This window comes from Sphingomonas sp. Leaf67 (genome assembly GCF_001421965.1).
Lineage (GTDB): Bacteria > Pseudomonadota > Alphaproteobacteria > Sphingomonadales > Sphingomonadaceae > Sphingomonas.
Genome location: NZ_LMLP01000005.1, coordinates 1 through 44,015, shown reverse-complemented (window position 1 = coordinate 44,015; position 44,015 = coordinate 1). Strand labels below are relative to the sequence as shown.

34 protein-coding genes and 1 pseudogene are annotated in these 44,015 nt (G+C 66.6%); 9 read left to right on the top strand and 26 right to left on the bottom strand.

The annotated features are described in order from the left end of the window. Positions 1 to 371 precede the first annotated feature (371 nt). Entirely contained in the window at positions 372 to 1,748 is a 1,377-nt protein-coding gene (locus tag ASE90_RS07150; protein ID WP_162233648.1) for a glycoside hydrolase family 28 protein, read from the bottom strand. 32 nt (positions 1,749 to 1,780) lie between these two features. Beyond that, the gene (locus ASE90_RS07145) at positions 1,781 to 2,650 is read right to left on the bottom strand and encodes a fumarylacetoacetate hydrolase family protein (protein WP_055998334.1); all 870 of its coding nucleotides are present in this window, start codon (positions 2,648 to 2,650) and stop codon (positions 1,781 to 1,783) included. A 122-nt stretch (positions 2,651 to 2,772) separates the two neighbouring features. On the opposite strand from ASE90_RS07145, the gene ASE90_RS07140 reads away from it, so the two are divergent. After that, the gene (locus ASE90_RS07140) at positions 2,773 to 5,403 is read left to right on the top strand and encodes a glycoside hydrolase family 2 TIM barrel-domain containing protein (protein ID WP_162235064.1); all 2,631 of its coding nucleotides are present in this window, start codon (positions 2,773 to 2,775) and stop codon (positions 5,401 to 5,403) included. 30 nt (positions 5,404 to 5,433) lie between these two features. Here ASE90_RS07140 and ASE90_RS07135 read toward each other — a convergent pair whose 3' ends face one another. From ASE90_RS07135 to ASE90_RS07115, 5 genes are read right to left on the bottom strand one after another with little or no spacing between them, the layout of a single operon-like run. Further along, a complete protein-coding gene (locus tag ASE90_RS07135) occupies positions 5,434 to 5,790 on the bottom strand; it encodes an L-rhamnose mutarotase (RefSeq protein ID WP_055998328.1) in 357 nt (118 codons plus the stop codon). Then, positions 5,787 to 6,515, bottom strand: a complete 729-nt coding sequence (locus tag ASE90_RS07130) for an SDR family oxidoreductase (protein WP_055998325.1) — start codon at positions 6,513 to 6,515, stop codon at positions 5,787 to 5,789. The genes ASE90_RS07135 and ASE90_RS07130 overlap by 4 nt, the downstream gene beginning before the upstream one ends. 16 nt (positions 6,516 to 6,531) lie before the next feature. Next, complete coding sequence (locus ASE90_RS07125) at positions 6,532 to 7,551, bottom strand: aldo/keto reductase (RefSeq protein ID WP_235531703.1); 1,020 nt, start codon at positions 7,549 to 7,551, stop codon at positions 6,532 to 6,534. 32 nt (positions 7,552 to 7,583) lie between these two features. Continuing rightward, entirely contained in the window at positions 7,584 to 8,459 is an 876-nt protein-coding gene (locus ASE90_RS07120; protein WP_235519729.1) for an amidohydrolase family protein, read from the bottom strand. Continuing rightward, a complete protein-coding gene (locus tag ASE90_RS07115; protein ID WP_055998318.1) occupies positions 8,420 to 9,160 on the bottom strand; it encodes a FadR/GntR family transcriptional regulator in 741 nt (246 codons plus the stop codon). Before ASE90_RS07115 ends, ASE90_RS07120 begins: the two co-directional genes overlap by 40 nt. A gap of 150 nt (positions 9,161 to 9,310) precedes the next feature. Between ASE90_RS07115 and ASE90_RS07110 the strand changes: the two genes are divergently transcribed. The 3 genes from ASE90_RS07110 to ASE90_RS07100 all read left to right on the top strand — a co-directional run bounded on the left by ASE90_RS07110 (position 9,311) and on the right by ASE90_RS07100 (position 14,559). Further along, complete coding sequence (locus ASE90_RS07110) at positions 9,311 to 10,465, top strand: mandelate racemase/muconate lactonizing enzyme family protein (RefSeq protein WP_055998315.1); 1,155 nt, start codon at positions 9,311 to 9,313, stop codon at positions 10,463 to 10,465. Next, complete coding sequence (locus ASE90_RS07105) at positions 10,462 to 11,727, top strand: MFS transporter (RefSeq protein WP_235519727.1); 1,266 nt, start codon at positions 10,462 to 10,464, stop codon at positions 11,725 to 11,727. The genes ASE90_RS07110 and ASE90_RS07105 overlap by 4 nt, the downstream gene beginning before the upstream one ends. 81 nt (positions 11,728 to 11,808) lie before the next feature. Beyond that, entirely contained in the window at positions 11,809 to 14,559 is a 2,751-nt protein-coding gene (locus ASE90_RS07100; RefSeq protein ID WP_055998312.1) for a TonB-dependent receptor, read from the top strand. Positions 14,560 to 14,605: 46 nt separating this feature from the next. Here the strand turns inward: ASE90_RS07100 and ASE90_RS07095 are convergent, their stop codons facing one another. After that, a complete protein-coding gene (locus tag ASE90_RS07095; RefSeq protein ID WP_055998309.1) occupies positions 14,606 to 16,237 on the bottom strand; it encodes a glycoside hydrolase family 28 protein in 1,632 nt (543 codons plus the stop codon). Positions 16,238 to 16,335: 98 nt separating this feature from the next. Between ASE90_RS07095 and ASE90_RS07090 the strand changes: the two genes are divergently transcribed. Beyond that, entirely contained in the window at positions 16,336 to 18,354 is a 2,019-nt protein-coding gene (locus ASE90_RS07090) for a right-handed parallel beta-helix repeat-containing protein (RefSeq protein ID WP_055998306.1), read from the top strand. Positions 18,355 to 18,427: 73 nt separating this feature from the next. Here the strand turns inward: ASE90_RS07090 and ASE90_RS07085 are convergent, their stop codons facing one another. From ASE90_RS07085 to ASE90_RS07040, 10 genes are read right to left on the bottom strand one after another with little or no spacing between them, the layout of a single operon-like run. Beyond that, positions 18,428 to 19,228, bottom strand: coding sequence for a kinase (locus ASE90_RS07085; RefSeq protein ID WP_055998303.1), 801 nt, complete (start codon positions 19,226 to 19,228; stop codon positions 18,428 to 18,430). Then, complete coding sequence (locus ASE90_RS07080; protein WP_055998301.1) at positions 19,212 to 20,174, bottom strand: 2-hydroxyacid dehydrogenase; 963 nt, start codon at positions 20,172 to 20,174, stop codon at positions 19,212 to 19,214. The genes ASE90_RS07085 and ASE90_RS07080 overlap by 17 nt, the downstream gene beginning before the upstream one ends. A 3-nt stretch (positions 20,175 to 20,177) precedes the next feature. Continuing rightward, a complete protein-coding gene (locus ASE90_RS07075; protein WP_055998298.1) occupies positions 20,178 to 20,948 on the bottom strand; it encodes an enoyl-CoA hydratase/isomerase family protein in 771 nt (256 codons plus the stop codon). After that, positions 20,945 to 22,039: an extracellular solute-binding protein gene (locus ASE90_RS07070; RefSeq protein ID WP_055998295.1), complete on the bottom strand. Its 1,095-nt coding sequence runs from the start codon at positions 22,037 to 22,039 to the stop codon at positions 20,945 to 20,947. Before ASE90_RS07070 ends, ASE90_RS07075 begins: the two co-directional genes overlap by 4 nt. Continuing rightward, positions 22,036 to 23,226, bottom strand: a complete 1,191-nt coding sequence (locus ASE90_RS07065) for a CaiB/BaiF CoA transferase family protein (protein WP_055998292.1) — start codon at positions 23,224 to 23,226, stop codon at positions 22,036 to 22,038. The genes ASE90_RS07070 and ASE90_RS07065 overlap by 4 nt, the downstream gene beginning before the upstream one ends. A gap of 12 nt (positions 23,227 to 23,238) precedes the next feature. After that, positions 23,239 to 23,985, bottom strand: coding sequence for an SDR family NAD(P)-dependent oxidoreductase (locus ASE90_RS07060; protein ID WP_055998290.1), 747 nt, complete (start codon positions 23,983 to 23,985; stop codon positions 23,239 to 23,241). Next, entirely contained in the window at positions 23,982 to 25,160 is a 1,179-nt protein-coding gene (locus tag ASE90_RS07055; protein WP_055998288.1) for an aldose 1-epimerase family protein, read from the bottom strand. The genes ASE90_RS07060 and ASE90_RS07055 overlap by 4 nt, the downstream gene beginning before the upstream one ends. 57 nt (positions 25,161 to 25,217) lie before the next feature. Next, complete coding sequence (locus tag ASE90_RS07050) at positions 25,218 to 28,331, bottom strand: alpha-L-rhamnosidase (RefSeq protein ID WP_055998285.1); 3,114 nt, start codon at positions 28,329 to 28,331, stop codon at positions 25,218 to 25,220. Continuing rightward, positions 28,328 to 29,491 (bottom strand): FMN-dependent L-lactate dehydrogenase LldD, encoded by a 1,164-nt coding sequence (gene lldD / locus ASE90_RS07045; RefSeq protein WP_055998282.1) that lies wholly within the window; start codon positions 29,489 to 29,491, stop codon positions 28,328 to 28,330. Before lldD ends, ASE90_RS07050 begins: the two co-directional genes overlap by 4 nt. After that, positions 29,491 to 30,471: a sugar phosphate isomerase/epimerase family protein gene (locus ASE90_RS07040; protein ID WP_055998279.1), complete on the bottom strand. Its 981-nt coding sequence runs from the start codon at positions 30,469 to 30,471 to the stop codon at positions 29,491 to 29,493. Before ASE90_RS07040 ends, lldD begins: the two co-directional genes overlap by 1 nt. Before the next feature lie 74 nt (positions 30,472 to 30,545). Between ASE90_RS07040 and ASE90_RS07035 the strand changes: the two genes are divergently transcribed. Genes ASE90_RS07035 through ASE90_RS07025 form a run of 3 tightly spaced genes read left to right on the top strand, consistent with a single transcriptional unit; the run spans position 30,546 to position 33,831 of the window. Next, a complete protein-coding gene (locus ASE90_RS07035) occupies positions 30,546 to 31,409 on the top strand; it encodes a transketolase (protein WP_235519726.1) in 864 nt (287 codons plus the stop codon). Next, the gene (locus tag ASE90_RS07030) at positions 31,406 to 32,365 is read left to right on the top strand and encodes a transketolase family protein (RefSeq protein ID WP_082449640.1); all 960 of its coding nucleotides are present in this window, start codon (positions 31,406 to 31,408) and stop codon (positions 32,363 to 32,365) included. The genes ASE90_RS07035 and ASE90_RS07030 overlap by 4 nt, the downstream gene beginning before the upstream one ends. Continuing rightward, positions 32,365 to 33,831 (top strand): FGGY family carbohydrate kinase, encoded by a 1,467-nt coding sequence (locus ASE90_RS07025; protein ID WP_055998276.1) that lies wholly within the window; start codon positions 32,365 to 32,367, stop codon positions 33,829 to 33,831. The genes ASE90_RS07030 and ASE90_RS07025 overlap by 1 nt, the downstream gene beginning before the upstream one ends. Positions 33,832 to 33,873: 42 nt before the next feature. Here ASE90_RS07025 and ASE90_RS07020 read toward each other — a convergent pair whose 3' ends face one another. After that, positions 33,874 to 35,163 (bottom strand): MFS transporter, encoded by a 1,290-nt coding sequence (locus ASE90_RS07020; protein ID WP_055998273.1) that lies wholly within the window; start codon positions 35,161 to 35,163, stop codon positions 33,874 to 33,876. 70 nt (positions 35,164 to 35,233) lie between these two features. On the opposite strand from ASE90_RS07020, the gene ASE90_RS07015 reads away from it, so the two are divergent. Continuing rightward, the gene (locus ASE90_RS07015; RefSeq protein WP_056625802.1) at positions 35,234 to 36,814 is read left to right on the top strand and encodes a DUF5060 domain-containing protein; all 1,581 of its coding nucleotides are present in this window, start codon (positions 35,234 to 35,236) and stop codon (positions 36,812 to 36,814) included. A 549-nt stretch (positions 36,815 to 37,363) separates the two neighbouring features. Here ASE90_RS07015 and ASE90_RS07010 read toward each other — a convergent pair. From ASE90_RS07010 to ASE90_RS06980, 7 genes and pseudogenes are all read right to left on the bottom strand, one after another. After that, positions 37,364 to 37,780 (bottom strand): ester cyclase, encoded by a 417-nt coding sequence (locus tag ASE90_RS07010; protein WP_055998344.1) that lies wholly within the window; start codon positions 37,778 to 37,780, stop codon positions 37,364 to 37,366. A 47-nt stretch (positions 37,781 to 37,827) separates the two neighbouring features. After that, the gene (locus ASE90_RS07005; protein WP_055998270.1) at positions 37,828 to 38,589 is read right to left on the bottom strand and encodes an SDR family NAD(P)-dependent oxidoreductase; all 762 of its coding nucleotides are present in this window, start codon (positions 38,587 to 38,589) and stop codon (positions 37,828 to 37,830) included. Next, entirely contained in the window at positions 38,589 to 39,158 is a 570-nt protein-coding gene (locus ASE90_RS07000) for a type 1 glutamine amidotransferase domain-containing protein (RefSeq protein WP_055998266.1), read from the bottom strand. The genes ASE90_RS07005 and ASE90_RS07000 overlap by 1 nt, the downstream gene beginning before the upstream one ends. Positions 39,159 to 39,196: 38 nt before the next feature. Further along, positions 39,197 to 40,282, bottom strand: coding sequence for a catalase family protein (locus ASE90_RS06995; protein ID WP_055998341.1), 1,086 nt, complete (start codon positions 40,280 to 40,282; stop codon positions 39,197 to 39,199). Positions 40,283 to 40,293: 11 nt separating this feature from the next. After that, positions 40,294 to 42,324 (bottom strand): L-dopachrome tautomerase-related protein, encoded by a 2,031-nt coding sequence (locus tag ASE90_RS06990; protein WP_055998263.1) that lies wholly within the window; start codon positions 42,322 to 42,324, stop codon positions 40,294 to 40,296. Positions 42,325 to 42,494: 170 nt separating this feature from the next. Next, positions 42,495 to 43,577: a catalase family protein gene (locus tag ASE90_RS06985; protein ID WP_055998260.1), complete on the bottom strand. Its 1,083-nt coding sequence runs from the start codon at positions 43,575 to 43,577 to the stop codon at positions 42,495 to 42,497. 55 nt (positions 43,578 to 43,632) lie between these two features. Further along, positions 43,633 to 43,905, bottom strand: a pseudogene (locus tag ASE90_RS06980) (alpha/beta hydrolase); the annotation flags it as partial. Positions 43,906 to 44,015: the final 110 nt, after the last annotated feature.

Sequence of the window (44,015 nt, the reverse complement as noted above, 5' to 3'; positions counted from 1 at the left end):
GCTACATGTCGCACCAACAGGTCGGACACATGGCCGCACCAACCAGCAATGCTAGGCGAATGTCGTACTTGCCAACGGAGGGCCGTCCACACATGGGTCGTTCAACCCGGCATGAACTTTGTATGGTTAGAAACCCTGGCCCAACGAACGTCCGGGGGGCAAAACGAACGATCCATCTCTCTCTACTGCAAATGTTCTAAGATTTACTTTGAATAAAAATGTGGAGTGATCGGCTGTGTTCCTGTAAATTCAGAGTAGTTTTACTTGTGACTTACGAAGTAGAGATTGCGAATTATCCGCCAGAATGTGTCGCGATCGTCATGTTTTTGTAATTCTAATGGCGGCGTCGCGTGTCCGGAACGCGATCGCCGTTAACCGTCGTCATCCCGCACGATCCTACCCGGTTCGTCGTTCACCCGCACGTTTTCCATGCGGACGTTCCGGGTATCGCGCGCGATCAGCTTCATTCGAACAGGATCGGTCAGCCGGACGTCGATGTCTCGCAACAGGACGTCGCTGATCGCAGTCGTCGGGTTGCCCGAGATCGTGCCGAAACCGCGCGTGGTCCCGCGAACATCCTCGATCATGATGTCGCGGATGATCGCACCCGGCTGCCGGGGTGCGACCTTCGATCCATGGGTAAGGCGGGCGTTGACGATCAGGCCGATCGCGGGATCATTGACGCTGAAATTGGGAATGTCGGTGCCGTAGAAGACCTCGCCGTTGTGCCAGCGGTTGACCGGAGTCGGTGCCTCGGCCAGCCGCACGCCCTTGACGCGCAGCTTCTCATATACCTGTCCCGGCGTGTCGGGACGGACCTTGAACCGGATCGTCGGAATGTCGCCGACATTGGTGATCCGTTCGACGCGAACGTCGCGCACCACCGTCGCGTTGCTGCCATAGGTGATGCAGCCCAGACCATGTTCGAAGACGCAGTCGTGGATATGGATGCGTTCGACCGGCGGCGCTTCGAGGTAGGCGGCGGCCCCGGCGCCCTGGGTTCCTTTGAGCGCGATGCAATCGTCGTCGACCGAGAAGCGGCAACGGCGAACGATCACGTCCTGGCAGCTATCGATGTCGACGCCGTCGCTACTCGGCGCCCGGATGACATGGGGCACCTCGAATCCGCAATCCTCGACCACCGCCCGGCGGCAGCGATAGAGATGGAGGTTCCAGAAGGCCGGGTCCCGGAATGTCACGCCGCTGACCAGAACGTCGTTACAATCCTCGATCGAGCAGAGCTGCGGGAGATGATATTGCACCTTGGCCTTGCCGACATATTCATCGGGCAGGGTGAAGAACCTCCGCCAGAAGGGGTCGCCTTGTCCGTCGAGCGTGCCGGGGCCGACGATGCGCAGGCCGTGGTTGCCCGTGGCATTGACGAGCGCCATGCGCAACGGTTCGGGCCAGACTTCGACGAAGCGGCGCATTACCAGCGGATAATCGGCGAGCGACGCCGACCCCTTCAGCACCGCGCCGCGCCGCAATTCCATGCCGACGCCAGGGCGGAGAACGATCGATCCGCTGACGAAGACCCCTTGGGGTATCGCGATCATGCCGCCGCCGGCGCGGGCGCAGGCATCGATCGCACGCTGGATCGCGGCGGTGTTGAGCGTCCTGCCGTCGCCGACCGCCCCGTGATCGCGGATGTCGATCGTCCGCCGCCGCTGCCCCAGCGCCGTGCCGGGCAAGGCGACCAGCGGCATGGCACCCGCCATCGTTCGCAACAAGTGGCGGCGTGGGAGCATGGCAGCGTCTCCGATCGGGATCGACGGGAGCGTCAGGCAAGCCGGGGGGCGGGGGCCTGCCATGCGACGAAATCCTGTCGCTGCTCACCCAGCCGTTCGATGCCGAGCGTCACGACGTCGCCCGGCTTCAGATACCAGGGCTCGGGCTTCTGGCCCAAGCCAACGCCGGGCGGCGTGCCGGTGGTAATGATGTCGCCGGGTTCCAGCGTCATGAACTGCGACAGATAGGCGATGATCTGCGCCACGGTGAAGATCATCGTCGCGCTCGACCCGTCCTGCATCGACCGGCCATTGACCGACAGCCACATCGACAGGCTCTGCGGATCGCCCGCTTCGTCCGGCGTCACCAGCCACGGGCCGACCGGGCCGAACGTTGGGAAGCCCTTGCCCTTGTCCCACGTCGGCCCGCGTTCGGCCTGCCAGTGCCGTTCGGACACGTCGTTGACGACGCAATATCCCGCGACATGGGCCAGCGCGTCGGCCTCGGACACATGGCTGGCGTGGCTGCCGATCACGACGCCCAGTTCGACTTCCCAGTCGGTCTTGCGCGAATCCTTGGGGATGATGACCGGGTCGTTCGGCCCCTGGATGCAATTCACCCACTTGCTGAACACGACGGGTTCGTCGGGAATGGGAAGGTTCGATTCGGCAGCATGATCGGCATAGTTCAGCCCGATCGCCACGAACTTGCGGGTGCCCGCGACCGGAGGGCCATAGCGCAGATCGCCGGTCGCCAGCGGCAGCGTGGCCGGATCGATCGCGGCAAGCCGCGCCAGCGAGGCGGGGGACAGCACGTCGCCGGCAAGGTCGGCGACGACGCCCGACAGGTCGCGGATCTGGCCGTCGGCATCGACGACACCGGGCTTTTCGGCATTCGGGCTGCCGTAGCGACACAGCTTCATGTGGACGTTCCCCTTTTTTGCGATGTGGCGGCCATGCGCCGTTTACTTGCCATCCCGGTAGCTTTAGACGATTAAGTCATAATACGTCATACGTCAAATGGCGGTGAAGGCTGGAGATGAGGATGCCGGGGCGGTGGTTGGTAGTCGCGATGCTGGTGCTGCTGATGGCGGGGCTGCCCACCGCAGCGTCCGCCCGGACCGAAACGGTGCTGAGTGAGGGGTGGCGGTTCCACCTGGGCGACGTGCCGGGCGATGCGACCGCGCGCGATCATGACGATGCGGGTTGGGAGCGGGTGGCGGTGCCGCATACGTGGAACCGCGTCGGCAACTATGCCGTCACCCGCCGCGCCGATGCGAACACCACGCGCGGAATCGGCTGGTATCGCCTGCGCTTCACGCCCCCGGCCGCAGCGGCGGGCAATCGCGTCTATCTCCAGTTCGATGCCGCCAGCATCATCGCCGACGTCTGGCTGAACGGCCGCAAGCTGGGGCGGCACGAGGGCGCGTTCAGCCGCTTCCGCCTCGATGCCACCGACGCGCTGCTGCCGGGCGAGAACGTCCTGGCGGTGAAGGTCGACAATGCGAAGCCGGAGCGGGGCAGCACGACCGAGTTCGTCGTCCCTATTTCAGGCGACTTCTTCATGTACGGCGGGCTGTATCGCCCGGTATCGATGATCGTGACCGATCGGGCGCATGTCGACCTGCTCGATCACGGTGGGCCGGGCGTCTATGGCAGCGTCGTGGCGCTGGACGATGGCGTGGCGCGGGTGGCGGTGCGGACCCGGTTGCGCAACGATGGCGCGTCGGGCGCGATGACGCTGCGGACCCGTATCGTCGATGCCGCCGGGCGGACGGTGGCGCGCGACGAACGCAGGGTAGGGCTGGCGCGCGGCGCGGACAGCGAGGAGCGCGCGACACTGACCATCGCACGGCCACGCCGCTGGAACGGCATGGCCGACCCCTATCTCTATCGCATGATCGTCGAACTCGTCGGGCGCGGCGTGCTCGACCGGGTGGAACAGCCGCTCGGGCTGCGCACCGTCGCGGTCGATCCGAACCGGGGGTTCCTCCTGAACGGTACGCCGCTGCGGATGCGCGGCGTCAATCGGCATCAGGACCGGCAGGAGAAGGGCTGGGCATTGAGCGCCGCCGACCATGCGCAGGACATGGCGCTGATCGAGGAGCTGGGGGCCAATTCGGTGCGGCTGGCGCATTACAACCATGCCGCGCCGTTCTACGAACTGGCGGATCGCAACGGCATGGTGCTGTGGGCCGAACTGGGGCTGGTGAACCTCGCCTCGATCCCCGGCATGGCCGATACGCCCCCCGCGATGAAGGCCAATGCCGAGGCGCAGATGGTCGAGCTGATCCGCCAGAACTACAACCACCCCTCGGTCGGGGTCTGGTCGATCGGCAACGAGATTACGAACTGGGCGTCGAAGGGCCTGACCCCGTCGAATGCGCGACCGTTGATGCGCGCGCTGGACGCGGTGGCCAAGCGCGAGGACCCGTCGCGGCCGACCACCCTCGCCGCCTGTTGCGAGGTGCTGCCGGGCGAGACGGACGACGGGCGCGATCGCACCGCCGGCACCGCCGATACGGTGGCCTACAACCTCTATTACGGCTGGTACGTATCGGGCCGGGTGGCAGATGCGACGCGGCTGGGCGCGGTGATGCGCGGTTATCACCGCGAAAATCCGGCGCTGCCGGTCGGTGTCGGTGAATATGGCGCGGGCGGCGCGATCACACAGCACACCGACAATGTCGATGGCGGCAAGATCGAGAGCATCTACCGCCCGCAGGCCGAGGAAGTGCAGGCGGCCGTCCACGAACTGTCGTGGAAGGAGCTGAAACCGCTCGATTTCCTGTGGGGCACCTGGGTCTGGCAGATGTTCGACGCCACCAGCGACCTGCGCGAGGAAGGCGACAGCACCGACATCAATACCAAGGGGCTGGTGACGTTCGACCGGGCGGTGAAGAAGGACGCCTTTTGGTTCTACAAGGCGGCATGGAGCAAGACGCCGGTGCTGTATCTGGCGGGGCGGCGCTATGTCGACCGCGCCTATCCGGTGGTCGATATCCGCGCCTATTCCAACGCCGCGCGCGCCGACCTGACCGTCAACGGCCGGTCGATCGGCAGCGCGACGTGCAGCGACGGCGTGTGCGGGTGGCCCGACGTGCGGCTGTCGTCGGGCGAGAACATGGTGGTCGTGACCGCAGGCGGACAGCGCGACGCCATGACCCTGCGCTACGGCGGGCCGGAGCGCGCGATCCACGTCCGAACCGGCACGCTGGAGGGCGTGACGCTGGCCGATGGCACCCGCTACGGATCGGACGATTTCTTCGATGGCGGGCTGGGCCATACGCTCAACCCCTATCAGCGCGAACTCTATGCCGCCGACCAGACTCGCAAAGCACCGAAGGTCGTCGCCGGCGCGGCCGACCCCCGGTTGTACGCCAGTTGGCGCGCGGGCAAGGCGTTTCGCTACGCGCTGCCGCTGCCCGATGGGCGCTACCGCGTGACGTTGCACCTGTTCGACCCGACCGAGACGGCACCGGGCAAGCGGGTGTTCACGGTCCGGGCCGGGAATGGCGCGGCGCAACGGATCGACGTGGTGGCCCGCGCCCGCGGCGGGCTGCGCGCGACGACGGTGACGCTGCCCGCCACGTCAATCGACGGGCGATTGTCGCTGTCGTTCGACGGTGTGGTGGGTGAGGCGATTGTCTCGGCGATCGACGTCGTTGCGCAGTAAGGACCGGGGGAGGGGGCGGGCCCCTCCCCATCAAGCCGCCGGGTGGTCACCGAGCGTGAAGATGCGGTCCATCGGATACCAGGAGCCATCGGGGCCGGCGGCCGGGATCGGTTGCTGGAAGCGCAGCATCTTGGCGACCCAGGCGACGACCGCCGGATTGGCGGCATCTGCGGCGGCCTTTGCCGCCGGGTCGTAGTGTTCTTCCGCCTCGATCACCATGAACAACCGGTTGCCCGCGCGCCAGATCTGCATGTCGGCGATTCCGGCATCGCGGATCGACCGGGTCACTGCCGGGTCGGTGTTGCCGACCCGGTGCCAGTGTTCATATTCGGCGATCAGCGCGGCATCGTCGACAAGGTCGAGCGCGAGGCAGATGCGCGTCGTCATGCGTTGGTCCAGCCGCCGTCGATCACCTGCGCGGTGCCGGTGGTGTAGGACGATGCGTCGCTGGCGAGATACAGCGCCAGCTCAGCGATCTCGCGCGCGGCGCCGATGCGGCCCATTGGTTGCCGCGCGACGAATTCGTCGCGGGCCTTGTCGGCGTCGCCGGTGGCGGCCAGCCGCTCGTCGAGCGAGGGCGACTGCACCGTGCCGGGGCAGATCGCGTTGCAGCGGATGCCCTGTCCGACGAAATCCTGCGCGACCGATTTGGTGAGGCCGATGACCGCCGCCTTCGACGCGCCATAGGCGAAGCGGTTGGGCACGGCGATGATCGATCCCGCCACTGACGCCATGTTGACGATCGACCCGTGCCCCTGCGCGATCATCGCCGGCAGGAAGGCCCGAATCATGCGATAGGCTGAGCGGATGTTCAGATCGAACGAGAAGTCGAAATCCGCCTCGTCGGTCGTGAGGATCGTGCCGGCATGGACGAACCCGGCGCAGTTGAACAGGATGTCGATTGCGCCCACCCGCCCGCCGAAAGCGGCGATCGCCGCCGCGTCGCGCAGGTCGAGCGCCACCGTCTCGCATCCCGTCAGCGTGGCGAGCGCTTCGGCGTTGATGTCGGCGGCGATCACCCGCGCGCCTTCGGCGACGAACAATTCGGCGGCGGCGCGGCCGATGCCTTGGGCGGCGGCGGTGATGACGGCGGTCTTGCCTGCAAGGCGCATTGGAGGTGGTCTTTCGTTATAGAGGAACGGGGGTGTCGGCCCGGATCAGGCCATGGTCCTTTAGGTCGCGCCACAGCGCCTGGGGGATCGCGGTGTCGATCAGCGCGGTCGCTTGTGTCACCTGGTGCGGGCTGGCCATGCCGGGGATGACCGACACGACCTTGCGGTGCGCCAGCGGCAGTTGCAGCGCGGCGGCGGCCAGCGGCACGCCATGCGCCACGCACAGATCCTCGATCGCGCCGACCCGCGCGACGATCGCGGGCGGGGCCGGCTGGTAGTCATACTGCACCTCGCCGCCATGGCGCACGCCCTTGGCGAGAATGCCGGAATTATACGGACCACCCAGCACGATCCTGACGTCGCGCGCCTCGCACAGCGGCAGGAAGGTTTCGAGCGCATCCTGTTCGAGCAGCGTGTAGCGCCCGGCGAGCAGTACGACGTCAATCTCGCCGACCGCCAGCACCTCCTCGCACACCCGTGTCTCGTTGACGCCCAGACCGATCGCGTCCACTGCGCCGCCGTCGCGCAGTTCGCGCAGCGCGCGATATCCGCCTTCCATGAATTCTGCGAAGCGGCGGGGATGATCACTGCCATGCGCCATCGCGCCCAGATCATGGACATAGAGGATATCGATCCGGTCGCGCCGCAGCCGTATCCGACTGGCGTCATAGGATCGCATCACCGCGTCATAGCTGTAATCGAACACGCTCTCGAACGGTTCGGGCGTCACGAACGCCTGCCGCACTACCGACAAATCGGTCCCCGGCGCGACGCGATCTAGCCGTCGCCCGACCTTGGTCGAAACGATCGCCTCCCCACCCGGATCGAGTTCGGCCAGCGCGTGGCCGACGCGCTTCTCGCTCAGGCCGAAGCCGTAATGCGGCGCCGTGTCGATGTAGCACAGCCCGGCATCCCATGCGGTGCGCAGCGTCGCGGCGGCGTCGCGATCGGGGACCGAACGATACAGGTTGCCGATCGATGCCGCGCCGAACCCCAAAGGCCCCATCGTACCGAAATCGACCATGACGCGCTCCAACAGACGTTCCGTCCGCTAAATAACATCATACGTCATACGTCAATGGCGTAAAACTCGCGGGCGGCACCTTCGAACAGCCGCGCGACCCCATCGGACGTGGTTGCGCCGATCAGATCGATCGTCGCCGCGATCCAGTCGGCATAGCTGTCGCCAGCATGGCGCAGTACCGGCCAGTCGCTGCCCCACATCAACCGGTCGCCGAAACACGCCACGAGATGCGCGACATAGGGGCGTAGCGAGGCAGAGGTCTGCCCTACCGCCTGTTCGGTGCGCAGCCCCGACAGCTTGCACCACAGGTTTGGCAGCAGCGCCAGCGCGGCGATGTCGGCGCGCCACGGATCGAGTTCGCCCCGCGCCGCGTGCGGTTTCGCGCCATGGTCGATGACAATCGACAGCGCAGGCCAGCGCGTCGCGAAGCGGTGGAGGAGGGGCAGGTGCCTTGGTTCGACCAGCGCGTCGAAGCGCAGGTCGTGGGCGATCATCGCCTCGATCGCCGGGGAAAGGTCCGCGCGCAGCATCCATTCGGAATCGGCGATCCCCTGTAACATCGGGCGCAATCCGCGCAGCCGGGGGTCGCGGGCGAGGGTGGCGATACGCTCCGGCGCATCCGCCGCCGACAGCTCGACCCAACCCACGATGCCCCGGATCGATGGGTCGTCGAGGGTCAGCATCCAGTCGGTATCGCGGTCGTCGGGCTGCGACTGGACCAGCACGCAACCGGTCAGGTTCAGCCCGCTTGTTTCTGCTTGCAGGTCGGGGGGCAGGAAATCGCGGTACAGCGCAGGCCATTCGGCATCGGGCCAGGACTGTCCCGGACCACCAATTTGCCAGAAATGGACATGCGAATCGAAGATGCGCATCGTGACGGTCAGCGGCGCGGCTTGCGGGCAGCGCGGCGGCGTGCCCACGACGTTTCGATATGGTCGCGCATCGCCCGCGAGGCCCCCTCGGGATCGCCGCGCACGATCGCTTCGTAGATCGCTTCGTGCGCGGCATGGGTTTCGCGGACATGCTCGACGTTCAGCTTGCCGCTATAGCCATGATTGCGCAGCGCCTCGGCCTGCACGCCGTCGATCACCGCCTTGCTCAGCTTGTCGCCCGAAATCCGCATCACGATGTCATGGAACGCCACATCCTCATGCACATAGGCGGCCGGGTGCGGGATCAGCCGTTCCAGCTTCGCCATCTGTCCGGTCAGTTCCTCGACCGCCTCGGGCGTGCGGCGTTCGGCGGCCTTCGCGGCCATCGCCCCTTCGAGCAGCGAGCGTATCTCCGACAGGTTGTCGAGATAGGCCAGCCCGTCCTCCCGCTGGAACAGCGCGCCGAGGATCATCGGGTCGAGCATGCCCCATGCGCCGGAATCGCGCACGATCGTGCCACGGCCCTGCTGCGATACCACCAGCCCCTTTTCGGTCAGCGCCATCGTCGCCTCGCGGATCACCGTGCGGCTGACCCCGTACATCTCGCCCAGCATCCCCTCGGGCGGCAGCGCGGTGCCAGCCGGATAGGTTTCGGTCACGATCGCCTTCACCAGATCCTCGACCACCGCTTCGGCAAGGCGGGGGCGACGGCGGATACGAAGCGATTCCGCAGGCAGGATATCGGTCATGGGTGTCGCGTCTCGTTGCACAATGGGATGGACATGGTCGCACAGGTGGCCCGGTCGGCACGGCTTCGTCAACGCCTTGCCAAGCTGAAAGATAATACGTAATATGTTTGTCTGCCACAGGTCGGTCTGTCGGCTTGGGGGAGGGCTTGGATGAAAGTAACCGGCTATCGCAGCCTTGTCACTTCGCATGATTGGGGACGCCCGGTCGGCGACGTGAACGGCGTGATCGCATCCGGCGTCACTGACGTGCCGATCCTGATTCTCGAAACCGATGCCGGGCTGGAGGGCGTGGGGCTGGGCCAGCATGCCGATATCGCCCGCGTGTTCGGCGCGGTGGAGGGGCAGGACCCGCGCGCCGCGCCCGCACTGTACGACAGCATGCTCTCGCACGTGTTCAAGAGCGGCCATGCCGGGCTGACCTATGGCGCGGTCGCCGCGATCGACATGGCGTTGTGGGACCTGAAGGCGAAGATGGCGGACGAACCGCTGTGGCGCACGCTGGGTGCCGCCGACCGGTTCGTGCGCGGCTATGCCTCGGGACTGTGCTACGGGCTGGACGACGACGGCTTCGCCGCGCTGTACGCGCGCTTCGCCGAGCGCGGGTTCAGCGCCGCCAAAATCAAGGGCGGTCGCGACCTCGCGCGCGATATCCGCCGGCTGAAGCAGGTCCGCACGATCATGGCCGGCAACAGCGTCGCGCCCGCGCTGATGCTCGACGTCAACGAGAGCTGGAACTGCAAGCAGGCGGTCCGCCATCTGGCCGAGATCGAGGCGGCCGGCATCGACCTGACGTGGATAGAGGAACCGGTCCGCCGCTGGGACACGCACGGGCTGGCGGCGGTGTCGCGCGCTGCGCGCTGCGCGGTGGCGACCGGCGAGAATCTGACTGGGCTGGAACAGTTCGCGCCGCTGCTCGATGCCCGCGCGGTCGATGTGGTGCAGGCGGGCAGCGTGTGGGGCATCACCCATTTCCAGCGCGTCGCCATCGCCGCGCATGTCCGCGACCTGCCGGTGTCGCCGGTCGGCTATGACGGCAATCCCATCGCGCATGCGGCGGCGGCGGTGCCGAACATGATCGGGATCGAGGTTCAGGACCTGCAATGGCCCGCCGGCCTCGATATCGATCAGGACATTGCCGACGGCGGCATCGTGTTGGGCGACCGGCCGGGGCTGGGCATCGTCGTGGACGAGGCGCGGATCGCGCGCGACCGGGCCGACGGGAGCTGGAACACCAACGGCGGCCCGCACCGCCGCCCGCGCGAGGCCGGGTTGCGGCTGGTTCCCGATACGGAGGTGGTCCGTTGACCCTGCCGAATCCTACATCGGCCCCGTCGCCCTATGTCGCCGGCAGCGCGCGGCGGCGGTTGCAGCTTTCACTGATGGTCAATTTCTTCCTGTTGATGGCGTTGTACAGTGGCGTCCTCGGCGTCCTGCTGCCCAACCAGATCGCGGAACTGGACGTGGGGAACAAGGCGAACAACCTCGCGCTGCTATTCGCCATCACCTCGATCTTCTCGACACTGGCGACGCCGATCGCGGGCGCGCTGTCCGACCGGACGCGCAGTCGCTGGGGGCGGCGCGCGCCATGGATCGCGATCGGATCGCTGTTCGGATCGCTCGCGCTGTTCGGCGTGTCGCTGATGACCAGCTTCTGGTCGCTGATCGTGCTGTGGGTGATGGCCGCCGTCGCCTATAATTCGATGCAGCCGGCGATGACGACGCTGATCGCCGACCGCTTCGCCTCCGAAGTGCGCGGCAACGTGTCGGGCATCGTCGGCGCGGGCATGACCGCAGGACTGACCGCCGGCACCGTCGTCGCGGGCTATCTCGCAGGGCAGGCGGTGCTGGCGTACGGCCTGTTCGCCGCCGCCGTCGCGGTATCCGGGCTAGCGTTCGTTCTGCTCAACCGCGAACCGTCGAGCGCGCGCGCGCCGCATCGTCCGATCCGGTGGGGCGAATTCGTGCGCGGCTTCTGGATCAGCCCCGTCAAACACCCCGACTTCGCGTGGGCGTTCCTTAGCCGCTTCACGATCTACATGGGGTATCAGGCGGTCGCGGCCTATCTGCTGTATATCCTGCGCGACTATATCCGGCTGGGCGACGGCGAATCGAACGTCGCGATCGCCAACATGGCGATCGTCACCCTGGTCTGTCTGGTCGCGTCGTCGCTGCTGTCGGGATGGCTGTCGGACCGGATGCAGCGGCGCAAGCCGTTCGTGATCCTCGGCAGCCTCATCATGGGATGCGCGATGGTCGCCCCGCTGGCGCTGCCGTCGATGACGGGTATGTGGATCTACGCCGCCGTCATCGGGGTCGGCTACGGCATGTTCATGTCGATCGACATCGCGCTGATGACGCAGGTGCTGCCGCAAAGCGCGCTGGGCGACGAGGGGCGCGATCTCGGCGTGCTGACCACCGCCGTCAACATTCCGCAGATCATCAGCCCGGTGATGGCCGCGACACTGCTCGGGCTGACCGGCGGCGACTATCGCACCATCTTCGTCGCCGCGATCTTGTTCGTGTTCGGATCGGCGTTGTGCATCCTTCCCATCAGGTCGGTTCGCTAAAGGTAATACGTATTATCATCATTTGACACTGATGATATTTCGTGGTCAAAGCGGGAAAAGATAAAAAGGGAGAGGGTTATCATGGCGTTATCGGCCCGTCGTTTGCGTACCTGCCTGTTGGCGGCTCCAGCGCTCAGCGCGCTCGTTCTGGGCAGCGCCGCTGCCGCGCAGACCGTCGATCCGGTGCCGGTCGCCAGCCCCGCCGGCGAGGGCGAGACCAGCCAGCCCGAGGACATTGTCGTCACCGGCATTCGCGCCGCCGAACGTGCCGCCATCGACATCAAGCGCAATTCGGTGGGCGTGGTCGATTCGATCGTTGCCGAGGATCTGGGCAAGCTGCCCGACAACAACGTCGCCGAATCGCTCCAGCGCGTCAGCGGCGTCACGATCGAGCGCAATCGCGGCGAGGGGCGGTTCGTCACCGTCCGCGGCTTTGGGCCGAAGTTCAACGCCGTCACCGTCAACGGCCGCACGCTCGCCACCGACAACAACGGCCGCGAATTCTCGTTCGACGTGCTGCCGTCCGAAATCATCTCCGGCGCCGACGTCTACAAATCGCCGCAGGCCAACATCAACGGCGCGTCGATCGGCGCGACGGTCGACGTGCGCACGCTGCGCCCGCTGGACGGCAAGCGCGGCGTCAAGTTCGCCGGATCGGCCGGCGGCATGTATTCCGAACTGGCTGACACCTATAATCCCGAAGTATCGGCGGTCGGCAGTTGGAAGAACGATGCCGGCACCTTCGGCGTGGCGCTGGCCGGCGTCTATTCCAAACAGGAAAACCGGATCGACGAATTCACGATCGGCGCGGGCCATGTCCGCCGCTCCAGCACCGACTCCTATTATAACCTGAACGGGGTGCGCAGCGGCCGGATCGGCGCGGGCGTGGCACCATTCACCGGCATCTCGATGCCCTCGAACCTGTCGCCGTTCTTCTTCGAACGCGAACTGACCCGCTGGGGCGTCAACGCCTCGGTTCAGATGCGGCCGAGCGACAAGTTCACCGTCACGATCGACGGCCTGTATTCCAAGGCGCGCTTCGTCGAACAGCAGACCGGCCTCGCCTACGACTTCGCCGGCGGCATCCTCGCCGAACAGGTGGTCGAAGGCGGCGAGGCGGTGTTCCAGCGCTATACCGGCGGTTTCGTCGACCAGATCATCCAGTATGACGACCGCGACGTGACCACCGACCAGTTCGGCATCAACGTCGACTGGAAGCCGACCGACGCCCTGCGCGTCCGGCTCGACGGGTCGCTGTCCGACGCGCGCCGCCGGGGCAAGGAGAACAACCTGTTCACCACCATCCGGCGCAAGAACGTCAACCTGTCGTTCGATCGGCGCGGCGGCAGCCCGATCTATCAATATGCGTTCAGCAGCCCGACCTACGCCAATGCCGCGACCAATCCGCAGGGGATCACCGCGCATTACTATATCTGGGGCGGCGGGTCCGACATCGACGACGAGATCGAGGAATATCGCGCCGACGTCGACTGGAAGCCGGGCAACGGGCCGTTCACCCTGTCGGTCGGCGCACTGGCGCAGAGCCGGATCAAGACAATCACCGCCGACGAAACCTCGTTCGCCGAGCAATGCGCCTATTGCGACTCCAACCGCGTACTGCCGCAATCGCTGTTCCAGCCGACGAACCGCAATTTCTTCAAGGGCGAGGGCGGCGACATCATCCGCGACTGGCTGATCTACAACCCGCGCGAGCTGGTGCAGACGATCGACCAGTTCGCCGCGCAGGACGGCAAGACGTTCAACCCGGCGGTCTTCTCCCCCGCCGCGTCGTCGGTGGTCGATGAGAAGGTGAAGATCGGCTATGTCATGGGGGCGCTCGACACCCGGATCGGCGACATGCCGCTCGCGATCAACGTCGGGCTGCGCTACGAGAATACCGACTATACCTCGTCCGGCGCGTCGCGCACCGTGCTGAGCGCGCGACCCAACGGAGCGGGGCAGAACATCATCACCGTGTCGCCGGTCGTCCCGGTCGGCTTCCGTGGCAAGTACGACGACTGGTTGCCATCGATCAACGCCCGCCTGTCGCTGACCGAACGGCTGCTGCTGCGCTTCGCGGCGTCCAAGGTCATCACCCGCCCGACTCTGTCCGACCTGTCGCCGCGCCAGACGATCCAGACGAACCCGGGCAACGAGACGATCCGTCGCGGTAACCCCGACCTGCAACCGTTCCGTGCCAAGCAGGCCGAATTGGGCGCGGAATGGTATTTCGCCCCCAATTCGCTGCTGAACGCCGCCGTGTTCTACAAGGATATCGAATCCTTCGTGACGCTGGTGACGACGGCGCAGGTGGTCGACCAGGTATCGTTCCAGGTGACGGTGCCGGGCAACGGCAACGGTGCCAAGGTCAAGGGGTTCGAGGTTGGCTATCGCCAGTCGTTCGACAACTGGCTGCCGGCACCGTTCGACGGGTTCGGCGTCCAGACCAGCTTCAACTATACCGAGTCCGACGCGAACTATACCAACACCGTCGCCAACGTGTCGTTCGGGCTGGAGGGGCTGTCGAAATATTCGTACAGCCTCGTCGGCTTCTACGAGAAATACGGCCTCTCGGCGCGCGCAGCCTATACCTATCGCGACAATTTCCTGCAGGTCGCCTCGGGCCGCAACGGCGAGCCGGAATATTTCGACGCCTATGGCCAGCTCGACGTCAGCCTGTCCTATGACGTCGGATCGCACTTCACGGTGTTCGCCGATGCGATCAACCTGAACAGCGCGAAGGAGTTCATCTATTCGGTGAGCGAGAACCGCACCAAGGAATATCGCCAGACTGGCCGCCGCGTCTCGGCCGGCGTGCGGGTCCGCTTCTGATCCGCATGCCCTGTCCCGGCCGGTGCCGGGGCAGGGGGCGGGTCGCTCAGGATCGATCGTCGAGCGTCACCGTGTCGCCCAGCGCGACGTTCCGGCTGTCGAGCGCACCTACCACGGCATCGCGTCGCATCGGCGAGGCGATGCCGTCGACGTTGGCGCCGACCACGTCCCGCAACGCGATCACCGGCCGCTCGTCGGGCCGTTCGGTGCGCAGCGTGATGTCGCGGATCGTCAGGCGCCGGGCATGGCGGGCATAGAGGCCGGCGGCGGGCAGCGTGCCGAGGTAGCTCACCTCCAGGCTGGTTTCGCGACGATAGGGCGGGGTTCGCCGGGCGTCCTCCACGGTGCCGCCGCCGTGCGTCGTGATGTCCAGTCCGCGAAACGTCACGTCCTCGATCGGGGCATCGGCGATCCCCTCCACGCCGCAGGCGAAGCGCGGGTTCGCGCCCGATATCGTGATATCCTCGAACCGGATGCGGCGGACGCGGCCGACCGGGGTGCCGCGCGGCGCGCGCATCCGTGCCGCATGATGGACGAACAGCGGATGGTTGACCGGATCGCGCAGGACGATGCCCGATACCGTCACATCCTCCAGCGTGCCGCCGTCGACAATGCCAATCAGGATGCCGCGACTGTTGGTACAAAGGCAGTCGTTGATCCGCACGCCGCGAAAACCGCCGTTGCTCTCGGTGCCCAGCTTGATCCGCCCCAGCACGCCGAGGCCGTCGGGCGACCGATAGTCCGAGCGACGATAGCTGCCGTCGAGCAGCGACCCCATCGCATAGCCGCTGGTCTTGCAGCCCGAAACGAGAATATCCTCGCACGGCACCGCGCGGCCCAGCGCATAGCTGCTCTTCAGGACGATCGCGTCGTCCTTGGGCGCGTTGACCGTGCAGTTCAGGATACGGACGTCGCGGCAGGCATCGATGTCGATGCCGTCGCGGTCGGTATCGATCACCAGCCCGGTGATCTGCATGCCGGTGCAGCCATGGGCGATGACCGCGAAATGCCCGCCCTGAAGGATGGAGAACCCGTCGAGGCGGACGCCGTGGCAACGCATCAAGCCGATCGCCTTGTTCGCGCGGCCCACCGCCAGGCGTTCCGCCGGGTCGCGCAGCGCGAGGTCGCGCGGCGACACGCCGAGCGCAGCGGCCGAGCGGAACCCGGCGCGGCCGTGCCAGCGGTCGCCGGGGCCTTCCCGGTCCAGCCCCGGTCCGTGGATTTGGCCGGGGCCGAGAATCGCGATGTTCGTTAGCCCGTCGCCCCGGATCAGGCTGTTGTGGACATGGGTGATGCCGAAATCCTGAAACTGTTCCTCCAGATAGTTTTCCGGCGGGTCGTAGTGGGCGCCATGGACGGCGGGATCGGCGGCGACGATCGTCGCGCCCGCCGACAGCACCAGCGCGATATTGTCGCGCAGCCGCAGCGTGAAGCACAGATAGCGCCCGGGGGGCACCACGACGGTCCCGCCGCCGCGCCGTGCCGCCGCCGCGATCGCGCGGTTGATGGCCGGGCTGTCGATCGTGGTGCCGTTGCCGCGCGCGCCGTGGCGGCGGACGTCCTCGAACATGCCGGCGGCCACCGCCTGCGCCCGATCGGCAAGGCCGGCGGTGACCAGCGTCGCACAGGCGGCGGACAGGACGAACCGGCGGTCGACGGCGACGGGCGTTGGAATCACGAAACTTCTCCGCGTAAAACACAGTCTTGCAACCCGTTTAAACATAGGACATCATATGTATAGAGGCGGGGAGGACACCGCGCCGAGGAGCAGGAACGATGAACGCTGGTGCCCCCCGACCGCGCCGCCGTGCGACGGCGTGCGTCACGCTGGCCCTGGCGGGATTGCTGGCAAGCGATAGTGCGCTGGCGCAGGCGGTGATCCATGTCGCCCCCGACGGCAACGACCGCGCGACCGGCAGCGCGACCCGCCCGGTGCGGTCGCTCGAACGTGCGCAGGCGCTGGTCCGGGTGGCCAGCACCGGTGGCGACGTGACAGTCGTGCTGGCCGACGGGACCTATGCGCTCGACCGGCCGTTGCGCTTCACCGCCGCCGATGGCGGGCGGGCGGCGCACCGGGTCGAATGGCGTGCGGCGGATGGCGCGCGGCCCGTGCTGTCGGGCGGCATGGCGGTGCGCGGTTTTCGCCTGCACGATGCCGATCGCCACATCTGGGTCGCCGACGTTCCCAAGGGGGTGGACGCGCGCCAGCTATGGGTTGACGACCAACTCGCCGAACGGCCGTGGGTCGAGATCAAGGCCCGCGACGTGGCGTTCTCGGCGACCGGCTTCGATATCGTCAGCCCCGATCTGGCCTATGTCGCCATGGTGAAGCGCCCCGACCGGATGGAGGTGGAAGCGACCGGCTTCTTCACCGACCGCTATTCGCCGGTGCAGTCGATCGCCGGCCGCCGCGTGACGATGCACCAGCCGGCGTGGGACAATAATAGCTGGGGCTACGACACGATCACCCAGCCGATCTTTCCGGCGGATTCACGCCTGTTCCTCGTCAACGCGCTCGAGTTCATCGGCAAGGCCAACGACTGGCATGCCAAACCCTATCAATGGTTCCTAGATCCGCAGGAGGGCAAGCTTTACCTGCGGATCGCGCAGGACGACGATATTACGCGGCTGAACGTGGTGCTGCCCCGGCTCGAAGCGCTGGTGTCGATCGCCGGCACGCCCGCCGCGCCGGTCGAGCGGCTGGCGTTCAAAGGTCTGCGCTTTTCGTACACGAGCTGGATGGGGCCGTCGCGTCCCAACGGCTATGCCAATCAGCAGAGCGGGGCGTTCCTGTCCGACGTATCGCCGATCCGGCCGAAGGATGCGTGGCAGCGCTGCGGCTGGGGCTGCGTCGAGTTCGAATCGATGCGCCAGAAATGGCACCAGATGCCCGCCGCCGTTCAGGTCGCCGCAGCGCGCGACGTGAGTTTCGAGGGCAATCGCTTCACCCAGATCGGACAGGTCGCGCTGGGCATCGGCAATGACGCAACCGCGAACCTGAGCGGCATCGGCCTCGCCACCGCGCGTATCCGGGTGGCGCGCAACCATTTCGCCGTCGTATCGGGCAGCGCGATCATGGCCGGCGGCGTGCGCGTTGACGCGCATCATCCCGGCGACCCCGCGCTCATCAACCGCGATCTGGTGATCGAGGACAATGTCGTCGCCTCGGTCAGCCAGGATTACAAGGACAATGCCGCGATCCTGACGACCTATGTCAGCGGCGCGCGCATCGCCCACAACGACGTCAGCGACGCGCCGTATGACGGTATCGCGGTCGGGTGGGGTTGGGGCTATAACGACGTCGGCGGCAACCCGAACTACGACGAGAACCAGAAGGGCTATGTCCACAACGTCCGCTATGCGGCGCCGACGACGCTGCGCGACACGCTGGTCGAGTACAACCGCATCCATGGCGTAAAGACATGGTTCATGGACGGCGGCGCGATCTACAATCTGTCGGCCAACCCGAACGCGATCGTGCGCGGCAACCACATCTTCGACATCGACGGCAAGATCGCGATCTACCTCGACGAAGGCAGCAAGCATTTCAACGTGACCGGCAACGTCGTCGAGACGCGCGGCAAATGGCTGAACATCAATACCGCCGGCAAGATGTTCCGGCGGCGCATCTCGACCGACAATCTCGCGACCGGCAACTGGCATAATTCCAGCACGACCGGCGGCCGCTGGCTGCGCGAGATCGGCAACGTCGCGCGCGACAACATTCTCGTGCCCGACAGCGACTGGCCGGTCGAGGCGCAGGCGGTGATCGCGCGTGCCGGCGTGCGGCGATGATCGTTACGACGTAACCGGTTCGCCCCGGTTTCCCTTCGGCCGCCGCGTGCCCGACCGGCCCGGCGGCCGTTTTTTACTCCAATAGACCACGCCGCCGATCGAGCGGCAGGATGAGGTCGGCCCGCGCCGGCATCTCGTGCAGGATCCATCGCGTGAGCCGTTCGTAATGCGCGACGAACCGCCCGATCGCCGCGCGATCCATAAGCCCGTCGGTCGGGCGGCTCTGAGTGATCAGCCGGCGGCGCAGCGTGTCCTCCTGTTCGGCGCGCCAGTCCGTCACGACCTCGAACCCCGGCGCGGCGAGCAGCACCAGCCGTTCGATCCGTGCGAACAACGCGGCATAGTCCCCCGCCAGCGCCGTATCGACCGCGCGGCGCCAGCGACCCTGCGGGTCCTCGTCGCGATCGAGCGCGTTGACCGGTTCGGCGAGGGCGGCGGGTCCCTGCGGCCGTGCGCCGACGCACCACCCCTCGAAGATCAGCAGGTCGAGGTTCGCCGGCGCGATCGGCCAGCATGCCGCCGGTTCCGGTTCGTCGCGCGCCTTGTCGAACCGGGGCAGCGCCACGCTGTCGCCCGCGCGGATCGCATCGATCACCGCTATGCCGTGCGCGACGTCGTGCGTCAGCGGCACGCCGCGTGTGCGCAGCAGTGGATGGATGGTGCGGGCCAGGGCATCGCGCGCCGCCCCGCCCAGATACAGGTCGTCGAGCGACAGGATGGCGACGCGCCAACCCTCAGCCGACAGCCGATCGGCCAGTCCGGCGGCCAGCGTCGACTTGCCCGACCCCTGCGCACCGCACAGGCCGAGGATCAGCGGACCCCGCCCGCGCCAGTCGCGCACCCGTGCCGCCAAACGTTCAGGTGATCCGGTCATCGGGGGCGCGTCCGTCGAAGAAGGCGTCAAGATTGTCGGCGACGCGCATGCCCATCGCGACCCGCGTTTCGTGCGTGGCGCTGCCGAGATGCGGCAGCAGCACGACGTTGGGCGCGTCGAGCAACGCCTGCGACACCACCGGTTCGGCGGCATAGACGTCCAATCCCGCCGCCGCGATCGTGCCGTCGCGCAACGCCCGCGCCAGCGCGGCCTCGTCGACCAGCGTGCCCCGCGCGGTGTTCACCAGCACGCCGTGCGGCCGCATCGTCGCGAGGAACGCGGCATCGACCATGTGCCGCGTCGCGTAGCCGCCCGGCGCATGCAGCGACACGACATCGGCATCCGTCGCCAGCGCCGCCGGGGTCGCGCGATAGGTATCGTCGGGCATGTCCCCGGCCCGGTGGCGGCTGTGGTACACCACCGTCATCCCGAACGCCCGCGCGCGCGCCGCCGTCGCGCGGGCGATCCGGCCATAGCCGATCAGGCCGAGCGTCTTGCCCGACAGGCCATGGCCCAGCAGGTGCGTCGGACGCCAGCCGGTCCATCGACCGGCGCGCAGCTCGCGTTCGCCCTCCGACGCGCGGCGGCTGGCCATCAGGATCAGCAGCATCGCGATATCGGCGGTGGCATCGGTCAGCACGTCGGGCGTGTTGGTGACGACCACCCCGGCACGCCTCGCCGCGTCCAGATCGATATGGTCGAACCCCGCGCCATAGTTGGCGACGATGCCCGCCCGCCGGCCGTCCGTTGTGAGGATGGCGGCGGGCAGCCGGTCGGTGACCGTAGGACACACCGCATCGTGATCCCGCATCGCCGCGGCTAGCGCCGGCGCGTCGAGCGGAACGTCTGACGCGTTGCGGGTGACGTCGTAGCGTTCGGCCAGCCGGTCCTCGACCGGTGCCGGCCAGCGGCGCGTCAGCAAGATGCGGGGGCGGGTGGCGGGCATGGCTCAGCGCCTCCGGAAATCAGGTGCGCGCCGTTCGGCGAACGCCGCCCGGCCCTCGCGCGCGTCGTCGGTCGCGAAGCAGATCGCCTGCAGGTCACGCTCGTACTCGATCGCCTTGTCCCACGGCATGGTGAAGCCCGCCCGCAGGTTCAGCTTGGCGGTTTCGGCGGCGATCGGCGCGCGCGACGCGATGACGGCGGCCATCTCGTGCGCTCGCGCCGTTAGAAGCTCGGGAGCGACGACCTCGCTCACCAACCCCCATGCCAGGGCGCGATCGGCATCGATCATGTCGCCGGTCAGCAGCAGCATCGCCGCGTTCGACGGCCCGGCGGCATAGGCCAGCCCGGCCGCCATGCCGCCGCCGCCGATCCAGCCGAGCTTGATCTCGGGCGCGGCGAAGCGGGCGTTGGTCGATGCGATGCGGATGTCGCACGCCATCGCGGTTTCCAGCCCGCCGCCCAGCGCATAGCCGTTCACCGCCGCGATCACCGGCTTGCGGCACGCGCGTAGCGCATCGCAGTAATCGGCGCGATTGCGGAAATCCCATGGCGTCGCATAGCCGTCCAGCGTGGTGATGTCCGATCCCGCGCTGAACGCCTTTTCTCCTGCCCCCGTCACCACCACCGCGCGCACCGCGTCCGACCGGTTGCACTCGCCGACCGCCGCGACCAGCGCATCGGCCATCGCCGGGGTCATTGCGTTCAGCTTGTGCGGCCGGTCGATCACGATCGTCGCGATGCGATCGGCGATGGTGAAGCGCAGCTCGTCGATCATGTTTCCGCTCCGGGCAGGTGATGCTGGGAATAGGCCGCGTCGACGGCGTCTAGCACCACGTCCGCCGGCAGTCCGCGCAGCAACCCGTCGCGGATCGCCGCCGATGCCGCCGTCTGGAACGCGATGGCATGGTCGTGGCGCGGACGGATCAGCGCCGCCTCGATCGTCGCGCGGGTCGCGCCATAGAATCCGCCGGCGGCGGCATCGACCGCCGGATTGGTCCATGCCGACCGGAACGACGGCTGCCCGTCATGCGCCGGAATGAAGCCACGTTGCGCTTCGTCGGACAACAGCCAGCGCAGATGGTCGAGCAGCTCGGGCGTCACCTTCGCACGGCGCGACACCGCAATGCCGGTGCCGCCCAGCGCCGATCCGATGCGGTTGCCGCTGGGTGCATCGGCATAGCGGACCTGTCCGTTGGCGGCATAGTTTACATAGCCATAGATCAGCGGACACAGCACCGGACCGGTGCCGGCCGCCATCGCTTCCAGCAGCGCGATCGGGTTCATAGCTGCCGCGGCGCGCGTCGCATCGCCGGTCAGCCGCGCCATAAGAGCCCATGCCTCGCGGGCGAGCGGGCGGTCGACGAACCGGTCGCCCGGCCGCGTCGGCACGGCGGCCAGCGCGCCGCAGATCGACTGGAAGGTCAGCGCGGCATGCGGCCCGGCCAGCGACAGGGCGATCGGAACCCGCTCGGCCAGCGCCACTACGTCCGCCCAGGTCGTCGGCGCCGCGTCGTTCCAGTCGCGACGGATCGCCATCACCTGCGTCGCGGCATCGAGCGGTAGCGCCCAGTGCTGGTCCGCATAAAGATAGCTCGCCAGCGACGGCCCGATCGCCGCCATCGCCCATGTGGCCAGTTCATCGGCGGCGAACAGCTTTTCCAGCGGGATCAGGCAATCCGTCGCCACCGCCTCGCCGACGTGCGGATGGTCGAGCACCACCAGATCGTACAGCGCGCATTGCTCGGCGATCGGCCGCGACTCGAACCCCTCCAGCGGATGCCGGTCCCACACGACGAGCGTGCCGCCCGCCGCCGCCAGTGCATTGTAACCGCGCGGATGGTCCCAGGTCAGGCCACGAAAGCTCATGCGTGCTGCCGCACGACGCCGGATTCGATCAGCCGGTCGATCGCCTCCCGATCCAGCCCCAACTCGCCCAGCACCTCGCGGCTGTGCTCGCCCACCAGCGGTGCGCCGCGCGCGATGGCGGAGGGTGTTTTCGAAAAGCGGATCGGGAAGCCCGGTGTCTTGACCCGGCCTTCGGTCGGATGGTCATATTCGACGAAGGTGCCGTTGTGGCGGATCTGCGGATCGTCGACCAGATCGGCATAGCCATAGACCGGCCCCGCCCAGATATCGACCGCACGAAACCGTTCGAGCCATTGCGCACTGGTCGCCGACGGCAGCGCCGCCTTCACCCGCGCGAAGATCGCGTCGCGGTGCGTCCAGCTATCGCGTTCGTCGTCCAGTTCGGCGAAGAACGGATCGCCGAGCAATTCGCCCAGTTTTTTCAGCGGTGCCATCGCCAGCGTCACATAGCCGTCGCTGGTCGCGAACACGCCGTACGGTGCGCGGATATAGCTGTGGGCATGCGCTTCGGCCGAGCGGGTCTGCGGCTTGTTGCCGATGGTGAAAACCGACAGTTCCTGCATCTGGATGGTAGTGATCGCGTCGAGCATATTGATCTGCACCAACTGGCCATCGCCGGTGCGTTCACGGTGGAACAGCGCGGCCAGCGCGCCCTCGAACGCCGAATAGGCGGTGACGGCATCGACCAGATATTGTCCGGCGGGCGTGGGCGGCTCGCCGTCCGCCCCGGCCGACAGCATCGCGCCCGACATGCCCTGCAACAACAGGTCCTGCCCTGGATAGCTGCGATACGGCCCGTCCTCGCCATAGCCCGACATCGAGACATAGATCAGCCGCGGGTTGATCGCCGACAGCGTCGCATAGTCCACGCCCAGCCGTTCGGCGACGCCGGGGCGATAGTTCTGGAGGAACACGTCGGCAGTCTTCACCATCTCCAGCAGCAGCGCCTTACCCTCCGCCGCCTTCAGGTCGACCGCGAACGATCGCTTGTTGCGGTTGAGCGACAGGAACGACACGTTGATGAGGTTGCCGGTTGCCCCGCCGGCCGAGGCATGGCGCTGCCATTCGCCCGAGGTCGGTTCGACCTTCACCACATCGGCGCCCAGATCGCCCAGCCGCTGCGCCGCGAACGGCCCGGCCATCGCGATCGAACAGTCGAGGACGCGGATGCCCTTCAGGATAGTCATATGGTCGGTCCTTCAGGCCATGACCCAGCCGCCGTTGACGTGCAGCGTCTGGCCGGTGATGAAACTCGCCTCGTCGGCGGCGAAAAAGGCGATGGCCGCGGCGATGTCGGCGGCGGTCCCGCGCCGCTTGATCGCCTGCGCGTCCAGCACCATGCGGTTGTACCCTTCCGGATCGGGGTGGATCGCCTCGGCATCGGTCGGGAAGGCTCCCGGCGCGATCGCGTTGACGGTCACGCCATACGGGCCGAACTCGCGCGCCCATGCCCGCGTCAGCCCGATCAGCGCGCCCTTTGACGCGACATAGGGCGAAAGATGCGCCCACCCGCCGGAAATGGTGATGCTGGCGATGTTGACGATCCGACCGAAGCCACGCGCGCGCATCCCCGGCAATGCGGCCTGCACCGCGACGATCCCGGCATCGACGTTCACCCGCTGGACGAACTGATGCTCCTCAATCGAATAGTCCTCGAACGGTTTCGACGGATAGATGGCGGCGTTGTTGACCACCACGTCGATACCGCCCGACTCGGCGATCAACCGGTCGAGCTCGGCGCGCAAGCCGGTGAGATCGGACAGGTCGACGGTAGATACCACCAGCCGCCCGGTATCGAGGGCGCTTGCCGCATCCCGCAGCTTCGCGACCTTCGCCGGGTCATTGTCGAGAGCGATCACGGTCGCCCCGCGCCGCATCAGCAGCAGCGTGGTGTCAAGCCCCAGTCCGCCCGCCGCGCCGGTATAGAGGATCCTGCGACCGATCATGACCGGCCCCGGATCGGCGGGAAGATGCCGCTGGGTTGCGGATAGTCCGCCTGCGGCTGGTGGGCGACCGCTTCGATGCGGGCGACGGCATCCGCCACCGCCGCCGCATCGGGCAGCAGGCGAAGCACGGTGTCGTACCGGCGTTCTTGCCCATGCTCCAGTTCGATCAGCTCGCCGCGATTACGCGCGAAGTCCTTGCCCATTACGTGGTTGGTCGATGGTTCGATGCCCAGCGCGTAATGGCCGGCGTGGAAGTTCTGCCACTGGTACATCGCCGGAAACTGGGTCTTCAGCGTCTCCACCTCGAAGCCGAAGCCGATCGCTTCGTTGACCAACGCGACGTTGACCCGGCCGTGGGGATCGGCGGCCATGTCGTGCTGCCACACCTGTTCGTGGAAATTGGCGATCGGCGCGGGGGCGGTGCGATAGCCGACGCCCTGCGCCTGATAGCTGTCGACATGCGCCGCCCAGACGACGTCGCGGATGGGCGCGACATAGCGTGCGCCCGGTGCCAGCACTGGATGGCCGACGTTGATATGGTAGCAATACATATGCGGCGTGCGGTAGAAACCGTGGTTGACCACGCGGTCGTGCAGCCGGATCTCGTCCCCGCCGACATCGGCTTCGATCCGGCGGATCAGGTGGAGGTCCTCGCCGAACACCGTCGATTGCTGCACCACACCTTCGGCCCACAATACGCAGTAGTCGCCGTCCCAATGCTCGCCATAGCCGGTCAGGCGCGCGGGGATCGTGCCGATGCGGCCGTGGAGCGACGACGCCACCTTGGCGCGCGGGCCGTAATGATAGTGCCCGGCCGGATCGTCGTGCATGAACAGCGTGTGGTCGAGGCCGCAGGTGATGTTCAGCCCCGACATCGACCGGAACCAGCCCAGCCCGCCTTCGCCCTCATAATCGTGCAGTCCGGGGTGCCGGAAGCCAGAGGGCGAATGCCATCCGACCGCGCGCCCGGCATGCTCGCATTCGGCAATATCCATCGCCCGGTCGATCAACACCGTGAAGCGCAGCCCGGTGCCGGTGCGGAATTCGAGCTGGCGGATACCACGCTCCACCCCGTCGCCCAGCGTCGACAGCCGCACGCCGGCGAACTGAGACAATGCCCCGGTCCGGGTCGCCAGCGTCCGCCGCGACATCGTCTCGCCGAACAGCGTGACCACCCTGCCTCTCCCCTCTATCGTAAGACGTATGATGTTTAGCTTTGGTGTCGGGTAACGTCAATCGTCCATCGCGAAAGTCCAGTCGCCCGATCCGATGCTGAACCGGACCATGCCGTCCGCGTCGCGCAGGTCGTGGATGGCAGGGTGGACGCGCAGCGCCCGGCCGCCCTCGCGCCACGCACGGCACATCGGCAGTTCGACGTCGGCGGTGGTATTGGCCGGAACCGACAGCGCCAGTCCGGTCAGCCCGTCGCCGTCACCATGCGTTCGCGTCGCGATCCGCCCGACACAGGAATCATAGGACGCCTCGACCCGCCCGACCCCGGGCAGCCACAGCGGCCGCACCGCGATTCGCCCGAACCCCGGCGCACCCGGCGCGATCCCGGCGAGCCGGCGATAGAAGAACCCGACCACCGCGCCGAAGGCATAATGATTGTAGCTGTTCATCGCGATATCGCCGGTATCGCCGTTCCACCGCTCCCACACGCTGGTCGCACCTTGCCCCGCCATATAGCCCCAACCCGGATAGTGGGTCTGAAGCAGCAGCGCCTCGACCTCGGCCAGCAACCCCGCGTCGGCCAGCACGTCGAGCAGATAGGGCGTGCCGAGAAACCCGGTCGACAGCGTCATGCCTCGTGCGCGGATATCGTCGGCCAGCACACGTGCGGCGGTGGCGCGCCACTCCGCCGGTACCAGTCCCATGTGCAGCGCCAGCACCTGCCCGGTCTGGCTGCCGTTGCCGACCCTGCCGCCTTGGCCGCCATATTCGGCGGCGAAGGCAGCGCCGATCCGCAGGCGCAGCGCGCGATAGTCCGCCGCCTCGTCGCGCCGTCCGGTCGCATCGGCCATCGCCGCCATCAGCTCGGCCGTCCATGCCCAATAGGCGGTGGCGCACAGTCCGCGCGGCGTTGTTTCGTCATCGGGCTTCACCGCATCGACCGACAACCAGTCGCCCAGATCGAGTCCGCGATCGTGACGCCACACGCCATCGGGATTGGCGGCGGCGACATGCGCCATCCACCGCGTCATCGCTGTCCAGTTCTCGTCGATGACCGCCGTGTCGCCGTAGCGCTGCCACAGTTGATACGGCAGGATCACCCCCGCCTCGCTCCACCCGGCGGTGACGACGGGCGGATAGGATTGCGGTTGCGGCACGACGATCGGATAGCCGCCGTCGGCGCGCTGAGCGGCGCGGACGTCGATCAGGAACCGGCGCAGGAAGGGGGCGACCTCCATGTTGAACGCCGCCGCATCGAGGAACACCTGGATGTCGCCCATCCACCCCATGCGTTCGTCGCGCTGCGGGCAATCGGTCGGGACGGCGAAGAAGTTCGACCGCTGGCTCCACAGTGCGTTGCGCCAGATCGTCTGCAACAACGGGGCATCGACGAAGCGCATCGCGCCGGTGATGCGGCAATCGCTATGGACGACGATGCCGACGACATCCTCGACCTCCGGCACCCCCGGATAGCCCTCGATCTCGACATAGCGGAAGCCGTGATAGGTGAACGACGGCTCGAACGTCTCGCGCGCGCCGGTTCCCGCCAGAATGAACCGGTCGGTCGCGCGGGCGAGGCGCAGGTTGGCCATGTCGACCGTGCCGTCGTCGCCGAGCAGTTCGGCGAAGCGCGCGGTGATCGTCGTGCCCGCGTCGCCCCGCGCGGCGATCCGTGCCCAACCCGCGAAATTCTGCCCGAAATCGAACACGAACCGGCCCGGCACCGGCTCGGCGACTGTCACCGCGCGGCGTTCGTCCACGGCACGCAGCGGCGGCGAGACGAGCGGCAGCAGCGCAACGTCGGGCGCGGTGCCGATGGCGGCGGTCGACCAGCCCGAATCGTCGAACCCGGCATGGTCCCACGCCGCGATCGTCCACCGCGCGTCGACCGTCTCGCCATCGTAGATTTCGGACCGCATGATCGGGGAGGGGGCGATGCGCCAGCCGGGACCGGTCGCGATCCGCTGCCGGCTGCCATCGGCATGGTCGATGTGCAGTTCGGCGCGCACCCGGCGCGGTGCGGGGCCGAACGCATAACGTTCGATCCGCCAGCCGAACGCGCTGGCATACCATCCGTCGCCGACCGTCAGTCCGATGGCGTTGGCGCCCGGCACAATCAGCCCGGTAACGTCGACGCTTTCGTAAAAGACATGGGCATCGGCGACGCTGATCTCGGGCGAGAGGATCGCGTCCGACACCCGTTGCCCGTTGATCGTCGCGATATGACTGCCGAGCGCCGTCGCATAGAGGCGGGCGGCGACGATCCCGCCGCGCGCGACGAAGTCGTGGCGCAGCAGCATCGCCGGTTCGGCCGGGCGCGGGTCGTTGCCGGCGTTCGATCCGCTCGGAACCGCGCAGGGCCAGTCGCCGGCGTCGAAGCCCGCATCCTGCCATCCTGCCGGCGGATCGGGCAGCACCCGCCACGCCGGTCCGCTGACGATCCGGTCGATCCGCCCGTCGGCGTGGTGCAGCCGGATCAGGCTGGCGAACGCGCCGCCATCGACCGGAAAGAAGCCGGTGACATCGGCGTCGACCGCGACGCAGACGCTGGCGCGGCCGGGCCGCAGCGTCGCCACGACCGGGGCGAGCGATCCCCAGAACGGCAGCGGACTATCATAGCCCCATGGCTGGTCGAGCGGCGCGGGCAGCCCGTCGATCCACACGCCGCGCAGATGATCCTTGCCCGCCACCGCGATCTCGGCATGCACCACGTCGGGCGGGACGAGCAGGTCGAGGCGGAAGCCGTGCAGGCGCGGGTCGAGCGCGGTGTCGCTCCATACCCATGCCATGCCCGCCATCCGGTCGGCAGCGGCAAGGTCGTCCTCCGCCTCAATCCAGTCGGCGCCCCATGTGTCTAACAGTCCCGCCTCGAACCATGCCGGACGGGAACCGGCCTGCCGTCCGTCGGCGGTGGCGATCTCGACCGACCATGACACCCGTTGCCGGGGGCGTGGCGGCGGCCCGCCATAGGGGACGGCGAAACTGGCATCGGAGGCCACCTCGCCGCTGTCCCAGACGACGGCCCCGTCCGCTTCGGCGCGGATGCGGTAGCGCGACTGGACGACGCCGTGGCCGTCGCTCTCGATCCGCCACGACAGGCGCGGGGCGGGGACGTGGATGCCGATCGGATCGACGATGGCCTCGACACGAAGGTCGACGACGCGCAGGGTCATGCGGTGGCTCCGGCGGTAAGGCGAAGTGCAGGGTCGGCAAGGATCGACCGGTCGATCGCGGCGATCCGGTTCACGCCGGTCAGCGTCATCGCCACGGTCATCTCGCGCGCGATCAGGTCAACGAGCCGGGCGACGCCCGCCTCGCCCTGCGCCGCCAGCGCATAGATCCACGCGCGACCGAGCAGGACGCCCTTCGCGCCCAATGCCAGCATGCGCACGACGTCCAGCCCGGAGCGTATCCCGCCGTCCGCCAGCACGCTCAGCGCATCCCCCACCGCGTCGGCGATCGCGGGCAGCGCGCGCGCGGTCGAAAGCACGCCGTCCAGTTGCCGGCCGCCGTGGTTCGACACGACGATGCCGTCTGCGCCGATGCGCACCGCCTCCCGCGCGTCCTCGGGATCGAGGATGCCCTTGATGACCAGCGGGCCGTCCCATGCCGCGCGGATCCAGTCGAGGTCACTCCACCGGATCGACGGATCGAAATTCTTCGCCAGCCAGCCCATATAATCGTTCAGCCCGCTGTCGCTGCCCAGCACCGGCAGCAGATTGCCCAGCATGTGCGGCCGGCCGCGCAGCCCCACATTCCATGCCCAGTGCGGCCGCCCCAGCGTCTGCATCACCCGTCGCAGCGGCGCGCGCGGGCCGGACATGCCGGCATGGGCGTCGCGGTAGCGTGCGCCGGGCACCGGCATGTCGACGGTGAACACCAGCACGCCGGCGCCCGCCGCCTTCGCCTGCGCGATCAGGTCGCGCATGAACGCCCGGTCGCGCAACACGTACAGTTGGAACCAGAACGGGTCGGCGACCGCCGCGACCTCATCGATCGAACAGATCGACACCGTCGACAGGCAGGCGGGAACCCCGGCCGCCGCCGCCGCGCGGGCGGCCTGCACCTCGCCGCGCCGGGCGTACATGCCGCCGATGCCGACCGGACCCAGTGCGAGCGGCAGGGCGATCTGGCGGCCGAACAAATTGGTCGTCAGGTCGATGGCGGCCACGTCGCGCAACACCCGCTGGCGCAGGCCGATGCCGGCTAGGTCGGACACGTTGCAGCGCAGCGTCTCCTCGCCATTGGCGCCGCCATCGGCATAATCGAACAGGAATCGCGGCACGCGCCGTCGTGCGGCCTCGCGGAAATCGCTGGCGGAGGAAATAATCATCAGTAGGAGCTGAACAGCGCCTGCCGCGCCAGATTGAGCGCGGCCACCGCATCCTGCCGGTCCTGTGCTGCCTGCATCGCGGCGAAGTCCAGCTTGTCCAGCGCGCGCTCCACCGCCTTCAGGAAGCCGATCGCCGAATTGGCGGCGGCGACGCTGTCCTCGCGGAACGGGAACTGATCGAGCTGCCACACGCCCTCCCACCCGTTCTTGCGTAGGGTATAGAAGAACTCGAACAGCTCGATCGGATGGACCGAGCCGACGATCAGATCGTCGTCCCACCCGCGAAAATTGTCGTTCACGTCCATCCCGAACAGCCGGCCGTGATCGATCGCCAGTTGCGCGGCGTCGGCCGGGCTTTCGCCGCCGTACAGCGAATGGCCGAAATCGAGCAGGATACCGACATTGGGCAGCCCCATCCGCTCGATGCCCAGCAGGGTGCGCGCGACACTGTCGTAGCTCATGTGGACGCGCGGTTCACGCGGCTTGTATTCGATGACGAATTTCAAGTCGGGGTTCTGTCCCGCCAATTCGGCCACGCCTTCGACGCTCATCCGCCACAGGTCGCGGTGGTCGACCTGGAACGGATAGTCCCACCCGTCCTGCCCCGGCCACAGCTTCACATAGTCCGCGCCGAAATGGCGGACGACGCGGGCGGCGTCGTTGCACATCTCATTGGCGAGGCGGCGGATGCCCGGATCGGGATTGGTGAAGGCGCCGCGCGCGAACTGCCGCGTATAGATTTCGGGCGTAATCCCGATCACCGACAGCGCGTTGCGCGCCAGCGCCGCGTCGACCTGAGACAGCGACAGGCTGGGATCGACGAAGGGATAGTTGATGTCCACTACCGACAGGTCGTCGACCCGCCCCGCCAGATCGATCATGTCGATCAGCGAACGGGTCTCGCCATAGCCATCGGTGGCGTAGCGATCGACATAGGTTGCGAAATGCCAAATCCCGGCACCATAGCGTTGCTTGCCCATCTATCGATCCTCCCGCGAAATTTTAGCCAAGCAACGCAATTGCGTTCCGGCAATAATCACATATAAGACGTCATATGAATAATATGTTCGCCACAGGCAATGACGATTTCGCCGCGCGCGCCGATCGGGTGCGTGCCAGGGCCAACTGGATGCGTCGGCGGCTCCTGGCGATGATCGTCGGGGCGGGGCAGGGGCATCCCGGCGGCGACCTGTCGGCGACCGATATCCTCGCCACGCTGTATTTCGACGTTCTGCGGATCGATCCCGCCCGGCCCGACGATCCGAACCGCGACCGGTTCGTGATGAGCAAGGGACATTGCACCGGCGCGCTCTATTCGGCGCTGGCGGCGCGAGGCTTCTTTCCCGAAGCCGAACTCGACACCTATCTCCAGCCGGAATCGCGGCTGAACGGCCATCCCAACCGGATGTATCTGCCGGGCGTCGAAACCAACACCGGACCCCTCGGCCACGGGTTTCCGGTCGCGGTGGGCATCGCCATCGCCGGACAGATCGACCGGGCCGACTACCGCGTCTTCGCGCTCACCGGCGACGGCGAATTGCAGGAAGGCAGCATGTGGGAGGCAGCGATGCTCGCCGGGCATCGGCGGCTGGGCAAGCTGACCGTCGTGGTCGATCGCAACCGCCTGCAACAGGGTGCGAGGACGGAGGATACGAACGCGCTCGAACCGCTGGCCGACAAATGGCGCGCGTTCGGCTGGGAAGTCGTCGGCGTCGACGGGCATGACGCGGGCGCGCTGCTGGCGGCGTTCGACGCGGCGGCGGCCCCACGCGACCGGCCGCTGTGCATCATCGCCGATACCGCCAAGGGTCAGGGCGTCAGCTTCATGCGCGATCAGGCGGGCTGGCATCATGGCGTGCCGAATGCGGCGCAATATGTCCAGGCGATCCGCGAGCTGGAAGCGGAGATGGCGTCGTGAGCGTCGCCGCGTCCAACCCGCACGGTCTGTTCGACTGCCGTGACGCCTATGTCGCCGCGCTGGAGGACATGGCGACCACCGACGACCGCATCGTCGCGGTAGTCAACGACTCGGTCGGATCGTCGAAGCTCGGCAGGTTCCGCGACCGTTTTCCCGACCGGCTCGTCAACGTCGGCATCGCCGAACAGAATATGGTCAGCGTCGCCGCGGGGCTGGCCAACGGTGGCAAGGTGCCGTTCGTCAGCGGCGCGGGATGTTTCCTGACCGCGCGGGCGATGGAGCAGATCAAGGTCGACTGCGGCTACAGCCAGGCCAACGTCAAGTTGTGCGGCATCTCCAGCGGCGTCGCCTATGGCGAACTGGGCGCGACGCATCACAGTATCGAGGATGTCGCGTGGTTGCGCGCGATCGACAAGCTGACGGTGATCGTCCCCGCCGATCCATGGCAGACCGATGCCGCGATCCGCGCCGCCGCCGCGCACGACGGCCCGGTCTATGTCCGCATCAGCCGGATGCCGGTGCCCGCGCTCGACCGGGACGACACCCCCTTCGCGATCGGCCGGGCCGAGACGCTGCGCGAGGGCGGCGACGTGGCGATCGTCGCCAGCGGGACGCTGGTCCACCGCGCGATCGCCGCCGCCGACATCCTTGTGGGTGAGGGGGTGGCGGCGCGCGTCGTCAACATGGCCACTGTGTCGCCGATCGATGCCGCCGCGCTGGCCGCGGCGGCGGCGACCGGCGCGATCGTGACCGCCGAGGAAGGGCTGGCGCACGGCGGGTTGGGCGGCGCGGTCGCCGAATGGTGCGCGCGCCATGCGCCGGTGCCGATGCGGATGCTGGGCTTTCCCGGCTTCCTGCCGACCGGATCGGCCGACTGGCTGATGGAGCGCTTCGACCTGACCGCCACCGGTATCGCGGCGGCGGTGCGCGACGTGCTCGGACAGCGGGCGGCGTGATGAGCCGCCCGGTCATCCTCGCGATCGATCAGGGGACGACCAATACCAAGGCGTTGCTGGTCGCCACCGACGGCACGGTCGTCCGGTCGCGGTCGCGCGCGATGCGCGTCGCCTATCCGCGGCCCGGCTGGGCCGAACAATCGGCGTCCGACATCTGGGAAGCGGTCGCCGCGCTGATCGGCGAACTGGTCGCCTCCGCCCCCGATGTGCGGGTCATGGGGGTGGCCATCGCCAACCAGCGCGAAACCGTGGTGATCTGGGACGCGGCTACGGGTCGGGCACTGACTCCGGCAGTGCTGTGGCAATGCCAGCGATCGGCCGGGCGGCTGGCCGCGCTGCGCGGGCAGGGGCACGAACCGCTGGTGCTCGCGCGCACCGGGCTTAGCCTCGACCCGCTATTTCCCGCCGCCAAGATCGCCGGCCTGCTCGACGCCATGCCCGGCGCGCGCGACCGCGCGGCGCGCGGTGAACTGCGCTGCGGCACGATCGACAGTTGGCTGTTGTGGAACCTGACCGATGGCGCGGTACATGCGACCGATCATAGCAATGCGTCGCGCACTCAGTTGTTCGATCTCGATCGGCTGCGCTGGGACGAGGATCTTGCCGCGATCTTCGACGTGCCGCTCGCCATGCTGCCGCAGATACTGTCGTCGGATGCCGCGTTCGGCACCGTCGCGCCCGGCATCACCGCGTTGCCGCCGGGCACCCCGATCCATGCCATGGTCGGGGACAGCCATGCCGCGCTGTTCGCGCACGGGATCGAGACCCCGGGCAGCGGGGTGAAGGCGACGATCGGCACCGGCAGCTCGCTGATGACGCCGACCGACGGGCGGGTGCGCTCGGCGCACGGCCTGTCCGGCACAATCGCGTGGAGCCGTGGCGGCGTCGTCCGCCATGCGCTCGAAGGGAATATCTCGGTGTCGGGGCAGGCGGCGGCATTCGTCACGACGCTGCTCGGGCTGACCGACGAAGCGGGGCTGACGGCGCTGGCGGCCACCGTCGCCGATGCCGGCGGAGTGACGTTCGTCCCCGCGCTGGCCGGGCTGGGCGCGCCGCACTGGCGACCGCAGGCGCGCGGGCAGATCGGCGGCATGACCCTGTCGACCCGCCCGGCGCACGTCGCGCGCGCGACGCTGGACGCGATCGCCCTCCAGATCGCCGACGTGCTGGTCGCGATGGAGGCCGATCTCTGCCGCAGCTGCGCCACCGTGTCGATCGACGGCGGCGCGGCGAAGAACCCGTTGCTGGCGCAGCTTCTCGCCGACCTGACCGGCCGGTCGATCCTTCGCCCGCATGCTGCCGAAGCCAGCGCGCTGGGCGCGGCACGGTTGGCGGCCGAGGCGATGGGACTGGACGGTGCCGACCTGCGACTGACGCCCGAGGCGGTGTTCGTACCCGCGATCGACGCGCCGGCCCGGGCGGCGATGCGCGCCCATTGGGCAAGCGCGATCAAACACGCGGGGTGACGCGGTGCCGGGCCGGGCATCCCCCCGGCCCGGCCTGCCGTCCTACGCCGCCTGCCCCTCCATCTCCGCCTCGAGTTCGTCGAGCGACTTGCCCTCGTTGCGCGGTGCGCCGAGGTAGCCGATCAACCCGCTCAGAACCAGGAACCCGGTCAGGATCCAGGCCAGCGTCTGGAATCCGGTCGCCGTCAGCAGCGGCACGAAGAAGCTGAAGATACCCAGCGTGATCCGCACGATCCCGAACATCAGCCCCTGCGCCGTCGATCGCAGCAACGTGGGGAACATCTCGGCGCTCCAGAGCTGGAAGAAGGATTGTGCGCCGAACCCCTGGCCGATGCTCATCAGCACCACATGGAACAGCGCCATCGGCAGCGTCAGCGGAAAGATCGCCAGCAGCGACATGCCGATCACCTGGACGATCGCCGACACCAGGAACAGCGTGCGCTGGTTAACCCGGTCGGACAGTCGCATGAAGATCAGCCAGATCGACAGCACGCCGAGCAGGAAGCTGAACGACTGCACCGCCACCGCCATCGCCTGGCTCTGGTTGCCGACCGTGCGCAGGATATAGGGAAAGAAGAAGCCGTTGGTGCCCGCCCACAGGTTCCACATGCCGTACATGCCGATCAAAAACGCCATCGGCGCGATCCACTGCCTTGTCATCAGGTCGCGCAGCCGCGCGGGCTGCGCCGTCGGGCCGGCCGCCGGTGCCTTGTCCGCCTGCGCATCCAGCCAGCGTTGCGATTCCTTCATCCGCGATCGCAGGAAGGTCAGCGCCACCGCCAGAATGGCAAGGTGCGCGAACACGATCCGCGCGCCGAGCAGGCCCAGCGGTTCGAGCACCAGAAACATCAGCAGCACGACGACCGGGCCCAGATACCACAGCACCTGCGCCACGCCACTATGCTTGCCGCGCGCGCCCTTTGGTGCGGTTTCGGCGATCAGCGACCATGATGCCGGAATATCCGCGCCGACCGCCAGCCCGACGAGGAAGAAGCCGATCAGCACCATCCACGCATTCATCGCGAAGATCAGCCACAACATGCCGAACGCATAGAACAGCATGTCATATTGGTAGATCTTCTTGCGCCCGAACAGGTCGCACAGCCGCCCGCCGACGAACGCGCCGATGCCGGCGGAAATGGCGTTCGGCCCGAACGCGCCAATCAGCCCGACGAAACCGGGGCTTAGGTCATAGGCCTGCATCCACAGTGCGAGCGCGGCCGAACCCGCGACGATGGATCCGGCATCGATATAGTTGGCAAGCCCGGCCAGAATCGTGTTCTTCCAGTCGTTTCGGTCGGAACCGATTCCTTCCGCGATTGCGCCTTCCATTCCCTCTCCCTTCGGTTCTATATCATATGACGACATATGATAGTATGAGTTGCGGCGCAATTGGAGAGCGATGGTGACGGTTTCGCGAAGGACCATTTTGGGCGGTGCGGCGGCCGTGGCGACGGCGGCACTGACTCCGGCTGCCGCGGCCGGGAACCCACAGCGGGTCGAGCGCTGGGGACTCCACGAGATCGCGCTCGCCGGCCCGGCGGGCGGCAACCCGTTCGACGACGTGACGCTGAGCGCGACCTTCGCGCTGGGAACGGCACGGATCGCGGTGCCCGGCTTCTACGATGGCGATGGCATCTATCGCATCCGCTTCAGCCCGCCGTCGCTCGGGCGATGGACGTGGACGACGGCGAGCAACGTCGCCGCGCTCGACAGGCGAAGCGGGACGGTGGAGAGCGTGCCCCCGTCGGCCGGCAACCACGGCCCGGTGCGGATGACGCGCGACGGCTATCATTTCGTCCACGCCAACGGCACGCCCTATCGTCCGGTGGGCACGACCGCCTATTCGTGGGCGCTGCAATCCGATGCGCAGTGCGCCCGGACGCTGGCGACGCTGAAGGCCGGACCGTTCAACAAGATCCGGATGTGCGTCTTCCCGAACGTCGCATCGGTCGCGACCGATCCGTTCGTGCGCACCGGCGGGGGGCCGCGCGACTGGGACCCGACCCGCTTCGATCCCGCCTATTTTCGCCGGTTCGAGGACCGCGTCCGCCGGCTGGGCGAACTGGGGATCGAGGCCGACGTCATCCTGTTCCACCCCTACGACAAACTGCGCGGCTATTCGGCGATGCGGCGGTCGGACGACGAACGCTATGTCCGCTACGTCGCAGCGCGATTCGGTGCGTATCGCCATGTCTGGTGGGCGATGGCCAACGAATATGACATCGTCGAGGACAAGACGATCGCCGACTGGGACCATCTGTTCGCGGTACTGGTTGCCGCCGATCCGCACGACCGGCTGCGGTCGATCCACCAGCTCAACGTCTATTACGATCACCGCAAGCCATGGATCACCCATGCTAGCATTCAGCACGGCGCGGCGGTGCTCGACGACGGGCGGGTCCATCCGCACCGCAATTTCGCGCAGAAGGCGGTGATCTTCGACGAGGTGATCTACGAGGGGAATTCGGACAAGCGCTGGGCGCGGCTTACCGGCGAGCAACTAGTCGAACGTTTTTGGTGGGGCACGCTCGGCGGTGCCTATGTCGGGCATGGCGAGGTTTTCACCGATACCGGCAATCCCGACCAGTCGTGGCTGGGGCAGGGCGGCAGCCTGCGCGGGACCAGTCCGCCCCGGTTGGCGTTCCTGAACCGCATCCTCGCAAGCGTACCGTCGCCAGGGATCGATCCGATTCAGCAATTCTGGGACTATCATCTCGGCGGGCGCGATTTCACTTGGTATCTTAAATATTTCGGCAACAGCCGCCCGACGCGCTGGGACGTCGTCCTGCCCACACGCGCTGCCAATCCGCACCCCGATTACCGGATCGACATCCTCGACACATGGAACATGACAATCACACCGGTGGAAGGCGTGTTCCATATGGTCCAGCGCGACGAATACGACAGTCACGACCCTGCGCGGCCGAGTATTGTTCTGCCAGGGAGCCCCTATATTGCGCTACGTATAATGAAAGTGTAAAAATTCGCTGGACATTCCACGAATTTTTGAAACCGGTTTATTGCTAGGTGTACTGTGTATAGCCCGATAATATACGAATCACTGGAGTCAAAAAATTAACGATCGTCAGTATTGGGTTTGGGAATTACGGATGTAAGGGCGGCAATTGGAACGGCTCGGAGCGACCGGATGATCCTAGAAAGCGTCGTTGCCAGCCAACGGTTAGTTTTTCCGGGTATGGTCAACAGCTATTACATTTATGCGCGGAACAACGGAACGCATGTGCCAATGGGATTGGCATGAGAATGGCTAGGGCGGCTCAGTAGTACGGTTCGTACCTTGGTACGCCGACCGGCGTGCCGCGGGCGAAGGATAATGCACACAAATAGACAGTACGACTCGGCCGTCCAAAAGAAAATTACTGGTACGTCGATGTTGAACTCATGCGCGTTAATGAACGAGCGGCCGATGTTGGGGATTCAATAAGGTGGTGTGAATGGCGGCTTGTGGGTCCTACCGCCTATCGGTGCACAGGTGACGAGCGCCACTTTAGAACCGCCCACGAGTAGATCACTCCTTGACGGCACCAATCTGCTTAAGCAGGTTCAAGTTGTCCATCAGAGCCCAATGCTCGACCAGTTTGTCACCTTCGATACGGAACAGGTCCATCACTTCGATATCGGTGCGCGTCCCTGTCGCCGGCGTGCCTCCATACTCGCCAGAGTGGGTCGCGACCTGACGTAAGTGAACGAGCACGCGGTCGCCTTCCGCCACCACTTGCACGATTTGATATTGGATGTTGGAGAAGCCGCCGTGTAGGACAGAGGCCAGCTTCCTGGTCCCCGCCGGCCCTACGACCGGGAAATCAAGTCCGGCGTCGTGGCGGACGAATTCGGGCGCAATATGCACTTCCCACCATTCCTCATCGCGGTCACGGAAAGCGGGAAAGTAGGCAAGCGCCAGCGCCCTGTTGGATTCGACTGACATAATCCGTTCCTGGAAAAGGGGCAGGCGGAGGGCCCGCCTCGCATAGATCAAGATAGCGGCGGTTGACCGTTCGATGCGGTGAGGCCACCGTCCACGGGCAGATTAACACCTGTCACAAAATGCGCGTCCTCACTCGCTAAGAACGCGATCACACCTGCAATGTCGGAGGGTTCGGCGCCGCGTCCGAGCGGGATGCGCTCTTCGAATTTGGCAATAAGCTCGGGCTGTTCCTTCATGCCCGCAGTCAGTGCGGTATAGGTCAGCGACGGGTTGACCGCGTTGACGCGGACGCCGTTCTTCGCCTCGTCCATCGCCAGAGCTCGCGTGAAGTTGCTGACCGCCCCCTTTGCCGCACAGTAGAAGCTGTGGTTCCAGTCACCGCCCAACCCCGACACCGACGAGACGTTGACGATGCAGCCCTTCGACTGGCGCAAGTGCGCGATCGCCGCACGGCTCATATGGACGACGCCATAGAGGTCGGTTTCGATCACCTTCGTGAACTCGGCAAAGTCGCCTTCGTCGACCTTGCCAAGGTGATCGACGCCGGCGTCGTTGATCAGCACGTCTATCCGACCGAACCGATCGACCGCAGCCTTAACCAATGCCTCGCATGCCGCGCGATCGGACACGTCGGTTTCGCGGGTCTCGACCGTGCCGCCGAACTCGCCCGCCAACTTGTCGAGCGCACCCTTGTCGATGTCGCCCAGTACAAGCGTGGCACCTTCGTCGGCGAAGCGGCGAGCGGCGCCCTCACCGATCCCCGAGGCGGCACCGGTGATGACGACGACCTCGTCGGAAAAGCGCGCCATTACGCGTTCTCCGCCTGTGCATCGTGCTTGCCTTCGCAAAATTCCTCAACCAGCTTGGCGCAGAAGGCAGGCAGATCGTCCGGGCTACGACTGGTGACGAGGCCTTGGTCAACGACGACCTCCTGATCGACCCAAGTGCCGCCCGCATTCTCGATGTCGGTCTGAAGGGTCGGGAACGAGGTCAATGTACGGCCGCGGACCTGACCGGCCTCGATCAGCGTCCATGGTGCGTGGCAAATTGCAGCAACGGGCTTCTTGGCAGCGAAGAAGTCGCGAACGAACGAGACGACCTTATCCGATCCGCGCAGCTTGTCCGCACCGACGCAGCCGCCCGGGATGATGAGCGCATCGAACTGATCGGCCGAAACCCCGTCGATCGCCTTGTCGACCTTGAACTTCGCGCCGGGATCGAGATCGTTGTTGAACGTCTCCGCCTCGCCCGTCTCCAGGCTGACGACGGTGACCTGCCCGCCTGCTTCCTCAACTGCAGCTTTCGGTTTGGCGAACTCAGGTTCTTCAGTCCCGCGCGGCGCGATCAGGATCGCGATGTTTTTGCCTTCGAGTTTCATGATGGTCCTCTCACTATCAGCAGCACTGGCGTTTGAGCTCAGGCCGGGATGTCGTGGATGTCGGCGGTGTTGGCAGCGGCGATACCGTTCTCGCGGTGACGGAGGTCACTGAGCGCCTGATAGACCTGCATGCGCGCACGCATCACACCGCCGAGCGGGCGATGGACCTCCAGGCTATGGGCCGGGCGGAACGTCATCACCTCGTTGAAGTAGCGGACGCGGTCCGGCCCATAGGCTGACTGTCGCGGCAGTCGCATCGTGGCGACGGTGCGATACGGGCTTTCGCTCGCCGGCCAGTCGACGGAGGTGTCCTCGATGGGCTGCGTCTCGGCATCGGTCCACAGCTGCGCCCGAAGTTCGAACACTGCGTCGTTACCCTCAAAGTAATCGACCGCGGCATGGCGGAAGCCATCCTCATCCTGATGAGGGTCGAGCTGCCAATCGATGAGCGCCTGTTGCTCGGCTGCAACGGGAAAGGCCCCGATCTTGGCGACATGGTCGCCGAAGCGGACCGGACACTGGCTGAAATATTCCTCGACCAGGGGGTGGCTGAAGGGGTGGCCATAGAAGTCGAGCGTCGGGCTTGGGCCCGCACCAACCGCGTTCAACACCTTGTTGATGTTGCGAGCGACAGACGCGGCTGCGCTCTTCACCCCCTCGGGCATGGGAACTGTTAGCCCTATTTTTTGGGCCTGCGAGAGGAAACCAGCGGCAGTACCCGCCGGAAAGGTCGTACCGCTGGCAAGGACGAAGTCCTGCGTCGGCGCATCATGGCCGGGCAGTTTCGCGCCCTCGACGCCGAACACCTTGATAGACATGCCGCGGTGCGTCGAGACGTGATCACCGAGCTTCTCACCGGGTCCTTGCGCGAAGCGGACGGCGACATCGAACGCGCCCGGCTCGGCGAACAGGCCTTGGGCAAGTTCGGGCGGCAGCCCGGGTGCGACGATGAGCTTACCGATCACACAAGCCGTGCTCTTGGCGTGGCTCGCCCGTACCGCGTGTCCGTCGCGCTTCTCGACCGTCTGGCTCTCCCAGGTCATCCCCTGGATGATGCCGTCGATGCTCTCCTGTTCGTCGGGCTCTCGTGTTTCGATGTCGGGCGAGTATTGCAAATAGGTCATGGGATGTCCGATCACTTGGCGGGCGGGAAGGAGAACAGCTGCGTCTTGATCGACGGCGGTGCGCCGGGCATGAACCAGTTGGTGTCCTGGATATGGCTGGCGGTGACGTACATCGTCCCGTCGCGCCCTTCGGAGAAGGTGTCGGGCCAGCGCAGGCGGCGATCCGTCAGCACTGTCTCGACGGTCGCGCCGTTCAGCCGCTTGATTGCATAGTCAGTCGGCGAGGTCAGGTAGAGCACGCCCGCCTTGCTCATCCATAGGCCATCGGCAACATGGGTCTGCGCGACCGTCTTCACGGCTGCCGACCTGTCGGTCTCGCTGACGTCCGATCGCAGCTTGGCGGTATCGATCGCGTACAGCGTCTTGCCGGTCAGCGCTTGATAGTAGAGCGTTTTGCCATCCTTCGAGATCGCGATGCCATCGGCAGCGAAGGCGGGCTGGCGGCCATCGGGACGCACCAGCGGCTTGCCGTCGAGCGTGACCTTCACCGTCTTTTCGATCTGCGTCGAGGCGTGCCCATCGAGCGCGCGGTGGCTCTTGCCGCTTTCGAGGTCGACGACGATGATCGCGCCGCGCGTGCCACTGTCGGTGATGTAGCCGGTCTTGCCGTCGGGTGAGAAGCGGATGTCGTTCAGGTAGGTGCCCTGCAGCGCCACATCGCCGGGAACCGGGATCGTCTTCGTCACCGCGTTCGATGCCAGATCGATGCGGACGAGCTTGGGGGCGCCTTCGAGGATTTTCTCGTTTCCGGGCGCGCCGGGATCAAGCACCCAGAGGTTGCCGTGGCCGTCGGGCACGATCGACTGCACGCAAACGAAATAATCGCCGACCGGCAGTTCGTTGGCGCGGGCGTTGCGCCAGCTGTTCCACTTGGCGTCGGGATAGGGGCGTAAGGATCCGTCCTTCATCACCTCGGCAACAGAGATGGGCGCGTCGTCCGTCCAGCGAGGAAAGTTGACGAAGCGACGGCCATCCTCGGTCACCGCGACGCCGGTCGCCTGATGATCGAATTGTGCCACCTGCGTCAGCTGCGCGCTGCGTCCCTGGGCATGGGCGACTCCGGCTGCGGCAGCGGCGACCAGGCCGATGGCGGCGATCCCGGCGGCATAGGGGGCGGCTTTCTTCATGGTCAGGCTCCTGTCGATCGTATCGGTGAGCACGGCGGGGGCGCCGGCGAAGAGGGTAAGGAGGTGGCGCACCACCGCTTGCGGGTTCTCCCGCTGCGGAAAATGGCCGACCCCGGTCATGGTGATGCGAGCGAACCGGCCCGCGAATTTTGCTGGCACGCCCAGCGCGGTCGAGGGCGCATTCACGCCGTCGGCATCGCCGTGAATGTAGAGCGTCGGCAGAGACAAGGTCGTGGTCGCCTTGACCTTGTCCTCCAGCCAGGCGCTTCGTGGATCAGGTTCCGCTTCGCCCCAGCGCGCGCGATAGCTGTGAAGCGTCACATCGACCCAGTCGGGATTGTCGAACGACCGGGCGACACGGTCGAACGTCACCTCGTCGAACCATCCCGGTGGCGACCAATTGACCCAATGCAGATGGGTGAACCCGCGCCGGTCTGCGCGTACCGCTTCCGCCCCGCGGCCCGTCGCCATGAACCAGTGATACCATTGCCGCTGGGTCTGCTCGAATGGCGGCGTTGGCATGCTGCCGAGCCGCGGCGGGGTCGACAGCATCGCCATCCGCTCCACCCGATCGGGCCAGCCGACGGCCAGGGCCTCGGCGGTGTTCGATCCCCAGTCGTGTCCGGCGACCATAAAGTGATCAATTTCGAGCGCGTCGAGCAGTGCGATCATGTCGATCGCGAGCATCGCGCTGTCGCCGGTCCGGGGGGCGTCGTCATCGAGAAAGCGTGTGGCGCCGAACCCACGCAACGTCGGGACGATGACGCGGAACCCTTCCGCGGCCAGTGCGGGGGCCACCTGATCCCATGTCGACGCGTCATCCGGCCAGCCGTGGATGAGGAGCAACGGCTGCCCCTCCTCCGCGCCGTAAAGCGACACCTCCATGTTCAGGTAGCCAGTGCTAATCATCGGCATTCGTCAGCCTCCTGGCGGTGCAACCTTTTGCGTGCGGTGGTGGAATCGGCCGCTCCATCAAAGCTTTGGATTCACCAACAGGACCACGGTCAGAACGGCCAGCGCCCCGTTAATCTCCGCGCCGGCCGGCCAACGTTCAGCGTCTTGGGATCGCACGCCACCTTCGCCGGTCAGGCACGACCGCCAGCAGGCTCGTGGTAGGGGCAGCCGTTCACGCGGGCACGGAAGTCGGCGGAGTGTCGGTAGGTCTCGTTGCGAGCCCGGTTGATGTTCCCGAGCGGCCGGTGTGCGGCAAGCCCGGTCCAGATCGAGAAGCGCAGCTCCTCGTTGATCTGCTGGAACTTGTCCTCGCTCAGGCTGTCCTGTTTGGCCGCTCGGATGGTCGCCACGGTCTGGAAGGGCGCATCTTCTTGCTCCCACTCGACGGTCGGATCTTCGACAGGTTGCTCCTTCAGGTCGCGACAGAGTTGGACCCGCACCTCCCATTCCATCTCAAGCACCTGGGCCTCTGTCCGGATGACGTCGCGCAACGCATCGGGGCGGGTGCTGGCATCGATCGTCGTGCCGGTCTGATCGGTGAGGTCCTCGGACACGGGGAAGACAGCGAATTTGGCGATATAATCGCCATAGCGGAACGGCGTGACGCTGAAGTAGGTCTCGCCGAGCGGATCGTAGTTGGGTGCGCCGCCAAGCGTCTGCACCTTCGGGCTCTCGATACCGACCGCGCTCAGCACGGTGTTCACGCCGCGAAGCACCTTCGACATCGCCTCCTTGGTGCCCTCGAGCTTGTCGGTGGTGCCGGCCAAGAGCTTGAGGTTGCCTAGGAACTGGTCGGCGGTCTTGTTCTGGAAGACCGGGCCGTTGACCATGACGAAGTCCTGCGTCCTTCCGTCGGCGCCGGGCAGGCGTTCACCTTCGACGTCCATGACCTTGAGCGCTAGGCCGCGCGGCAGGCTGATGGTGTCGGGCAGGATGTCGCCCGCGTTGGTCGAGAAGCGCATGACGACCTTGTGCTCGCCCGGGGTGGCGAACAGGCCTTGGGCCAGCTCGGGAGGAAGACCGTCATGGACAGTCAGCGTCCCCTCGAGGAAGCCATGCGCCTTGGCGTGGACCGAACGGACTGCGTGGCCGTAATCCTCCGCTGTCGTCTCGAGGATCTTGTCGAACGTCTCGTTGAGCTTCGTGATCGTCTCGGCTTCGTCAGGTTTCACATCCTCGACGTCGGAAGAATAGCGGACGGGGGTCTGGGTCATGGTCGTTGGTCCTCTCCGGCAAGGAGGCGGCGGCTCGATGCCGCCGCCGTTACGCTCAGCGGCGGGCTGCAGGCGCTTGGAACGCCGTCTTCAGTCGCGCGACTGCGAGATCATTCGCCTGCTTGGCGCCGTTCACGACCTTGGCCATGCCGAAGAACTCATGGGTCACGCCTGGATAAGTCTTCTGCTCGACCTTGTCGCCGGCCGCCCGCATCGCGGCAGCCAACGTCTCGCCATCCGAGCGGAGCGGATCGATCTGCGCGTTGATGATCGTCGTCGGTGGCAGGCCGCGCAAGTTCGCCGCGACCAAGTTCAGCCGGGGGTCCTGCGCATCGGCCTTGCTAGGTGTTTAGTCCCGGCATCTGGTGGATCGGGTTGACGATGAACCGGTCTGGCTCTGACGTCCAGATCTTGGCGATGTATTCGTAGGGCGTGAGG

Excerpts from the sequence above, each read along its gene's own strand:
- ASE90_RS07150 (WP_162233648.1), bottom strand. The coding sequence starts at position 1,748 with ATGCTCCCACGCCGCCACTTGTTGCGAACGATGGCGGGTGCCATGCCG.
- ASE90_RS07145 (WP_055998334.1), bottom strand. The coding sequence starts at position 2,650 with ATGAAGCTGTGTCGCTACGGCAGCCCGAATGCCGAAAAGCCCGGTGTC.
- ASE90_RS07140 (WP_162235064.1), top strand. The coding sequence starts at position 2,773 with ATGCCGGGGCGGTGGTTGGTAGTCGCGATGCTGGTGCTGCTGATGGCG.
- ASE90_RS07135 (WP_055998328.1), bottom strand. The coding sequence starts at position 5,790 with ATGACGACGCGCATCTGCCTCGCGCTCGACCTTGTCGACGATGCCGCG.
- ASE90_RS07130 (WP_055998325.1), bottom strand. The coding sequence starts at position 6,515 with ATGCGCCTTGCAGGCAAGACCGCCGTCATCACCGCCGCCGCCCAAGGC.
- ASE90_RS07115 (WP_055998318.1), bottom strand. The coding sequence starts at position 9,160 with ATGACCGATATCCTGCCTGCGGAATCGCTTCGTATCCGCCGTCGCCCC.
- ASE90_RS07110 (WP_055998315.1), top strand. The coding sequence starts at position 9,311 with ATGAAAGTAACCGGCTATCGCAGCCTTGTCACTTCGCATGATTGGGGA.
- ASE90_RS07100 (WP_055998312.1), top strand. The coding sequence starts at position 11,809 with ATGGCGTTATCGGCCCGTCGTTTGCGTACCTGCCTGTTGGCGGCTCCA.
- ASE90_RS07090 (WP_055998306.1), top strand. The coding sequence starts at position 16,336 with ATGAACGCTGGTGCCCCCCGACCGCGCCGCCGTGCGACGGCGTGCGTC.
- ASE90_RS07085 (WP_055998303.1), bottom strand. The coding sequence starts at position 19,228 with ATGACCGGATCACCTGAACGTTTGGCGGCACGGGTGCGCGACTGGCGC.
- ASE90_RS07080 (WP_055998301.1), bottom strand. The coding sequence starts at position 20,174 with ATGCCCGCCACCCGCCCCCGCATCTTGCTGACGCGCCGCTGGCCGGCA.
- ASE90_RS07075 (WP_055998298.1), bottom strand. The coding sequence starts at position 20,948 with ATGATCGACGAGCTGCGCTTCACCATCGCCGATCGCATCGCGACGATC.
- ASE90_RS07070 (WP_055998295.1), bottom strand. The coding sequence starts at position 22,039 with ATGAGCTTTCGTGGCCTGACCTGGGACCATCCGCGCGGTTACAATGCA.
- ASE90_RS07065 (WP_055998292.1), bottom strand. The coding sequence starts at position 23,226 with ATGACTATCCTGAAGGGCATCCGCGTCCTCGACTGTTCGATCGCGATG.
- ASE90_RS07060 (WP_055998290.1), bottom strand. The coding sequence starts at position 23,985 with ATGATCGGTCGCAGGATCCTCTATACCGGCGCGGCGGGCGGACTGGGG.
- ASE90_RS07050 (WP_055998285.1), bottom strand. The coding sequence starts at position 28,331 with ATGACCCTGCGCGTCGTCGACCTTCGTGTCGAGGCCATCGTCGATCCG.
- lldD (WP_055998282.1), bottom strand. The coding sequence starts at position 29,491 with ATGATTATTTCCTCCGCCAGCGATTTCCGCGAGGCCGCACGACGGCGC.
- ASE90_RS07040 (WP_055998279.1), bottom strand. The coding sequence starts at position 30,471 with ATGGGCAAGCAACGCTATGGTGCCGGGATTTGGCATTTCGCAACCTAT.
- ASE90_RS07035 (WP_235519726.1), top strand. The coding sequence starts at position 30,546 with ATGAATAATATGTTCGCCACAGGCAATGACGATTTCGCCGCGCGCGCC.
- ASE90_RS07025 (WP_055998276.1), top strand. The coding sequence starts at position 32,365 with ATGAGCCGCCCGGTCATCCTCGCGATCGATCAGGGGACGACCAATACC.
- ASE90_RS07020 (WP_055998273.1), bottom strand. The coding sequence starts at position 35,163 with ATGGAAGGCGCAATCGCGGAAGGAATCGGTTCCGACCGAAACGACTGG.
- ASE90_RS07015 (WP_056625802.1), top strand. The coding sequence starts at position 35,234 with ATGGTGACGGTTTCGCGAAGGACCATTTTGGGCGGTGCGGCGGCCGTG.
- ASE90_RS07010 (WP_055998344.1), bottom strand. The coding sequence starts at position 37,780 with ATGTCAGTCGAATCCAACAGGGCGCTGGCGCTTGCCTACTTTCCCGCT.
- ASE90_RS07005 (WP_055998270.1), bottom strand. The coding sequence starts at position 38,589 with ATGGCGCGCTTTTCCGACGAGGTCGTCGTCATCACCGGTGCCGCCTCG.
- ASE90_RS07000 (WP_055998266.1), bottom strand. The coding sequence starts at position 39,158 with ATGAAACTCGAAGGCAAAAACATCGCGATCCTGATCGCGCCGCGCGGG.
- ASE90_RS06995 (WP_055998341.1), bottom strand. The coding sequence starts at position 40,282 with ATGACCTATTTGCAATACTCGCCCGACATCGAAACACGAGAGCCCGAC.
- ASE90_RS06990 (WP_055998263.1), bottom strand. The coding sequence starts at position 42,324 with ATGCCGATGATTAGCACTGGCTACCTGAACATGGAGGTGTCGCTTTAC.
- ASE90_RS06985 (WP_055998260.1), bottom strand. The coding sequence starts at position 43,577 with ATGACCCAGACCCCCGTCCGCTATTCTTCCGACGTCGAGGATGTGAAA.